Source organism: Collimonas antrihumi (genome assembly GCF_018304965.1).
In the GTDB taxonomy this organism is placed as follows: Bacteria; Pseudomonadota; Gammaproteobacteria; order Burkholderiales; family Burkholderiaceae_D; genus Collimonas; species Collimonas antrihumi.
This window is the reverse complement of the sequence record NZ_JAGQED010000001.1, coordinates 114136-171806: the sequence shown is the minus strand read 5'-3', so window position 1 is coordinate 171806 and position 57671 is coordinate 114136. Positions and strand designations below refer to the sequence as shown.

General features: G+C 56.3%; 30 protein-coding genes and 1 tRNA gene (2 of these 31 only partly in view). 6 read left to right on the top strand and 25 right to left on the bottom strand.

The features are described 5' to 3' along the window. From KHU29_RS00715 to KHU29_RS00655, 13 genes are all read right to left on the bottom strand, one after another. A protein-coding gene (locus KHU29_RS00715; RefSeq protein ID WP_211450788.1) for a Tc toxin subunit A-related protein crosses the window boundary here: on the bottom strand, nucleotides 1–8671 show its 5' portion. 548 nt of this gene lie to the left of the window's left edge; only the first 8671 of its 9219 coding nucleotides appear in the window; the start codon lies at nucleotides 8669–8671; its stop codon lies off the left edge, out of view. Between the two features lie 32 nt (nucleotides 8672–8703). Further along, nucleotides 8704–16416, bottom strand: a complete 7713-nt coding sequence (locus tag KHU29_RS00710) for a SpvB/TcaC N-terminal domain-containing protein (RefSeq protein ID WP_211450787.1) — start codon at nucleotides 16414–16416, stop codon at nucleotides 8704–8706. Between the two features lie 353 nt (nucleotides 16417–16769). Continuing rightward, nucleotides 16770–16859 (bottom strand) — tRNA-Ser (locus KHU29_RS00705). Nucleotides 16860–17006: 147 nt separating this feature from the next. Then, nucleotides 17007–18308, bottom strand: a complete 1302-nt coding sequence (serS, locus tag KHU29_RS00700; RefSeq protein WP_211450786.1) for a serine--tRNA ligase — start codon at nucleotides 18306–18308, stop codon at nucleotides 17007–17009. Nucleotides 18309–18442: 134 nt separating this feature from the next. Then, entirely contained in the window at nucleotides 18443–20071 is a 1629-nt protein-coding gene (locus KHU29_RS00695; protein WP_281416041.1) for an ABC transporter substrate-binding protein, read from the bottom strand. Between the two features lie 11 nt (nucleotides 20072–20082). Beyond that, nucleotides 20083–21087, bottom strand: a complete 1005-nt coding sequence (locus tag KHU29_RS00690) for a peptide ABC transporter ATP-binding protein (protein WP_211450785.1) — start codon at nucleotides 21085–21087, stop codon at nucleotides 20083–20085. Next, the gene (gene dppD / locus KHU29_RS00685; protein WP_211450784.1) at nucleotides 21084–22121 is read right to left on the bottom strand and encodes a dipeptide ABC transporter ATP-binding protein; all 1038 of its coding nucleotides are present in this window, start codon (nucleotides 22119–22121) and stop codon (nucleotides 21084–21086) included. Before dppD ends, KHU29_RS00690 begins: the two co-directional genes overlap by 4 nt. A gap of 13 nt (nucleotides 22122–22134) precedes the next feature. Continuing rightward, a complete protein-coding gene (locus KHU29_RS00680) occupies nucleotides 22135–23067 on the bottom strand; it encodes an ABC transporter permease subunit (RefSeq protein WP_211450783.1) in 933 nt (310 codons plus the stop codon). Further along, the gene (locus KHU29_RS00675) at nucleotides 23064–24074 is read right to left on the bottom strand and encodes an ABC transporter permease subunit (protein ID WP_211450782.1); all 1011 of its coding nucleotides are present in this window, start codon (nucleotides 24072–24074) and stop codon (nucleotides 23064–23066) included. Before KHU29_RS00675 ends, KHU29_RS00680 begins: the two co-directional genes overlap by 4 nt. 190 nt (nucleotides 24075–24264) lie before the next feature. Next, on the bottom strand, nucleotides 24265–25869 hold the full coding sequence (locus KHU29_RS00670; protein WP_211450781.1) for an ABC transporter substrate-binding protein: 1605 nt from the start codon (nucleotides 25867–25869) through the stop codon (nucleotides 24265–24267). A gap of 110 nt (nucleotides 25870–25979) precedes the next feature. After that, a complete protein-coding gene (locus tag KHU29_RS00665; protein ID WP_211450780.1) occupies nucleotides 25980–27368 on the bottom strand; it encodes an aminopeptidase P family protein in 1389 nt (462 codons plus the stop codon). Nucleotides 27369–27543: 175 nt separating this feature from the next. Beyond that, a complete protein-coding gene (locus KHU29_RS00660; RefSeq protein WP_211450779.1) occupies nucleotides 27544–28158 on the bottom strand; it encodes a helix-turn-helix domain-containing protein in 615 nt (204 codons plus the stop codon). 256 nt (nucleotides 28159–28414) lie between these two features. Next, on the bottom strand, nucleotides 28415–29722 hold the full coding sequence (locus tag KHU29_RS00655) for a replication-associated recombination protein A (RefSeq protein WP_211450778.1): 1308 nt from the start codon (nucleotides 29720–29722) through the stop codon (nucleotides 28415–28417). 442 nt (nucleotides 29723–30164) lie between these two features. Here KHU29_RS00655 and fdxA point away from each other — a divergent pair, with 442 nt between their 5' ends. Beyond that, the gene (gene fdxA / locus KHU29_RS00650) at nucleotides 30165–30497 is read left to right on the top strand and encodes a ferredoxin FdxA (RefSeq protein ID WP_211450777.1); all 333 of its coding nucleotides are present in this window, start codon (nucleotides 30165–30167) and stop codon (nucleotides 30495–30497) included. A gap of 28 nt (nucleotides 30498–30525) precedes the next feature. Here fdxA and lolA read toward each other — a convergent pair whose 3' ends face one another. Both lolA and KHU29_RS00640 read right to left on the bottom strand, forming a co-directional pair. Beyond that, on the bottom strand, nucleotides 30526–31173 hold the full coding sequence (lolA, locus tag KHU29_RS00645; RefSeq protein WP_211451116.1) for an outer membrane lipoprotein chaperone LolA: 648 nt from the start codon (nucleotides 31171–31173) through the stop codon (nucleotides 30526–30528). A 62-nt stretch (nucleotides 31174–31235) separates the two neighbouring features. Further along, nucleotides 31236–33584: a DNA translocase FtsK gene (locus KHU29_RS00640; RefSeq protein WP_211450776.1), complete on the bottom strand. Its 2349-nt coding sequence runs from the start codon at nucleotides 33582–33584 to the stop codon at nucleotides 31236–31238. Nucleotides 33585–33932: 348 nt separating this feature from the next. Here KHU29_RS00640 and trxB point away from each other — a divergent pair, with 348 nt between their 5' ends. Together trxB and KHU29_RS00630 are read left to right on the top strand one after the other, a co-directional pair. Beyond that, nucleotides 33933–34889 (top strand): thioredoxin-disulfide reductase, encoded by a 957-nt coding sequence (gene trxB / locus KHU29_RS00635; protein WP_211450775.1) that lies wholly within the window; start codon nucleotides 33933–33935, stop codon nucleotides 34887–34889. Nucleotides 34890–34955: 66 nt separating this feature from the next. Then, nucleotides 34956–35606: a Smr/MutS family protein gene (locus KHU29_RS00630; RefSeq protein ID WP_211450774.1), complete on the top strand. Its 651-nt coding sequence runs from the start codon at nucleotides 34956–34958 to the stop codon at nucleotides 35604–35606. Nucleotides 35607–35634: 28 nt separating this feature from the next. On the opposite strand, the gene KHU29_RS00625 is transcribed toward KHU29_RS00630, so the two are convergent. Beyond that, nucleotides 35635–36792: a PA0069 family radical SAM protein gene (locus KHU29_RS00625; RefSeq protein WP_211450773.1), complete on the bottom strand. Its 1158-nt coding sequence runs from the start codon at nucleotides 36790–36792 to the stop codon at nucleotides 35635–35637. A 325-nt stretch (nucleotides 36793–37117) separates the two neighbouring features. Further along, nucleotides 37118–37411, bottom strand: coding sequence for a GYD domain-containing protein (locus KHU29_RS00620; protein ID WP_211450772.1), 294 nt, complete (start codon nucleotides 37409–37411; stop codon nucleotides 37118–37120). Nucleotides 37412–37825: 414 nt separating this feature from the next. Between KHU29_RS00620 and KHU29_RS00615 the strand changes: the two genes are divergently transcribed. Then, nucleotides 37826–38809, top strand: a complete 984-nt coding sequence (locus KHU29_RS00615; RefSeq protein WP_211450771.1) for a bifunctional helix-turn-helix transcriptional regulator/GNAT family N-acetyltransferase — start codon at nucleotides 37826–37828, stop codon at nucleotides 38807–38809. A 30-nt stretch (nucleotides 38810–38839) separates the two neighbouring features. Here the strand turns inward: KHU29_RS00615 and KHU29_RS00610 are convergent, their stop codons facing one another. From KHU29_RS00610 to KHU29_RS00595, 4 genes are all read right to left on the bottom strand, one after another. After that, a complete protein-coding gene (locus tag KHU29_RS00610; RefSeq protein ID WP_211450770.1) occupies nucleotides 38840–39640 on the bottom strand; it encodes an enoyl-CoA hydratase in 801 nt (266 codons plus the stop codon). 71 nt (nucleotides 39641–39711) lie between these two features. Further along, nucleotides 39712–40788, bottom strand: a complete 1077-nt coding sequence (locus KHU29_RS00605; RefSeq protein ID WP_211450769.1) for an OmpA family protein — start codon at nucleotides 40786–40788, stop codon at nucleotides 39712–39714. Continuing rightward, the gene (locus KHU29_RS00600) at nucleotides 40785–44273 is read right to left on the bottom strand and encodes a hypothetical protein (RefSeq protein WP_211450768.1); all 3489 of its coding nucleotides are present in this window, start codon (nucleotides 44271–44273) and stop codon (nucleotides 40785–40787) included. Before KHU29_RS00600 ends, KHU29_RS00605 begins: the two co-directional genes overlap by 4 nt. Beyond that, on the bottom strand, nucleotides 44263–50589 hold the full coding sequence (locus KHU29_RS00595) for a DUF7933 domain-containing protein (protein WP_211450767.1): 6327 nt from the start codon (nucleotides 50587–50589) through the stop codon (nucleotides 44263–44265). The genes KHU29_RS00600 and KHU29_RS00595 overlap by 11 nt, the downstream gene beginning before the upstream one ends. 495 nt (nucleotides 50590–51084) lie before the next feature. Here KHU29_RS00595 and KHU29_RS00590 point away from each other — a divergent pair, with 495 nt between their 5' ends. Then, nucleotides 51085–52497: a cation:proton antiporter gene (locus tag KHU29_RS00590; RefSeq protein ID WP_246541313.1), complete on the top strand. Its 1413-nt coding sequence runs from the start codon at nucleotides 51085–51087 to the stop codon at nucleotides 52495–52497. Here KHU29_RS00590 and KHU29_RS22310 read toward each other — a convergent pair. The 3 genes from KHU29_RS22310 to KHU29_RS00575 form a co-directional block, all read right to left on the bottom strand. Beyond that, on the bottom strand, nucleotides 52464–52826 hold the full coding sequence (locus KHU29_RS22310) for a hypothetical protein (RefSeq protein WP_211450766.1): 363 nt from the start codon (nucleotides 52824–52826) through the stop codon (nucleotides 52464–52466). The genes KHU29_RS00590 and KHU29_RS22310 overlap by 34 nt on opposite strands. A gap of 237 nt (nucleotides 52827–53063) precedes the next feature. Then, a complete protein-coding gene (locus KHU29_RS00580) occupies nucleotides 53064–53402 on the bottom strand; it encodes a P-II family nitrogen regulator (protein ID WP_038487829.1) in 339 nt (112 codons plus the stop codon). Between the two features lie 184 nt (nucleotides 53403–53586). After that, nucleotides 53587–55638, bottom strand: coding sequence for an NAD(+) synthase (locus tag KHU29_RS00575; protein ID WP_425514430.1), 2052 nt, complete (start codon nucleotides 55636–55638; stop codon nucleotides 53587–53589). A 218-nt stretch (nucleotides 55639–55856) separates the two neighbouring features. On the opposite strand from KHU29_RS00575, the gene KHU29_RS00570 reads away from it, so the two are divergent. Continuing rightward, complete coding sequence (locus KHU29_RS00570; protein WP_211450764.1) at nucleotides 55857–56999, top strand: GNAT family N-acetyltransferase; 1143 nt, start codon at nucleotides 55857–55859, stop codon at nucleotides 56997–56999. A 126-nt stretch (nucleotides 57000–57125) separates the two neighbouring features. On the opposite strand, the gene KHU29_RS00565 is transcribed toward KHU29_RS00570, so the two are convergent. Continuing rightward, nucleotides 57126–57671, bottom strand: the end of a protein-coding gene (locus KHU29_RS00565; protein WP_211450763.1) for an MFS transporter. The gene runs 792 nt beyond the window's last position; the window shows 546 of its 1338 coding nt (coding positions 793–1338); the start codon falls outside the window, past its right edge; its stop codon occupies nucleotides 57126–57128.

Genomic DNA, 57671 nt, shown 5'->3' with positions numbered 1-57671 from the left:
GGCGCCATTTGCTGATCGCGCCCCCCCCCTCAAACGGCAGATAGCGTTCATCGTGGAAATTCAGTTCAAACACGCCACTTTCGTCGTCTAGCGAACTGACCGCAATGGAGGTGATAGGCACATTGACGGTGTTGAACCTGGCATCGGTTTGGTCGATTTGCTCTGGATAATCGCCCTTGCCCTTGGCAATGGCGCTGCTTCGAAACTTATGCTCAAGCAAGCGCAGAGTGCAGTTCAAGCTGGTGTACGGCCCGATGGTGCAAGGAATTCTCAGGCTGACGGACTTGATACGGCGCATGTAGTGGCCGGGATAGTCCATATCGAACAACACTTCAGGCAGCGCGAATTCACAGCTGCCGGTCTCTTTAAGCTGGATCAGCGCCAGAGGATCGATTTGACGCAGCGAAATCGACTTGCTTATCTCGTAGTCGTGGCCGCGCTTTTCCTGATATGCGGCTTCGAGCTGCTTCAAAGCTGAATACAAGCGCTCTCCCGAATACAGGCCGTCGTAAGCGGCATCCCAGTAGCCATACTGGATGAAATTGGACGACGTCAATCCACGTTCGAAGCGGAACACTTTCTCGGCGCGGTTAGCCATGTCGTACGCCATGTTGTAAGCCTGATGCCACAAGGTGCTGACTTGATTATCCATCCACGAGTAAAGATCTTTCTTCGTGTACTTGTTGCGCAAGAATTCCTCCACCTCTTGCGCATTGTCGATCTGCTTCTGCTGGTTGGTTATTTCCTGCTGGGCGATGCTGATCCGGATTTGCTGGGTGAGTATCTGCTTGTCGATATTCTTGATCTCATAGCCGGCGACATTGGCTTGTTGTACGCGTTCTTGCAGTTGGCGCAAAAAACCCGCTTTGCGACCTGCATTAGAAGATTGATAAGAAAGATAATCGCCGTGAATCTTCAATCCCCGGGCTATAGATTGAGTAGCATTTCCCATGTTTGGGAATCCCCAAGATATAGCTGCTCCAACCCCTAATGGCGTTGCATGGCTATTAATTGTCGGTAAGCCGTGGAAGACGCTTGCAAGTGTCTCGACTACGCCGATCCCAGTTTGCCAGTCGGAAGATTCGCTCGCCTTGTCCATCTCCTGTTTTTCATAGGAAATCAGTTTCAACCCGCTCTCGTCGACCGGTTGCTCTATCGTGTCGGCAAATTCACTGAAATCCGTATTTTCATCCGGCACCTTGCCCAAATCTTCGCCGATGAGTTTGATGAAATGCTGCAAGCGATACACCGGCCCCTTGCGACTTTGCTGCAAGGCATCCAACGATTTTCCTGCTTCATCCAACTGCTGCTTTTTAACTTCCATCACCAGGTTATGAATGCTGCTTTCATGCCTGGCTCGGATCTGGGATAAATCCTCTGCATCAGTCTTTTCTTTAATCGCCATAAAAGCACCACCCAGCGCTTTTACTTCCGAGCACAGCTCCAACGCCTTTTGCAATAAATAATAGAAGCGATAATTCGGCATCGGGCTGTTCATATCGTTCAGCACGCTCGACAGGCTAAGCCCCTGCGCAGCCGCCTGCACCAACAGAGCCGGGTCGATCGGCGGTTCGAATAAAGGCAATTGCCGGAACACGCCGTCGATATCTTCGCAATGGCGGATCTTGAACAAGCGGTCGTCGATGGTTTCACGCAACGCTGTCAGCTGTGGATTGTCAGGAATGCAGAAATACAGAGTGCTCGCAAAGCCGAAGACATTGGCGAGTCCCACCACACCGTTGCTCACGCCGATAGGCAAAGGCGTCTGATTACTGAACGGGAACGCCAGTTCCAGTTCTACCATCGCATTGCCGAACGCATCCCATTTGTCCAATAAAGAGTTGTATGTTTGCGGAAGGGTCTTGCCGCTCTTCGGGATTTTTTGCCCCCTCGTCCCGCAATGATGAGAAGCCAGGACAAAACATTGAATGGCAAGAGGAATGGTTTCAAGCGTGTTTTGACGGAAGTAGTAATCACCGTAGGCAATCAATATCTCGATGTATTTCATCGCCACCCACTTCATGTAGGCGGACGGGCGAGAACGGGCGACGACATGAGGCTGAAACGGCTTGTCGCGCCATTCGTTAATCTGCTGGTTTGGCTGGTTTGGCTGCAATCCTGAAAACAGTTTTTCCAGGACGCCCGTTGCATCGACTTCCTTAAACGGCGGAAATTGCCAAAAGCGCTTGGCGTCTGTCCCGGCTGCATAAGGATTGAGAACGTAGTGGCACATCTTCAGCGCCTGATCGAACTGTTGGGCCGCCAGCAGGCGATCAACCAACAGCATGGGCGCGTGAAAAGCCGCTTCCCAGTTATAGAGAGAATAAGGACGTTTCAGTTCGTGATAGACAACAGGTTGCGCGTCGCCGCCAAAAGCATCGACCTTATGCGGGATGGTGGCGCTGTCGTCCGGTATCTTGTTGGCATAATAGTCAAACAGTGTGTCCAACCCGCCCGCCGCAACTTTGCCCAATAATTCATGCGCAAATACGTGATAAAACGGGAATGTGGCCCCCATCACATGCGCAGTTACATTAGTCTGCGGCGTTTCAAAGTAAGGCTCTACCGTGAGTTTGCTCGGCTCTTCGTTATCGATGGCCTGTAAAGAGTGAATTTCGTCGGTTCCGTTTGTATAGTGAAAATCTGTCGTAAAGCTAATAGCGTCGATCACGCCAGTGAACGTCGAAAGCTGGCTACCTGAAAAAAGAAATGCCCCAAGAATCTTACTTCCCTCGTAACCGGCAATGGCAAGTTGCGAACTGGGGGTGGAAAAAAACCTCGGAATGAATTGATGTGAATTAATATCTGGAAGGGCATTTGGTTGATTCGGATTGTTATAAATAGCCTCTGCAGATATTTGTTTCTGCGTCCATTTCTCATTACGATATTCACTCCAGCCCATCTTGATTTCCCAATATTCGATTGACTGGCAGTCCGACGGGCTCTTCGTCTTTGCGGTCGTTTCGAAGTTGTTATTACCAATTGCCGGATTGGGCGCAGCTTTTTTCATAAACTGCGGAAAGAAAATAAGTAAGCGGCTATTCCACACGACAGGAGTCAAATAACTACCGTGCTTCGTGATCTGTCCGTTGGCGCCTTCCATGTCATAGGTAGGGATATCCAACTGCATTTTCTCCCAGGGATACCAGTTGCGCTCGTCAGTACGAAAGTAGCGGTAATAATAAAAATAAGGCGCATTGCGTGTACGGGAAAAGATGTGCAGCTTATTTCCCGCATCATCTTGAAACAGTCCCACTACCTTCAGGTTCGCCACCTCATCCACCTTGAACAAGTAGGCCTTCAGCGCATCCTCAACGGTCTGCGTATTGACATCCTTCTGCAACAACTCCGATTCCAGTTCCTTGAAGAACGAGCTTTTATCGTCGCGCAATGTGGTCTTGATCCAATTTTCCGGATAGAGATAGACCTTGCGGTTGGCCTCCCAAACGCGATATTTTTGCATCCAGTCCCAACGGTCCCGGTCAAGCACTTCGCTGCCCACGCCATACGGGATCTCCAGTCCCAGCAAGCAACGCTGCACAAACAACTGCACCGACGAGATCGCCTGCTTGATGCGCGACGTATCCATGCAGGCGCACATCTGCACATCGATCAGGAAAAACTCGAACAAACTGTCGGCATCGACCACTCCCCATTCGCGCAAATCCGGCTGCACCACCAGATAGCGGATCAACGCCTGCTTCTGGTCTTCGCGCAACTGGTCGTTCAAAGGCTTGACGACTAGCTCCCAGTCCTCCTGATCGTAGCGGGCCCGCAACGTGGCGCGGATGTCTTCAGCAATCTGATGGCAGACGGAGAATTTGGATACCGGATTGGCCCACTCGAACAGGCGATCGATGTCAGTGCCGATGGCAGTTGAAATTTGCAACGCCTTTTGCAATTTGATCAGGTTAATTTCATTGTGAAACGCTTCCGGATGATCCAGGTCGAAATGTTCCGGCGCCATCAGCTTCTTGATGTCGCGCTTGTCCCAGAGCGTCACAGCATCAATTTTTTCGCTCAGTTTGGCGGCGTCGTCCGGTTTGCCGGCCCATTTGAACAGTGCCAATAAGGTCATCTCGGTTTTCGGCAGCTGATCGCGCAGGCTAGCGTATGCCTGTAGTCGATACCAGTGCCCCAGCGTGATGGCATTGAAGTCAAAATTCATCGCGTCGGCAGCAAAGTCGGCGCCATTCGTTTGCCAATAACTGACCTCGTCAACGGTCAGGTTAAAGCCCTTGACGATGAGTGCCGCCTTCACCAGTTTGACAAACACTTCCTCCGTGCCGTCAGATGAATAATCGGGCAACAATACCAATGCAGGAATGAACGCGGTAGGCGAGGAAGATGTCCGCCATTGCAAGTTGGTGGCAGGCTGCCCGCTCACTTCCAAGGCATAGGACTTTCCATTTTTTAGCTTCACCGGCGTTGCAGGATCAGTCGACCAGAAATTCGTCGGATCTTCCTGCTGAAGAGTAAACGGAATCACTTGACCATCAATGACGATAGCTGGCGGTTGCGTGTCGCCTACCAGACTCTGTGCAACAAAGGTATAAGCATCGTCAATGGCAGGGATCAGATAGCCTTTCCAGTCGTTACCGCTCGCCGCAGGTTTTTGGTGAATTTTTTCCAATATGTCGATGGCGTGTTGCTTGGATGCGCCGATCAGCAACACCTCGTTCAATAGCGTATCCGTCACATCCGTCGCCGTCCCCACTGAACCGGCCAGATTGCTCACAATCAAGCGGTGCGCCAGACGCTGCCGCAGAAAAGGCAGGAAAAATTGCAGGAAATAGCTGCGTTTGATGGGCCCTGTATTGGCGTCGCTAGCGCCAGGCTTATTAGGATCTGGTGCGACATTGATATCGCCGGTCAACAGTGTGGCGATGGCTTCGCCATTGTTGGGGAATATCCCCAACAGGCTATCGTTGAAGAACTGCAGCGCCTTCTTGCCCACCCTGTCGATGGCCTTGGCCCAGTCTGCATCATTTGAAAGTGCTTTCGCCTGCACTTTTTCAGCATCGGTCAAGATGCCTGTGACCTGGATAGACGCACTCGGTGGGATGGCATCTTTCTGATTGCTGTACTTGAGCTTCTTTTTCAGCGTATCCGTATCGAGCAACGTGATGACTTGATTAACCGGCGCGTTGGTGGTGTAGATCGATGTTCCCTCCAACAGATTGATAATCTGCTCCACTACCGATGGGTCAAACAACAAGCCGGCTTCGGTGCGTATGCGGTCGGCGCTTGCTTGATCCTTCTGGTCCAGAGGTACATCCTGGTGATCGCGATCAATCGCCTGAAGGCCATCATAGAGGGCCTTGCTGATTTGCAGAATCGTCTTCTTGGCCGGCGCCAGCGGGCGCTTGAGGTCGTCTTGATCGTGAATCACATAATCGAGCTGACGGTACGTGAATCCCGCATCCTCCATTTTTCCCCAGTTATGCAGAAATGCCAACGTACCCTCAGCACTCTTGAATGGATCGCCAAATAGCGTGAACACATCCGACAGATCCACGACAGGCACATGCAGGATTTTTGCTAGCAGACTGTGGCGATAAAGTGCCGACACATTCGCCAGGGTCAACACATCGGTCAGCTGGCGCAACTTGACGATCGCCGCTACATCGTCGGCTTTCATCTTCAATGCCGCTATCAGTACCGGCATATGGTCCGCCATTTTGGCGGCTTGCGTCAGGTAATTGCCGTTCGCATCTGATGCAAATATCTTATCGATGCCAAGCAGGTTATGGGTGAGAAACAAGCGCGAGTACAGCGATTTTTCTCCGCTGGTGCTGATGTCCGCCCAGAACGAAAGCATCTTATCCAAGGGCATGCCGGTGAGATCGAGCAGTTGACGGATCGCGACCAGCTGATGCAGAAATCCCATCGAGATATTCTCCGGCACTTTCACCAGTGCGGGACAATTACTGTCGTCATTGTGTTCTGGCGTGTCGCAACATCCGCCTGCGTTGCCATCGCTGACGGTGCTGCAATCAGACTGGAAAATATCGAAGCCAACGGATCCGCCATCTGCAGTCAGGACTGTTACCGCGCCAGACACGCTAACACCCACAGCAGAACCGCCCGAGCCAATCAGCGCCAGATCGGTTTCGGCAATGCTCCAGCCCAGCTTACGCCACAGGCGGATGAAACATTGCATGCGATCATACTCGCCCACGGAGAGAACGCTGCCGTCAAGGTGAGTCAGACGTACTTTATCCAGGTCACAGGTGTCGCGCGCCGGCAGCCAATTGAGCCGTTGTTCGCGTGGCCCTCGCAAGCCCATCGCATCAACAAAAGCGATGCTGTCGCCGTTCGCATTTTCTACAAGCAACTCACTCGTTCCAAATTGTTCGATAAATGGCTTGCCATCCGTGCCGACCAGTTGCCCTGTGATTGTGACGTTGCCGATCATGACCCCATTCTTATCGACCACCGTGCCGTCCTTGTGCAAAGTGCCGATATATGTCGGCGGCGCATCCTCCTTGAATAACTGACCTTCGACAGGCAATTGCGGCCCCTCGCCCGATTCGAGAACAATCAATTTGCCGATTCTCTCGAAATAGCAGAGCACCCAATCATGAAAATCTGTCTCGCACAGGCAGTGTTCGGTGCCCTGCTGATGGCAGGGGTCCGGATGCAGCAGTGCGTCTATTTTAGGAACCAGCGGCTGCGTCCCGTCCAGGAATGCGATTAATTTCGCAAAGCGCACGTTCCGATCATTGCTGTTGGTGTCCACCAGGGTCTGGAGAAAGCGGTAGCTGAACCGTATGTTTTCCAGTATCGCCAACGCCCTGCCTTGAGGAAACGCCGGGTTGATGAATCGCGTCTTCACCAATTCAATCAAATCCACATACGCGATACCGGTGCGTGGCAAGAATTGTTTCTTTACGAAGGTCAAACCGAGCTGCGCTGTCTCATCAACACTCAGCATCTCGGCCTCGGTTTTGCAACCGTAATATTCATGCACTGGCCTGACACCGATCTTTTGACGGTAGTCGTCATCGGTATAAACCTGCTGCTGTGTGAGTTCGAAATACACCTTCGGCCAAAATGCTTCACGCGTGAGGATGATGTATTCCTCTTGCGTAATGCCAAGAAACTCCGCATCGACAGCGCGTTGCTGTACCAAACCATGCAACGCCTTCAGTTGTTGCAATTGCGGTGGTGACAGAGCCGCGCCTTCATCGATTTCTGTCGCGGTACGGAATGTATCCAATACCTCGTATCGACTGCTACCCATGTATTTCAGAAAAATCCGCGCAGCATCAATCGGCTGATGGTAGGGCAGCGTGAACGGATAGACTGCGTCCTTGAGAATGCAATAAGCCTTGTAATTGATGTGCTGCGGCTCCGCCAACAGCTCGCTGGTGGTTTCGTCGGTTACGTTGAAAACTTCCAAGGTCGCTTGCTTGGGGCTGTTCGCATCGGCTTTATATTTATCCAGATGGACGACAAAACTCTCCATCACCTCGTTCACCAGATCGATGTAAGGCAGGACGGTGAATGTGTTTTCGCAAGTGAGTTCCAGGCAGCCCAAGTCCGGACGGCGGCGTAACAGGTTTTCCAGCGGCGTGTTGGAAATATCCTTTGGGTCGGATTTTGCTTTTTTTGGATCAAGATCGTTGTTTCTCAGATACTGCAGTATCTCGACAAAATAGGCCGCCGGACTATACACCGATAAGCAATCATCGCAAGCGCAATAATCCATGCCGCCGAACAGCGTCTCCAGATCCAGCGGAACGGCATGTGCGTCGGCCACACCCTGCAACGCAGCCATCCGCGCTTCCATAGGCTGCGAGCCATCCATCATCGCCAGCCCGGTTCCGCGCGAGACCTCGCGCATGGTCATCAAGGCATGCTCATTGCGGATATGGAGGTTGATCGCCCCCGTATAAACCTGCTGCGCGGTTTCCTCGCCCAACGCATTGCCGTGCGCAGCCATGAACGTGGATTCCGGTATCTCGGCGATGCGAAACGCCGATGTCAGGTTCGCCTTGATCAACACCGGCACAGCGGTTGGTACCGGACTGATTGCCTGTACCCTTTGCAAGGTTTTCATCTGCTCGACAACGCCGGCACGATTTTCATCTGCGATACCGTTAAAAGCATCTGGGTGCTGAAGCGCGGTGTATATCGAAGTTGTGCGTATGTTGAAATCAGGCTGATTATTCAGAAAGCTCACCGTGCCGCTACGCAGATTCGCATCCGCAATCGGGACTTCGGCATCCTGCACCATACGTTGCAGCACAGCGCTGGGTTCGGCGGTGAACAAATTGTTTTGCAGGGTGATGGCGAAGTTCTTTTGTTTTTCGGCTGGCGTAGCGCCAGCTATGTTAGCCGGTACGCTGTTCGGGTCTACCAAAGTGGCCAGCTTATCGACGTTGTAATTCAAGGCCACCGCACGCAGATTCGTCATATCCGGTTGTCTGGCAAGTGCTGCAACCACCGGGATATTGTCACCAGACCATGCTGCTAATGAGTGAACCAAGGTTGCTTTTTGTAGCGACGCTTCAGGCAGTTTATCTTTGAGATTGTTTAGGGCGTCTGACCAGTTACCATTCGCCGATTGTAAAGCCGCACTGACGATTTTTTGGTCATGGGGCGTGCCAAAAACCGCATTCAGTGTGTTGATTCTGGTGTCGATGTTGTGCGTTTTTGATAGCATGGTTTACTACTCCGATTGAGAGCTCATGATCGTCACTCCGGTGTTGGCGCCACGTACGGCACGATCGCAGGCCCATACTCAATATTCCATAGGGACTTTGCGGTCTCGTACTCTTGCTCTTGTCGTTTGTACTCTTGATTTTCCTTGTAAATTTCAAATTGCCTGTAATATTCTGTTCGCACTTCCTTAGAAACCTTGGCTGCATCAAATTGAGACTCACTTAGATCGCGAACAAGTTTGGGATCGCGAGCCACCAAATCCCAGTTGACATTCTGTCGCTGCGTTTTTCCATCAGAAACTTTATATTTAGCATCTAACTGACTCTTCCAAGTTTCGAAGGCAGCATTGGCATCCCTGTGCGCCTCGCGAGTTAAAAGGACCGTTGGGGCTGCATCGATGCTGTATCTGAATACAAGCCGACTTGCGAGTTCATTCATAACACCATGGTGCGCTTCGAGTGGTGTTTCTACACTTCTTCTATTTGGCTGCATCTTGTAAGGGGCGACCGTGTAGCCGGCAATGGGCTCATCTCCTAACTTCGGAGCAATATTCAGTGGTCCATTCGGCGCGCGAACAATGACAACTCTAAGTTGAGGTAATCTCGCTCGCGTTAACGGCTTTTCCGGGGGCATTGGTTCTCCAAGATCTATATATCGTTGAACATTGATCTTTGGTGGCTCAGGTGGAGGTGGTGGCGGAATAACTAATGGCCTATAAGGAGCCGGACGTGGTGGCGCTTGTCGACCAGTAGGGTCGTTAAGTATCGTGGGAGTATTTCTCACATACACATATAGGTTTGTGCCATCGGCAAACCAATTTGGATCTGTACGTATCCATCTTCCTAGCCAAGATACGAAATACCTCGCCCCGTGATAGTTAAATCCCGTCTCATCATCCCGCTCCTTCCCCGTATACCGATACCGCTTCGCCGCCGCTTTGACACCCTGATCCACCGCCTGATATGAAGTACTTCCATAAGGCGTGTACTCTTCGTACGAAATAACGTCGCCGCTGTCGTCCAATTCGAGACTAGCCGAACCGAGGTGGTTGCCGAATTGGTAGCGCATCAGTTGCAGCGGCGAGCCATCCTTGCCCTGTGTTCTGGTTTCGACCAAGGCAACGCGCTGCTTGTGGTCCATGACGTGCAGCGTTTCACGTTCGAGCGCGACGCCGGCGCCGGTGCCATCGAATTCGCGGTAAATCTCAAAATCACCAAGATAAATTCGCTCGCTCTTGCGCGAGCCGTTCTGCCGTTCGGTGACCTTACGCACGCGCTGTCCGCCGCCATCGTAAAGATAGAAAGTGGTCTCCGGCACGATGTTAGGCGGCGGTGTCGCATTGACCGCCTGGCGCGATGTTGCGCTCAATTGATCCCTGAAATCCCATTGCATCAGCGTCAGGTGCGGCATGCTGGTCATGTTGCCGTGGACGTCGTAGGAATAGCTCTCGGCCGTTGCGCCTATGGCCGTGCTGCTGAGGCGATTACTGTGCTTGGCGGCTTCGATCAGGCTTGCTTCGTTATAGGCATAGGTGCGTGTCCAGTTGCCATTGGCCGCTTGATGGATCAGTTGCTCGAAATTGCCGACAGCGTCATACAGATATTGCTCGGTGTAGTTGCGCATCGCCTGGCCGTCGCCGGGTTGCGGCAGGTTGATGCGGAATTCGTCATTCCAGCTGGTTTGCGGTTGCGCCAGCTGGCCGATGTGTTCGCGGCCGGTTGCGTTGATCAGCCGGTAGATGGCGTCGTAGACATAGTCGCATTGCGGTAGCACGACCTGGCCGTTGAAATAGGTCGTCTGTTGGACATCATCGCGGATGCGGGTGATGTTGCCAGCGGGGTCGTAGGTATAGAACAAATCTTGAAATATCGAGGTCACCTGTGGCGCGGAGGAGCTAAGCAGGCGTTGCATGAAGTTCTGTGGCGCAGCGCCGGTACGGCTGGTTTTTAAATGGATCAGGCGGAAGCTTTGCTCGTCATAGAAATATTCCGTCTGCGCGCCATTGCCATAGTCGATGCGGCTGCGTTGACCTTTGGCGTCGTAGTCAATGTTCGTGACGGCATGCAAATTGGCTGACGTGGGATCGAGCAAGGTAGATGGCTCAGCGATTAGCCCCAGCCAGGCATCGACTCGCTCCAGCAAATTAGCCTCGTTGTAACCAGGGCGCATGATGTTGATCTTGGTGCTGGCTTGATTGCTGTGCGGCGCGATGAGTTGGATAGGTCGATTGAGCGCGTCATAGCTGGTGCTGCTGGCGAAAATGTCTGTTTCCAAAACGGGGGACGGGTTCTGCGACCAGTCTGGCGTGGCCTTGTAATCCTGCACCAGCTGCCGCGAACTGCGCAGCAGATTGCCTTTGAAATCATGCGCCTCGCTGGTCACAATGCCTGCTGTGTCATAGTGTTTGTACGGCTTGGCGCGCAGATTGGCTTGCAAAATCTGCGCGGCAGTGAGGCCGTTGCCGCTAAATTCACCGTAGACGGTTTCTTCAAAGCAGATTTCACGCGTTGGGTTTTGCAGATCGGCACCGATGACATACGAACGCAAGGGGCGGCGCAACTCGTCGTATTCGCTGCGCAAGCTGTGACCTCGATCATCCCAACTGCGGATGGCTTTGCCGGTCACATCATTGAGCATCCAGCGTTGGCCGGCCTCCATGCTGGATTGATGGACATGGTTGCCAAGCATGTCGTAGCCGTAGCGCATGACGATGCGATTGCTGGCGTCTTTGACTTCGCGTTGATTGCCTTCAATATCCAATGTCACGCGCGTGGCATATTTTTGCGCCACGCCGTTGCCATCCTTGCCGTTGTCGGCAACCGTCAACATCGGCCGGCCCAGCGTATCGAAGTATGCCACGATGGGCGTGGCGGCATGGGCGGCTGCCTTGTCTGCCGCAGCCTTTTCGTCCGCTCCCCTCTGCCCGTTGCGGCGCTGGTCGTACCACGTGGGCAGGTAGTCGGCAACCGGAAGCAATTGAAAGAACTCTCCGACATCAGGATCGGTCTTGGGGTCAAGCAGCGTTACCGTATCGTTCACGTCCCAGCTTTCCTGCCGCCAGGGATCGAACACGACTTTCTCGTAGGTGTGATTGGGATGCAGTGTCGCCACCACCCGTTCCGCAGGATCGTAGAACAGGATAGGCGTCACGCCGGTATCGGTCATCTCAGGCTCCGCCTCGTACAACTGCGTGCTGCTGAAGAACGGTTCGTACTGCTTGACCGGCTTTCCCTTGTTGTTATAAACGGTGCGCCCCTTGCCGACCCAGCGAGGATTCACGGCGCCTGACACGGGCACGCCATTGTTCAACGTCAATGCGCCCGGACTGACATCGCCGCTCGCCAGCATCACATTTCCCGCACGGATCGCCGCATCGCCTGGCTCGGCCTGTATCTTCGATTGGAGTTCTCGCCCGAAACCATCGAAATAGGCAAAGCTGACCTGGATTTGCAAGCCCTGCGGCGGCACCGGATCGCTGACATGGGTTTCGCGCACCAATGTGGCGGCGAAGGGAGGCTCGCCGCAGCGGCGGTAGCGATCGAGGTCGTAGACGAAACGGCTGGTGGCGTTCTTGAGCAGTGCTGCTTTGAAATCGGCAGGACGTGCGGCAAAGCTTTGCAGTTGCAGCAGACTTGGATTGGCATCGAAATCGCCGAAATCGTCCAGGCTATCGCCGAGCGCCTCGTTGCTCTTGCCACGCACCGCCGTCGCAACCGCCAGGCCGAACGCGTCGAAAGCGACGAAGGAGCGATTGCCATTGGGGTCGGTCAGTTGCTTCGCTTGCAAGACACGATAATCATGTAGCGCTTCGACGGAATTGCCCAATGGGTCGCGGGTTTTGGCCGGGAAGAGATCGTTTGCATAGTCCACGAAGCTGCTATCCGCAAATGGATTACGGATGCGCCGCGGCAGGAAAAAGTGGCCGGCAGCTTCCACCAGTTCGTCTGCGGCAGTGGCAGTCTCGGACGGATGAAAGAACACGCGCCCGGAGGGATGCCACCAGCGGCCATCGCCATCGAGATCGACGTAGCCGCCACGATCGGATGCAAGGCTGGCGTCCACCGGAAGAACAGTTCCTGGATTGGACAGCAGATTTTCCGTTGCCAGTCCGGCATGCGGCCGCTGATAAATGCTGCTCAACAATCCCGCCGTAAAGGCCAGCTTGTAGCTCTCTCCCGGCAAGGCGAGCGCCTGCAACGTCTGCAACGGCAGTAGTTGACTGAGATTATTGCTACGGTAGCGGGTTCGCTGAACCTCGATTGGACGCCGGTAGACGCCACCACCCATAGCCTGAGTCGCGTTGATGTCTTCGTACGGAAGATCGTGCGCACCGTCTTCTGCCTGAGCGGCGATGGCAATCAACTCATCGAACCGGAACAGATTGGTGATATCGGGCTGTTGTCCGCCGGGACGCAGTTTGAGCAGTTCGTAAGTCTGTGCCTCGGCCGGCAGCGGTGTGCGATAAGCGTCGGCGGCAAGAACTGCGTTGGTAAAGCTGTCTTCGCCGAGCGTCGCGAAAAGTTGTTTTTGCTTTTTACGGTCGGCATCAGTCAGCACCGGATCGGCATCGTCGAAGCGACGCCCATAGGCAATCGTCACGGATTGACGCACGTTGCCGTAATCATCCGCGTCCAGGATCACGGTATGCGTGACGCGGGGATCGGCCAGCCATTTCGTCGCTGGATTCTGGGTGGCGGTTACGGCATCGACAATCTGCCCATTCAGGACGGGAAACAATTTACGCTCGTAATGGAAATCGACGGCCTCGCGCGCGTGGGTAAAGAAAACAGCATGGAGGTTGGCGCCGCGCGGTTGCACAGCCTGGATGGTGTAGTTGTGCTCTGCTACGGAGTATGGCCGACCGGCAGCATCCGTGCCGTCGAGCGCGTAGATTTCCTGTCGCAGCATCGCTCCCTTGAGCGAGCGGATAGCTTCAGCGGCTTCTTCGCTGGCGAGGTCCGCTGGCAGCACGGTGTCGTCGAGCAGCATCGCCTTGCGCTGGATTGGACTCAGCACTTCCCCCGGTCGTCCAGGATCGCCCTCGCGATAATATTCATCTTCGAAATGACGCGAGATGCGCTTACCGGCCAGGTAAGCGCCGGTATGGAACCAGGTTTTCGTGAGCGTGGGCGGTACATGGAAGGCGGCATTGAGGTTGCTGGCTGGCGTGCCCGCAACCGCTTGAGAAAGCACGCCGAATTCCTCGGTATCCCATTGGTCGACGCGCCCGAAGCCACGAAACTCGCGCTCGATGCCGTCGAAACAGCCATGATGATAGGTGGAGCGCGTGACGAAACGGTTGCCGCTGATCAGGTCGCGCGTTTCAACCCGGGTGACGACATGGACCGGGAATGGCAGACGCGTTATCCAGGGTGTACCGGCGGCTTTGTCGGCCAGGTAGAAATGCGTGGATGATGCGTATTCAATGCTGGTTTCCGCACCCAGGTTGTTGCGCACCGTCGTCAGCAGATGCGGCTTGACCCCGTTCATGAGATCCAGATAGCGCAGGCAGCGGCGGGTGTCGCCGGGCAAGGGAGACGACCAAAGCAAGCAAGCCGTGCCGCGCCCAAGAAAATCGACGACGGAAACCGATGATAACTGATCGGTACGTGGCACCCGGTTCAACTGCCTGGCTGCGGACAGGCTATTGCCATGCTGGTTGAGATAAATGCGAACACCGTCGCGTCCCAGATAAATGATATCGGTGGGTCCGGAACCGTCGGTATCGGTCAAGTGAATACGGCGCTGGTCGAAGGAGGCAACGTCGTCGAACCATGGCACGTTGTCCATGCTGACCTTGGCGCCGAAGCGTCCATAGCCGATGTTCGGCCAATAGCAGACCTCGCTCACCCGTATCCGCACCAGATCGGACAGGCCATCGCCAGACATGTCGGCCAGGAAGATGGACTGCGTACCGTCGGAGAATACCAGGCGCGGCCCTTTTTCTTCGTCGCTTGCGAGCGGCACATGGGCGGCGGCGCAGAATCCGTCCACCGCTTTTGATTCATACCAGGTGGCAAAGACCTGATCGTTTGTTACGAGAATGTCGGCATGTCCATCGCCGGTCAGATCGACAAAGCGCAAATTGGGGTCTTGCCAGTCGAGGTTTGGCAGATTGAGGAAAGTGCGGAAGCGGTCCCAGCTCGCATCGTCGGTGCGGGAAAAGAACCCTGGCGTCGGTGATCCGAACTCCACCAGAGCGAGATTACCATCGCCCGCCAGATTCAACAGTTGCTGCCGTCCGTGGCTGAGTGCCGCCAACGACGGGCGGGGCGAAACATATTCGATCGGGCCGAACTGCCCTTCGCCAAGGTTCGGCTTGTAAAACCAGGCGTCGGCTTGTTCACTGAGCACACCGGAAATGCCCTCCCCGTTCAGATCAACCCAGCGATAGCTGTTGCCATCGATACCGGCGGGAAGACTCTGCAGATTCAATTCATTGACTTCTTGCAAAGGAAGCTGGTCGTAGCTCAAATCATCGAGCGGGCTGGCTGAGTAGGTGAACTCAAGCGGCGGTAGTGAGCGCTTAAGATAGCGCGGAACGGTCTGGGCAATCCGTTTGAAACCGGATTGTAAAGCTTGCGTGATGAAGGAGCCGTTGGCCTTCTCGCTATAGGCAAACTCGGTAGAGCGCACCAGATAGTCATCGACACTCAGTTCATCTGGAAAATGATGGAACATCAGCACTCGTCGACACAGACGGTAGCTGCGCACCTCAAAGCAGGGTCGGTAAGTAGAAAACGGATCGAGGCGCGCAGGCCAGGCGCCGCCGATGGGCGGCTTTAACATAGCGGTCGCGAACGTCCGGCCATCGGCATCTGCCGGCGTTTCCTGATAATGGCCCTCGCCATAGTCGAACACGACTTCAAACATCCAGCCTGCGCTGCCGAAGTCTGGCGTGGGCATGTGGGGCTGACGGAAGCTGGGCCGGCTCGGATCGATCAATAGCGGCTGCCTGTTTCCGTAGCGGATATATTTCAGGTAGCGATTCGCGGAACGCACGCGATTGCGTTCATTGATCTGCGAGAGATCGACATCGTCATCATTCTCTGCAACATATGCATAGGTGATCGCATTGCCCTTGTCGTCGTAGCTTTCACAGATCAGCCAGCTGAAGATGTGGCTTGGGTTGGCGGGATCAGCGATGCGCGATTCGGGTGTGCTGCCATAGACGGTGAGAACATTGTCTTTCGAGATTGAGCGCCAGTGGGTATCGCCGTCGCTGAGCCGCGTCCAGCGTTCGATCCGTGCGAACAGTCCCTCGATGCGAGGGCGGTAGCGCTTGACCACATAGCCGTTGCGCAGCTCTTCGTCATACGTCGGTTTTCCATCCTGATCGTGAGCCCAGCTGCCATCGGGGTTCTTTTTGAGCACCGCGACCAGGTCCTCAGTGCCAGAAAGAATGAAAACATCCGACTCCTCGGCATCTTGGTACTGCGGCAACCCCTTGTCCGTCTTACGTGTAATAGCAGGCAAAGACAGGTTCCAGCCGATACCAAACGGACCATTGCCGCTGCCGGAATCATAGGATAGGGAAAGCTGAGGAGAAAATCCCGATCTTCCTGGCGAAGTCGCGATTGGCACCGACATGACGCCGGTGCCGGTAACAGGATTGGTGGCAAACTTCTCACCCATACCACGGATAGCGCCCCCGCCTTTCGGAAGCGTAATCGCAGGCGCCGTAGCGCCGAATGCGCCATCCGGCGATTTATTTGATTTATTGCTCGTGCCGGGTAAATCGGGCATGCCGCCTCCCCTTCCGAATTAGTTTCACAATCTTGTTGATTATGAAATATTCGCGAATATGCACCTATACATTTGAATGCGCTCGTTATGAACCGGGAAGACGACCATCCCGCAAAGCAATGTCAGCAAGAATATAACTCTATTTATAGCTTTGCGGCAATTAAATGATCATTGAAACGTAACGACTGTACGTTAGATAAAACAACGAACTATTCTCGCGTGGTAGCTGAGGCAGCCCACAAACTCATGCGCAAAATGAACAAGAGGAAGGCAAATCAATTTGATGTTGATTTGATAGTTGAAATGAAAAACCCCTTGATTTATCAATAAAATCAAGGGGTTATCAGTGTTTTTGGCGGAGAGGGTGGGATTCGAACCCACGGTACGATTTAACGTACGCTTGATTTCGAGTCAAGTACATTCGACCACTCTGCCACCTCTCCGGTTTCGGTCGACTTGCTGTGTTTAATGCAGCAAAGCGCAAGATTATAGCAGACTCTTTTTGACTATGGAATGTCTTTTTATTTGCGCCATTCCACAGTAAACATCCGCCCTTCCCTCACACCAAATAATTCCGAAGAATCAATTACTTACACGCTCAGCTTGGTGATGCCGCCCATGTACGGGTGCAGCACCGCAGGGATTTCCACGCTGCCATCTGCCTGCTGGAAATTCTCCAACAACGCAACCAGCGTGCGTCCGACTGCCAAACCGGAACCGTTCAGTGTATGCACCAGCTCGGTCTTGCCTTGCGCATTGCGGAAACGCGCTTGCAGGCGGCGTGCCTGGAATGCTTCGAAGTTGGAGACCGAGGAAATTTCGCGGTAGGTGTTTTGCGCCGGCAGCCATACTTCCAGATCGTAGGTCTTGGCCGCACCAAACCCGATGTCCCCGGTGCACAACGACACCACACGATACGGCAAGCCGAGTTTCTTCAAGATGTTTTCGGCGTGACCGACCATTTCTTCCAGTACTTCATAGGATTTTTCCGGATGCACGATTTGCACCATTTCGACCTTGTCGAACTGGTGCTGGCGAATCATGCCGCGCGTGTCGCGGCCGTAGCTGCCGGCTTCGGAACGGAAGCACGGCGAATGCGCGGCCATCTTGATCGGCAGCGTTTCGCCTGCAACGATTTCGTCGCGCACGATGTTGGTCAACGGTACTTCGGCCGTCGGGATCAGGTACAGCGCAGCGTGGTCGGCGCCCTGCTCACCTTCCTGGCCGCCCTTTTTGACCGCAAACAAATCTTCTTCGAACTTCGGCAACTGGCCGGTGCCGCGCAGCGAATCGGCGTTCACAATGTAGGGCGTATAGCATTCGGTGTAGCCGTGTTCGGCGCCGTGGGTGTCCAGCATGAACTGGCCCAAAGCGCGGTGCAGACGGGCGATGCCGCCCTTGAGGACGACAAAACGCGAGCCGGTGATCTTGGCGGCGACGTCAAAATCCAGGCCCAACGCCGCGCCGACATCAACGTGGTCACGTACTTCAAAATCGAAACTGCGTGGCGTGCCAACTTTACGTACTTCGACATTGCTACTCTCGTCGGAGCCGACCGGCACCGTTTCGTGCGGGATATTCGGCACCGACAGCAAGAACGCGCTGACCTGCTCCTGGATCTGGTCCAGCTTGGTTGCCGATGCTTTCAGTTCATCGCCGATACCTGCGACTTCAGCCATCACGGCCGAAGGGTCTTCGCCCTTGCCTTTCAGCATGCCGATTTGCTTGGATAGCGCGTTGCGCTGGCCTTGCAATTCTTCAGTACGAGTCTGGATTTGCTTGCGCTCAGCCTCCAATGCATTGAAGCCGTTGACGTCTAACTGGAATTTGCGCGCGGCCAGACGGGCGGCGACGGTGGCAATGTCTTTGCGAAGAAGTTGGATGTCGATCATGGACTTGGTATAGATAGGGGAAGGAATAAGCTGCCATTGTACCAAGCCCCGCCAGTCCCCGGCCAGCCAATCTCAGCAACAGGAATTGCCATAAAAGAAACAAATAGAAGCCAACACAGCATACGTCAGCAAATTTACTTACCCAGATCGACCTTGCTGAAGTCATGCAACGCGAAAGCCGACATCTTGAAACCGATCACATTCTTGCGTATCGGCGTATGCGTCAGCGAGTGCGCAAGCGGTATCCATGGCGCTTCGTCATGCGCTATCACCTGCGCCTGCTCGTACAGCTTGGCACGCTCGGCCTGGTTCGTGCTGAGCTTGGCTTTCTGGATCAGTGTCTCGAAACCTTTATTGCACCAGCGCGCAGTATTGCCGCCGCTGCGTACGGATTCGCAGCCCAGCAAAGTTGCAAAGAAATTATCAGGATCGCCGTTGTCGCCTGACCAGCCGAACATCATCGCCTGCTGCGTCCCTTGCTTGCTGCGCTTCAGATATTCGGTCCATTCGTAGGTGGCGAGAGTGGCCTTGACGCCGATCTTTGCCCAGTCGGCCTGGATCAGTTCGGCCATGCGCTTACCGTCCGGATTGTAGGGACGGGTCACCGGCAGGTACCAGAGTTCGACTGCTACACCGTTGGGATAACCGGCCTTCGCCAGCAGAGCCTTGGCCTTGACCGGATCGTAGCTATAATCCTGGATCTTGTTGTCGTAGGACCAGAGCGTAGGCGGAATCGGATTCTTGGCGATCTGGCCGGCGCCTTGATACACCGTTTTGAGAATCGCCTGCTTGTCGGTGGCCAGGTTCAGGGCCTGGCGCATCAGCTTGTTGTCGAATGGCTTTTTCTCTACATTGAAGGAGATATAGCCGACGTTCAAGCCTTCCTTCGTCAACAGGGTGATCGCCGGATCGGCTTTCATCAATTCGATATCAGCCGGCTTGGGAAACGCCATCACCTGGCATTCGTTGGCCTTGAGCTTGGCGTAACGCACCGAGGCGTCCGGCGTAATCGCAAAAATCAGGTTATCCAGTTTCGGCCGGCCATCCCAATAGGCATCGAAAGCCTTGTAACGGATCACCGCGTCTTTTTGATAGGACACGAACTGGAATGGGCCGGTGCCGACAGGCTCGCGGTCGATCGCGTCAGGGGTGCCTGCCGCTTTCATCTTGTCTGCATATTCGGCGGAAAGAATCGAGGCGAAGTCCATGCCCAGGTTGGCGATGAACGGTGCTTCCGGATGTTTCAGCTTGAAGACCACGGTGTAGGCATCGACTTTGCTGATCTTGTCGACGATCTTGTCCATGCCCATGTCGAGGAAATAGCTGAAGCTGGCGCCGGTAGCCAACTGATGGAACGGATGGCTGGCGTCTGCCATGCGATTGAATGAAAACAGCACATCGTCGGCATTGAAATCGCGGCTTGGCTTGAACCTTGCGCTGCTGTGGAACTTGACGCCTTTGCGCAGCTTGAAGGTATAGATCAGGCCGTCATCCGACACCGTCCACGATTCTGCCAAAGCCGGGATAATCTTGGTAGTACCCAATTCAAAGGCGACCAGGCGGTTGTACAAAGGCACCGAGGAAGCATCGAAGGTAGTGCCGGTGGTAAACAGCTGCGGGTTGAAGCCCTCCGGACTGCCCTCCGAGCAAAACACCAAGGTCTTGGCCGCAAACGCCATATTGGCGGTGAAGCACAGCAGCGCGGCCATGCCGATCGCGGCGGCGAGTTTCAATTTCGTGCCCTGCTGCGTCCCCTTTACCATGCCATTTCCTGTCACTGGATTTCTTCCACCCTGTGGCATGCCACCCGGCTGCCGTCAAACTCGCGCAAGGCCGGTACTTCCTGGCGGCAGCGCTCGATTGCATATGGGCAGCGATTATTAAAACTGCAGCCCGGCGGCGGCGCCAGTGGCGACGGCAACTCTCCCGGCAACATCATCTTTTGCTGGCGCTGGGCCGGATCGATGCGCGGGGTACTGGCCAGCAGCGCCTTGGTATAAGGATGCAGCGGCCGGCTGAACACCTGCTGCTTGCTGCCGTGCTCCACGGTTTTACCGAGATACATCACCAGCACGTCGTCGGCAATATGCTCGACTACCGACAGGTTATGCGAGATAAACAGATAGGCGACACCGCTGGCCTGCTGCAAATCCATCAGCAGATTCAACACCTGGGCCTGGATCGATACGTCGAGGGCGGAAACCGGCTCATCGGCGACGATCACCTTGGGATCCAGCATCAAGGCGCGCGCTATCGCTACGCGTTGGCGCTGGCCGCCGGAGAACATGTGCGGGTAACGGCTGTAATGTTCCGGCCGCAAGCCGACCTTGGCCATCATCGCTTGCGCCTTGTCGGCGCGTTCCTTGCTGCTGAGCCGGGTATTGACGATCAGCGGCTCTTCCAGCATCTGTCCGACTTTCTTGCGCGGATTCAAGCTGGCGTAGGGATTTTGAAACACCATTTGCACCAGCGGCCGCACCCGTTTCAAGGTGGCGTGATCGGCATCGGCAATATTAGCGCCGTCCATCCACAACTCGCCACCGGTAGGCGGTTCGATCATCGTGATCTGGCGCGCCAGGGTGGATTTGCCGCAACCGGACTCGCCCACCACCGCCAGCGTTTTACCGGGCTCCAAGACGAACGAGATACCGTCCAGTGCGCGTGCTGTGGCCTTTGGCTTGAACAGACCTTGCGATACGCTGTAATGCTTGATCAGGTTTTTTGCTTCAAGCAAAACCACCGGGCTGGCAAGCGCTTCTATATTCGAATTCATCATCATGCAACCCCACTGCTTAATATCAGATCTGGTGTTTTGCGGGATATTTCCGACCAGCCGTTAGTCGGCTGGCCGGCATGATCAAGCGGAAAATGGCAGCGCACCTGCTCTTTTGCTTCTCCCAGCAATTCCGGCCGCACTTGCCGGCAACGGTCTTGCGCATACGCGCAGCGCGGGCTGAGCAAACAGCCAGTGGGGCGATCGTACTGGCCGGGCACCACGCCAGGAATGGTTTGCAAACGTGCGCGGCCGATATTGTGCTCCGGCAGCGCCGCCAGCAAAGCCTGGGTGTACGGATGTTTGGGCGCGTTGAAAATATCCGGTACGCGGCCGGTCTCCACCACCTGCCCTGCGTACATCACCACTACCCGCTGTGCGGTTTGGGCGACAACGCTAAGATCGTGCGTAATCAACATCAAGGCCATGCCGCGGTCGCGCTGCAACTGCAGCAGCAACTCCAGCATTTGTGCCTGCACCGTGACATCCAGCGCCGTGGTCGGCTCGTCCGCAATCAGCAAACGCGGATTGCAGGCGATCGCGATGGCGACCATCACGCGTTGGCTCATGCCGCCGGAAAGCTGATGCGGATAAGCATCCAGGCGTCGTTCCGGATCGGGAATATCGACCTGCTTGAGCAGCGCCAGTGCTTTGGCCCGCAATTCTTTATTGGAGCCGCCCTGATGCACGCGCAGGGTTTCGATCAATTGATAAGCAACCGTAAAAGACGGATTGAGGCTGGTCATCGGATCCTGGAAGATCATGGCGATGTCTTTGCCGAGCATGCTGCGCCGTTCTTTTTCAGGCATTGTCAGCAAGTCGCGGCCGTCAAAAGCCATGCGTTCGCCTTTGACGCGGCCCGGGTAATCGATCAACCCCATCAACGCCAGTGAAGTGACGCTTTTTCCGGAACCGGATTCACCAACGATACCAACCACTTCGCCAGCCTCGATACTCAGATCCAGGCCATCGACTGCGGTAAAGGGCGCTGCTGTCGAGCCGAACTCGACCCGCAGCTGCTTAATTTCTAGGAGTGCCATGTCGAATCTCGCCTTATCGTTTCAGTTTCGGGTCGAGCGCATCGCGCAAGCCGTCGCCCATCAGGTTGAACGCCAGTACCGAGATCAAAATCGCCAGGCCGGGGAACGCGACCACCCACCAGGCACTCTGGATGAATTCCATGGCGCTGGCCAGCATCGAGCCCCACTCGGGTGTCGGCGGCTGCGCGCCCATGCCGAGAAAGCCCAGTGCCGCCGCATCCAGGATGGCGGAAGAAAAACCGAGCGTGGCTTGTACGATCAACGGCGCCAGGCAGTTTGGCAGCACGCAATTGAACATGATGCGCAAGGTACCCGCGCCGGCGATGCGTGAGGCGCTGACGTAATCGCGCGACATCTCGCCGATGACCGCGGCCCGCGTCTGGCGCGCATAGTGCGGTAGCATCACGACGGCAATTGCGTACATCGCATTCATCAGGCCTGGCCCCAGGATGGCGACCACGGCGATGGCCAGCAGCAAGCTCGGCAACGCCAGCATGATGTCCATCAAACGCATGATGGCGACTTCAACCATGCCGCGGAAGTAACCGGCCAACAGGCCAAGCAACACACCGGTAGTGAGCGACAGCGAGATGGAAACCAGGCCGATCAGCAACGACAGACGAACCCCGTGGATCAGGCGCGACAGCATATCGCGCCCGACCGGATCCGTGCCGAGCAGGAACTGGCTGCTGCCGCCTGCTTGCCATACCGGCGGCACCAGGGTGAAATCGCGGAACTGTTCGATCGGCGAATGTGGCGCAATCACATCGGCAAACAAGGCTGCCAACACCATCGCGATGATGACGGCCAAGCCGATTACGGCGCCGCGGTTCTGGCTGAAATAGCCCCAGAATTCGCGCAGTGGATGTGGCGGTGCGTTGACGGTGGTCTTCGGTGAAGCGTTAGTTTGCGGCGCACTAACGGGCGGTACATTGACGTTGTTCATGAGCGATGGCGAATACGTGGATTAATCACGCCGTACAGCAAGTCGACGGCCAGATTGACGAGGATGATGATGGTCGCCGACATCAGGATGCCGCCCTGCACCACCGGATAATCGCGTCGTTGAATCGCCGCTACCAGCCATTTGCCTATGCCCGGCCAGGAAAAGATGGTTTCAGTCAGGATCGCGCCGGCCAGCAAGGTGCCGACTTGCAGGCCGACCACTGTGACTACCGGAATCAAGGCATTGCGCAGAGCGTGCACACCCACTACCCGCCACGGCGAGAGTCCTTTGGCGCGCGCGGTGCGCACATAATCTTCCCGCAAGACTTCCAGCATGGCGGAGCGCGTCATGCGCGCAATCACCGCCAGCGGAATGGTGCCGAGCGCGATGGTAGGAAGAATCAGATGTGACAGCGCAGATTTAAAAGCGCCGCTATCGTCCGACAACAAGCTGTCGATCAGCATGAAGCCGGTAACCGGCGGCACATCAAACAGGATATCGATACGGCCCGAGACCGGGGTCCAGCCCAAGGTCACGGAAAACAGCAGGATCAGCAGCAGCGCCCACCAGAAGACCGGCATGGAATAACCGGTCAGCGATGCGCCCATCACCGAATAATCGAGTACGGTATTGCGCTTCAAGGCGGCCAGTATGCCGGCCGGCAAACCGATGGTCAGGGCAAACAGTATCGCGCAAAAAGACAACTCCAGCGTCGCCGGAAACAACGTTTTGAATTCACCCAGCACGGAGGTATGCGTCATGATCGACATGCCCAGGTCGCCCTTGAACAGGTTGCCGAGATAGTTAAAGTACTGCATGTAAATCGGCTGGTCGAGACCAAGCTCGTGCGCCATTTGCGCGTAACGGGCCGGGTCCATGCCGCGCTCGCCGGTCATGGCTTCGACGGCGTTGCCGGGGATAAGGTGTATCAGTAAAAACACCAGCAGCGTGATGCCGAGAAAGGTCGGAATGACCAAACCGACACGGCGCAGGAGAAATCCAAACATTGGCGTTACCTGTTCGATGAAAGAGGACAGCAACAACACTGTCATTTGTAGGGTGGGCACCTGTGCCCACGCGTGACCGTGATAACCGGAGACCAGGCCGCACCGTATGGGCGTGGAGTGAGTTCACGCGTGGGCACAACGTGCCCACCCTACGCGATGGAACAATAATCAGGCCGTGATTAGCTATACGTTACTTGGCCAGATCAACCTTCTCAAAGTGATGATGGGCAAACACGGCCATCTTGAAGCCGATCACTTCCTTGCGCACCGGTGTGAAACGGACCGAATGCGCCAGGTCTATCCATGGTGCTTCTTCATGCAAGATCACTTGCGCCTGTTCATACAGCTTGGCACGCTCGTCCTGCTTCGGTGTCAGCTTGGCCTTTTGGATCAGCGCTTCATAATCCTTGTTGCACCAGCGCGCAGTGTTGCCGCCGCCCTTTACACCTTCACAACCCAGCAACGGCGCGAAGAAATTATCCGGATCGCCATTGTCGCCAGACCAGCCGAACATCATCGAGTGCTGATCGCCCTGCTTGCTGCGCTTCAGGTATTCAGTCCATTCGTAAGTGGTGAGCTTGGTCTTGACGCCGATTTTTGCCCAGTCAGCCTGGATCAGCTCGGCCATGCGCTTGCCATCCGGATTGTATGGGCGGGTGACCGGCAGGTACCACATTTCGACTTCAACGCCGTTCGGATAGCCGGCTTTAGCCAGCAATTCCTTGGCCTTGACCGGATCGTAGGTGTAATCCTTGATCTTGTCGTTGTAGCCCCAGAGAGTTGGCGGGATCGGGTTCTTGGCCAGGATGCCGGCGCCTTGATAAACGGTCTTGAGGATGGTTTGCTTGTCCACCGCCATGTTCAGCGCCTGGCGCACAAGCTTGTTATCGAACGGCTTTTTCTCGACATTGAACGAGATGTAGCCGATGTTCAAGCCTTCCTTGGTCATCATCTTGATGGATGGATCCGCTTTCATCAATTCGATGTCAGCCGGTTTCGGGAACGCCATTACCTGGCACTCGTTCGCCTTGAGCTTGGCGTAACGCACCGACGCATCAGGGGTGATGGCGTAGATCAGGTTATCCAGCTTTGGCCGGCCGCCCCAAAAAGCGTCAAACGCCTTGTAGCGGATCACGGCGTCCTTTTGGTAAGACACGAACTGGAACGGGCCGGTGCCGATCGGTTCACGGTCGATCACTTCAGGCGTGCCCGCCTTCTTCATGTTATCGGCATATTCGGCCGACAGGATCGAGGCGAAATCCATGCCCAGGTTAGCGATGAACGGCGCTTCCGGATGCTTCAGCTTGAAAACGACGGTGGTGTCATCGACTTTTTCAACCTTGTCGATGATCTTGTCCATGCCCATGTCGAGGTAATAGCCGAAGCTCTGGCCGGCGGCAAGCTTGTGATATGGATGATTGGCGTCGCCCATGCGGTTGAACGAGAACAGCACGTCGTCGGCGTTGAAATCGCGGGTCGGCTTGAACTTGGCGCTGCTATGGAACTTGACGCCTTTACGCAGCTTGAAAGTGTAAGTCAGGCCGTCTTCGGACACAGTCCACGATTCGGCAAGACCTGGAATCGGCTTGGTGGTGCCTAGTTCGAATTCGACCAGGCGGTTGTACATCGGCACCGACGATGCATCGAAAGTAGTGCCGGTAGTGTACAGCTGCGGATTAAAGCCTTCCGGGCTGCCTTCCGAGCAAAACACCAATGTCTTGGCCGCTGCCGCATAACCGGCGGTGGCGCACAGGACGGCGAGCAAGGCAGCCTTGGCAATCAATTTTCTTTTCATCACAGGTCTCTTTCTTAAGGTTATGGTGAAGGTGGTGTATTTAACAACAATTCACATCGAGAACACAAGTTGGAATGTACAACGCATTTCACTACGGTTTCAAACCTTCTTCAAGCCGCCATCAAGGTTTCGATTTCGGCACAGGTTTTAGGAATCGCCGGGCCCAATACGCGCGCTCCTGAACTGGTCACCAGCACGTCGTCTTCAATCCGGATGCCGCCAAAATCCATATATTCGACAAACTTCTCATAATTGATCAGGTTGCTGTGGCGTGCTTCCGCTTGCCAGCGCTGAATCAGGGCCGGAATAAAATACATGCCCGGCTCGACCGTCACCACCATGCCTGCGCGCAAAGGCTTTGCCAGGCGCAGATTGCGCAGGCCAAACAGTTCGCTGCGGCTGACGCTGGCGTCGTAACCGACGCGGGTTTCGCCCAGGCCTTCCATGTCATGCACGTCCAACCCCATCTGGTGGCCGAGGCCGTGCGGGAAACAGATAGCGTAGGCGCCAGATTCAACCACTTGCTCAGGGCTGCCGTTAAAAAATCCCAGTTTGATCATGGCCGCAACCATATGACCGGCAGCCAGCTTGTGCACTTCGAGATAAGAAATCCCCGGCCGCATGGTGTCGATAGCCAGCAGCTGCGCAGCCAGCACGATTTCATACAAGCTGCGCTGGCTTTCGCTGAAACGGCCGCCAACCGGAAACGTGCGGGTGATATCGCTGGCATAACCCAAGGCGCTGGAAGCACCGGAATCGTTCACCACCAGATCGCCCGCTTGCAAAAGATTCTTGTGATCGCGGTTGTGCAAGATCTCGCCGCAGCGGGAAAAAATCATCGGATAGGCGTTTTGCAAATCATGGCTGCGCATGATGCCCTCCATTGCCGCCACCACCTGATATTCATAGGTGCCGGCCTTGGCCTGCTGCATGGCGGCGATATGCATGTCGCGCGTGACGCTCAGCGCGTTTTCTATTTCTGCGATTTCTTCGTCGCCCTTGATTTCGCGCAGCGCGATCACGGCAGCCATCAGGCTTTCGGAGGCGCCGGCCTTGCATTGCTCCGGGGTGCAGCCCAGCAGGCTCGCCAGTTCCAATATGGTTTCGCCACGATACGGCGGCAGGTAATGAATCGTGCGGCCTTGGCTGCGCGCCTGTGCCAGCACGTCAGCCAATTGTTTATACGGCTGCGCCGCCGCGATGCCTACCGACTCGGCACGCTCCGCGAAGGGGGTTTGCGGCCCGACCCAGATCACATCGTCGAGGCCTGGATCGTCGCCGAACAGGATCTCGCTATCGGCGTCGATATCGATCAGCGCCGCCAGATCCGGCTGGTTCAAGCCGAAGAAATAGGAAAACGAGGAGTCCTGGCGAAACCAGTAATGGTTATGCAGGTAGTTCATGGAGACGTCGGTATTACCCGGCAACAGCAGCAAGCCGGATGAGAACTTCTGCTTGAGCTGGCGCCGGCGCTGTGCGTAAATCGCTGACTCAAACATGGTAACCCCGCGCTAGTACGGCAACTTTAAATGCATCTTGATTCATCACTACTCCATTCCGCAGTCACTACTGACATCATCGTTCAGCTTCACGCAAAGCGCCAGCAATCATGGCTTTTTGCAATTGCAAAAATCATGCCACAAGCGGCCTTTGCCCCACGTTCAAAAAATCCATTCAAAAAAATTCGGTCCCGCGCAATAATTCTTCCTGTTCCTCGGATGCCGGCGATTGCGGCCCGTCAAACAGCGCCACGGTGCCGACCCAGATCACCTCAGCCACCTGATTCTCATGCGGCAGGGATTCAATACTGTGAGGAATATTCGCGTCGAAATGCAAGCTATCGCCGACATTCAGCACATAACTGTCTTTACCAACCGTGTAGCCGACTTGCCCGCTGAGCACGAAGATCATTTCATCGCCTTCGTGCGACACCATTTCCGATTTATAACCGGATGGCATGGTGAATTTCACCGAATGTACCTGACTGCCGGGGAATACCGTCGATAGCCGTTCGTATTTAACCCGTCCGCTGGCGACCGAATACGGCTGCCGCTGGCTGTGATAGGTATCTGGCCGCAATTGCACGGGTTGTTTGATCAGGTCGCCAATCGCCACGCCCAGCGCTTTGGCGATCACCACCAGCGAGGTAATCGAGGGGCTGGTCTGGCCGCGCTCAAGCTGCGAGATGAATCCCGCGGTCAATCCGGTTTCGGTCGCGACTTGCACCAGCGTCTTCTTGATAGCATGACGCCGCGCGCGGATCGACTTGCCCAGCTGTGGCATTTCCATTGTTTCTGTCTCCGGCCTGTCTCTGGTCGTACCTGGGATTTATTACTTCCCAATCGATCAACGCGATCTTGGCCGCGTTAATTCAAAAGTAACTTTTTAATATTTAGCGTTAGCACCGCGGCTGCCATTACCGCTGCGATTTCGCTTGTCAGGCGTCGGAAATTATAGTCACACTAAAATTTGAGTCAAGGATCTTTTTCAGATTACCTTAGAACCTCTGAGGTTACACGGTTACCTGTGACATCGCATTTAGTGATTACTTGCCACTATTTGCGTCTTCGTCGAGACTTCGCAAGAATTGCATTTTCTCGGCGATCTTGGATTCCACCCCGCGCGGCACCGGCTGATACCAGCCGGGATCGCCGATGCCATCGGGCAGATAGGTTTCGCCCGCCGCATAGGCGTGCGGCTCGTTGTGCGCATAGCGATACTCGTGACCGTAGCCGAGCTCCTTCATCAGCTTGGTCGGCGCATTTCTCAGGTGCACCGGCACCTCTCTCGACTTGTCATTCCGGACAAACGCCATGGCTTGATTGAAGGCGTTGTAACCGGCATTGCTTTTGGCTGCTATCGCCAGATAAATTACCGCCTGCCCCAACGCCAGCTCACCTTCAGGCGAACCCAATCGCTCGTAGGTCGCTGCGGCATCGGTCGCAATCTGCATCGCGCGCGGATCGGCCAGGCCGATATCTTCCCAGGCCATGCGGATAATCCGGCGCGACAGGTATTTGGGATCGGCGCCGCCATCCAGCATGCGGCACAACCAGTACAGCGCGCCATCAGGGCTGGAACCGCGCACCGATTTGTGCAACGCCGAGATCTGATCGTAAAAATTGTCACCGCCCTTGTCGAAGCGGCGCGCATTCAAAGTCAGTGCATTTTGCAGGAACTCTGCGGTAACTTGCGTCACACCCGAAGCCTTGATAGCGCTGCCGCTCTGCTCCAGCAAATTGAGCAACCTGCGCGCGTCGCCGTCGGCATAGCCGATCAGGGTATCGACGGCGGCATCGTCAAACTGCAGATGTGACAATACCCGTTCCTGCGCGCGCGCCAGCAACTGTTTCAACTCATCCTCGCTCAACGCCTGCAGCACATACACTTGCGCCCGCGATAGCAAAGCGGAGTTGACTTCAAATGAAGGATTTTCGGTGGTGGCGCCAATGAAGGTCACCAGGCCCGATTCTGCATAGGGCAGCAAGGCATCTTGCTGCGATTTGTTGAAGCGATGAATTTCATCGACGAACAAGATCGTATGTTTACCCTGCGCCAGATATTGCTGCGCCTGCTCCATCGCCGCACGGATATCCTTGACACCTGAAAACACTGCCGACAACGGGATGAATTCGCAGTCGAAAGCATTTGCGGTCAAACGCGCCAGCGTGGTCTTGCCGACACCAGGCGGCCCCCACAAGATCATGGAATGCGGCTTGCCCGATTCAAACGCCAGCCGCAGCGGCTTGCCTGCACCCAGCAAATGGCTCTGCCCGATCACCTCGTCCAGCGTCGCCGGACGCAGGGCTTCGGCCAATGGTGGAGTGGGTTCTACTTTGAAGAGATCGGACATAGGGATGATTCGGTGAAAAATGTTCTTTGTTTGGAAAATGAAAAACGATAAAGCATAAGTAACGATATGCAGATGCGAATCGACGACATAGTGATCTGGGGTCAGAGTTTAATGCCGTTAAGTTAAGGTTACCGGTTATGTTAAGGTTACCGGTTATAGCGCTTGGCACGTCATTCCCGCGAACGCGGGAATCCATTTTAACCACCATACTCTGCAACATGGATCCCCGCGTTCGCGGGGATGACGCAGTGACCGCATTGGTCCATCTAAAGAATACCGTTCGCGGCTTAACTTAACGGCATTAGGGTCAGAGTGAAGTTTCGGCGGTAAAACATACCGAAAGTTCACGCTGACCCCGGTTAGTTCTGGCTGCTCGGCGCAAAAATGGCGATTATGAGAGAATCGCTGTCGATTTTGCCCAGAAACCACTCTCCGCCAAACCATGCCCTTTGTCGTCACCGATTCCTGCATCCATTGCAAATACACCGACTGCGTCGATGTCTGCCCTATGGATTGTTTTCGACAAGGGCCGAATTTCCTGGTGATCGTTCCGGACAATTGCATTGACTGTTCGATGTGCGTGCCTGAATGTCCTGTAGGCGCGATCTATAACGAAATCGACCTGCCCGACGAGCAACGCCATTTCATCGAAATCAACGCCCGCCTGGCCGCTCATCCTGACTGGAAACCGATCACTCGCTCACAAGCGCCGTTGCCCGACCATGAAACCTGGCGCGAAGTCGCCAATAAGCTGGAATTCCTGAAGCTGGCGTAACGTGGGCACAAATGCTTGCCCACGTTACTTATTGATTCAAAACGTCCGCGCCCTTAGGCACCACGAACTTGAACTGCCCGGCAGACAACGACGGATTCTTGACGAAGTTCTTGAATGTCAGTAACGATACCTGGCCAAATGAATCGCGCAATTCCATCGCCTGCGGCAATCCATCCTTCAAGCCGATGCCGATATGATCGAAAGTGGTGTCTTTGGCTTTAGGCGTCGCTTCCAGCCACTCCATGCCATCCTTGGCCTGGCCTTCTTTCAGCACGAAATTCTTCTCCAGGTCGTTACTGCCGAACAGAATCGCCGCCGGCGACGAACCTAGCGCATTGCCCAGGCTCTTGGTGGTGACCTGGTTCAGATCCTTGTCGTAGATATACAGCTTGTCGCCGTCGGCCTGCAAAATCTGTTCGTACGGCTTCTGGTAAGTCCAGATGAACTTGCCCGGCCGGGCAAAAATAAAAATGCCGCTGGAAGTGCTAGTGACCTTCGGTGCCTTGCCGGCGTCGATTTTCACCAGTTGCTGGGAGAACTCGCCCTTGGCCGATTGCGTGCTGCTGACGAAGGATTTGAACTGTTCCAGCGCGCTGGCGCCGGCCAGCGACGGCAGCAAGGCCATGGTCAAAGACAGGCCGACAATCAAACGCCCCGATTTGAATCTCGCAAACATATTGCTTTTGGTGCTGCCGATGATGCTGGCGGTAATTTTCTTTTGCATGTTTTTGCTCCGTATTACTCCGTATTGCTGCTGTTGTTATTTCCTGCCGGCACCAGTATTTCCCGGTTGCCGTTGGATTGCATGGTCGAGACCAGCCCGCTTGTTTCCATTTGTTCCAGCAAGCGCGCCGCGCGGTTGTAGCCGATGCGCAGATGACGCTGTACCAGCGAAATCGAGGCGCGCCGGTTCTTCAGCACCACCGCCACCGCCTGGTCATACAGCTCGTCGCCTTCGGTGCCGCCGGCAGCTGCACCGCCGATCGCACCGTCGCCGCCATCTTCCAGCACGCCGCCTTCGAGTATCCCTTCGATGTAATTCGGCTCGCCTTGTTCCTTCAGATAATCAACTACCCGATGCACTTCCTCATCCGAGACGAACGCACCATGCACCCGGATCGGCAAGCCGGTGCCCGGCGGCATGTACAGCATGTCGCCCATGCCGAGCAGCGCTTCCGCCCCCATCTGGTCGAGAATCGTGCGCGAATCGATCTTGCTGCTGACCTGGAACGCGATCCGGGTCGGCACGTTGGCCTTGATCAGGCCGGTGATCACGTCTACAGATGGGCGCTGCGTCGCCAGAATCAAGTGGATGCCGGCAGCGCGCGCTTTTTGGGCGATACGCGCGATCAGTTCTTCCACCTTCTTGCCGACTACCATCATCAGGTCGGCCAGCTCGTCGATGATGACGACGATGGTCGGTAATTTTTCCAGAGGTTCCGGCGCGTCCGGCGTCAGGCTGAACGGGTTCGGAATTTTCTCTTCACGCTTGTCGGCTTCGGTGATCTTCTGGTTGTAACCGGTCAGGTTACGCACACCCATCTTCGACATCAGCTTGTAGCGGCGCTCCATCTCGTTGACCGCCCAGTTCAGTGCATGGCCGGCCTGGCGCATGTCGGTCACCACCGGCGCCAGCAGATGCGGAATGCCCTCGTAGATCGACAACTCAAGCATCTTCGGATCGATCAGGATCAGGCGCACCTGGTTCGGATCAGATTTGTAGAGCAAGGACAGGATGGTGGCGTTGATACCCACCGATTTACCCGAACCGGTAGTACCGGCCACCAGCAAGTGCGGCATCTTGGCCAGATCCGCCACCACCGGATGGCCGGCGATATCCTTGCCGAGCGCGATGGTGAGGCTGGAGACGCCATCGTTATATACCTTGGAACCGAGAATCTCGGTCAGGCGCACGATTTGACGTTTAGGATTAGGCAACTCCAAGCCCATGAACATTTTGCCGGGAATCACTTCGACCACACGGATCGAAGTCAGCGACAGCGAGCGCGCCAAATCGCGCGCCAGGCCGACAATCTGGCTGCCCTTGACACCGGTTGCCGGTTCGATTTCGTAGCGGGTAATCACCGGCCCCGGATAAGCGGCCACAACTTTGACCTGCACGCCGAAATCGGAAAGTTTTTTCTCGATCAGGCGGCTGGTGAATTCCAGCGTTTCGACACTGACGGTCTGCTGCTGCGGCGGCGCTTCATCCAGCAGCGACAGCGGCGGCAGATTGGTGTCCGGCAGATCCGTGAACAAGGCGCTTTGTTTTTCCTTCTCGACCCGTTCCGATTTTGGTACCGCGACGATTTGCGGCTCTATCCTGATCGGCGGCGCTACAACGATCTTGGCGCGTTCCTGAACCACCACCTCTTCGCGCTTGACGGCAGCAACCTGCCCTACCTTGCGGTCTTCGCGGGCCACATAGAAATCCTTCAGCCACAGCGCGCCATTTTCAATGCCGGCGCCGATGCGTTCAGCCACCGTCAGCCATGAGACATGGAAAAACAGGCTGATGCCCAGTGCAATCAGCAAAAGCAAGAATAACGTAGAGCCGGTAAAGCCCAGCGCAGTTTGCGCACCGCTGCCGATCAATTGGCCCAGGACGCCGCCTGGCGCACGCGGCAGCTGCATGTGCAGCGTCGACATGCGGGTGTATTCGATACCCATGCTGCCGATCAGGATCAAGACGAAACCGGCGCCGCGGATCAAGCCTTCCTGATGATGTTCCGGCTCGGCCGCTTTATCCACCAGGAAACGCTGTGAAATGCGCTTGTAGCCTTGCCACAAGGTGCGCAACAGCAGCGCGCACCACCACCATGCGGAAGCGCCGAACACGAACAACATCAGATCGGACAGCCATGCGCCGATACGGCCGCCCCAATTGTGCAGATGCGGCACCACACTGGCGTGCGACCAGCCCGGATCGGATTTCGAGTAACTGGCTAAAATGATAATCAGATAGGCCGTAATGACTGCATAGGCGATCCAGCGCGCTTCATACAAAAGCCGGACCAGACGGCTCGGCAGCGGCTGCGCTTCCTGCGGTTTGGTGTTGCGGGTATAGGCTTGGCTTGTTCTAGTCATAAATCCGGTGAGTGTTGCTACGTTGTTGTATCTCGATAGTTACTGCTCGACAGTTACTGCTCGACAATTACTGCCCTATGGTTACAGATTGCTGCTCAGCATGTAACCGTAAGTTGAAATTATGCACCCAATACCTATATATATAACCAGTGTTTGATGTTTCCAATTGAAACATAGACAAAAGAGCAGCGTCGGCGGGCATGGAATTTTGATGCACCGCACACGTGTAGACTATAATCTTACCGAGTTTTTGCACCCAATTTGATGATCTTGACAATATTTATCCGCTACCCGCGATAAATCCACCGTCATGATCAGTTACCTGATATCTGTTACCTGAGGGCACACATGACCACTACCAAACCCGCCAAACACGCCCATGTCTTGATTCTCGGCTCCGGACCTGCCGGCTACAGCGCCGCTGTCTACGCCGCCCGCGCCAACCTGAACCCGGTGCTGATTACCGGCGTCGAACAGGGCGGGCAGCTGATGACCACTACCGACGTCGAGAACTGGCCCGGCGATCCGCACGGCGTGCAAGGTCCGGAACTCATGCAACGCCTGCTCAAACACGCAGAAGAATTCAAGACAGAAATCATTTTCGATCATATCCACACCACCAAGTTATCGGAAAAACCATTTCGCCTGATCGGCGACTCCGGTGAATACACCTGCGACGCCCTGATCATCGCCACCGGCGCCTCGGCACAATACCTCGGCTTGCCGTCGGAGGAAGCCTTCATGGGCAAAGGCGTGTCCGCCTGCGCCACCTGCGACGGCTTCTTCTACCGCGGCCAGGAAGTCGCCGTGGTCGGCGGCGGCAATACCGCGGTCGAAGAAGCGCTGTACCTGTCCAACATCGCCAGCAAGGTCACCCTGATCCATCGCCGCGACAAGTTCCGCGCCGAGCCGATCCTGGTCGACCGCCTCAATGCCAAAGTGGCCGAGGGCAAGATCGTCATCAAGTACAACCACACGCTGGACGAAGTCACCGGCGACACCAGCGGCGTCACTGGCATCAACATTAAATCGACCGCCGACGGCAGCATTACGCCGATCAAACTGCACGGCGTGTTCATCGCCATCGGCCACAAGCCGAACACCGGGATTTTCGACGGCCAGCTGGTAATGCACAATGGTTATATCAAGACCAAAACCGGTCTCGAAGGCATGGCTACCGCCACCAGCGTGCCAGGTGTGTTTGCCGCCGGCGACGTCCAGGATCATATCTATCGCCAAGCCATCACCAGCGCCGGCACCGGCTGTATGGCGGCGCTGGATGCGCAGCGCTTCCTGGAGGATTAAAGTTGACGCGTGGGCACAAAGGCGTGCCCACGCTGCCCACCCTACAAACTCGTGGAACCACACATCATGGCCGGTCCGATCAAGGACTTCAACGCCCTCAAGTCAATGCGCAAGGAACTCAAAGCGCAGGACGAAGCACGTCAGGCCGCTGCCGCCGAGCGCCAGCGCCGCGAACAGGAAGCACTGCGCGACGCCGATATCTTTCGCAGCAGCATCGGCAACGTCAAGCCATTAACCGTACCGCCCAAATTCACTCCTGGCGTGCCACGCCCGCTACCGATCGCACGCCAGCATCTGGCGGACGAACAAGCGGCGCTGCAAGAATCGCTGTCAGACGATTTCACCATCGAAACCCTGCTGCACTGCGACGAATCACTCAGCTTTGCCCGCAACGGCATCGGCCCGGATGTCATGCGCAAACTGCGGCGCGGCCATTGGACCATCCAGCAACAGCTCGACCTGCACGGCTTGCGGCGCGAAGAAGCACGCGAAGCCCTGGCCGAATTCCTGCGCCTCGCTGCCAAGCGCGGCTGGCGGTGCGTCCGCATCATCCACGGCAAAGGACTCGGCTCGGTCAACAAGGAACCGGTGCTGAAATCCAAAGTCCGCAACTGGCTGGTGCAGAAGGAAGAAGTACTGGCCTTCTGCCAGGCTACCGCCGCCGAAGGTGGTTCTGGCGCCTTGCTGGTGCTGCTCAAGGGCCAGGCCGCCTCGTAACAACCTCCGCCGCCCCTACCACCTCCTGCTAAAACAAACCCAACTGACCTGACAGCCGGTCTTTTTCCGGTGGCACATACGGCCGCCGGAAGCGGCTCGCATCCAGCGTCGCAAACGACCCGCGCTGCACCATGCCGAACCGGATCAAGGCTTTTTCAAAACGCTGCCGCAACAGATCCGCCCACACGCCCTCGCCGCGCATGCGGGTAGCAAAATCGGCGTCGTAATCGGCGCCGCCGCGCATCTCGCGAATGCGATTCATCACGCGATTGGCGCGCTCAGGAAAATGCGCATCGAGCCAATTCTGGAACAACGGATTCACCTCCCACGGCAAGCGCAATACGATGTAACTGGCGCGCACCGCACCCGCTTCGGCCGCCGCCTCCATCACACGCTCCAGATCGGGTTCGGTGACAAATGGAATCATCGGCGCGATGCTGACGCTGACCGGGATACCCGCCTCGGCCAGCGTACGGATGGTGCGCAGGCGCCGCGCCGGTGCTGCGGCACGCGGCTCCAGGGTGCGGGCGATGGCGGCATCCAGCGTGGTGATGGTGACTGCCACTACCGCCTGCCGTTTGGCCGCCATGCTAGCCAACAAATCGATATCGCGCTCTATCAGCGACGATTTGGTAATCAAGGCCAGCGGATGTTCGCAATCGTGCAGCACTTGCAAGATACGCCGGGTCAGCTTCAATTCGCGTTCGCATGGTTGATAAGCATCGGTGTTGATGCCAAGCGCAATCGATTCCGGGACATAGGAAGGCTTGGCCAACTCCCGGAGCAATACTTCAGGCGCATTGACCTTGGCAAAAATCCGACTCTCGAAATCCAGCCCGGGCGACAAGCCGAGGTAGCTATGGGATGGCCGGGCGAAGCAATAAATGCAGCCATGCTCGCATCCGCGGTACGGGTTCAGGGACACATTGAACGGCAAATCCGGTGAAGCATTACGGCTCAGGATGGTCTTTGCCTGCTCTTCGGTGACAATAGTCCGCACCGCTGCCGGCTCAAGCTGCCCGTCCTCGGTAGTCCAGCCATCATCAAAATCCTCACGCTGCGCAACTTCGTAGCGGCCCTGCATATTGTTGGTCGCGCCACGGCCCTTGCGCACTATGTCGGGAGCCTGGAACTTAAGTACCTGCGTGATTACTTGGGGTGACGGTTTTTTTTGATAATCTGACATTGCGACACCAATTACTGTATATATGTACAGTATATTAGCGTAAACCTGGTCTTTTACAATACCGGCATAAGCTGCTTTTGATGCCTGCCCCCAGACCTCTGGCCGCCGGATGGAGGGTGCTGCCGATGGCTACCATGCTCGCGACGAACAACGCCGATATTTTTCGCATGTGCCTCTCCATCAGAAAGCCCCAATTGCAGGCCTATCGTGGCGCGCCTGCCTGCGTCTCCTCGACAGGATTTCAGGATTTGTTCCATTTCCATGCGGATTGCCCCCGAGATACCTTGGTGCTCCCTGTGACCGGAGTAGATGCGCCGTCGATCCCTTACGGCATCTTGCTGAGAATCCCGCTCATCTCATCTGTGGAAAATGCACGCAGTGTTTGCGTCCGGACGTTACCTTGCGCGCCGAGGGACAGTCCGAACGCGGTAATGGTCGCGTCGTCGGGCGCTTCGAAGGTTACTACCAAATCGTAACTACCAAGCGTCCAGTAAACATCCTTCATTTCAATGCCACACTTCTTTGCCATTTCGCGAACAGCAGCTGCTCGCTTAGTGGTGTCTTTCACGGTGCGGATTCCCTGGTCTGTGAAATTAGTGAGAACGATATAAGTTGCCATGGTGAGTCTCCTTGTCGGCGGGGATGACACTACGCGTTGCCGAGGCGCGTAGAACAAATCGCGACTTGCTTTCCCTCATCGGCGCGGAGGCTGCAACAGGCAACAATAGAACGGGTGAAGCAGCTACGGTCGCCAAAGCGACGGCAAGCGCAGATCGACGATTCACGCTGTCCATGATTGAGCCGGAGGCCCAATTTTTTAAAGAATAAGTTGAATCCAGTATAGGCAATGGCAGGTAGCTTGCAAATTTCGGCGGCGGCGGCTCTCTGGCTAAACATTGTTATCGCAACCTGCCGCAAGCATCAAACGTAGTCGCTGAGAACAACCCGGAAGTAATCGCATTTGATATAGTTGCATTTCGCAAGTATATTGGTTGTGTTACGCAACCTTATTGACAACCTTATTGAGGGTGCCATGCGCTATTTCAATTTCCCGGTCAAACCCGGAGAACATACGATTCTCGAATTACGCGAGCACTCACGAAAACTGGTGCGCGAGCTCGGTTTCATGCGGCCCTCTTTGGCAGATAGCAATCTCGCGCCATCGGCGGTGCATGCGATCATCGAAATCGGCCTTGTTCCTGGCATCCAGGCGCGCAACCTGGCAAGCGTGCTGCGGCTGGACAAGTCGAACACCAGCCGGCAGGTGGCCAAACTTGAAGCGCTCGGCCTGATAACTCGCGCGAGCGCAGACGATGACGGACGTTCTTTCCGGCTCTACCTGACTGAAGCAGGCCAGAAACTGCGCGAGAAAATCGACCGGTTTGCAACGGACCAGGTATCCAACGCACTGCGCCAGCTGACCTCCGCCGAGCAGCAGACTTTGGTTAGATCTCTCGCTCTGTACACGGATGCGTTAACGCAGAACAACGCTGGCAAGGCGCTGCAACCAGAAGGTTCGACAGATCAGCAGATCGTACAAGGCTACCAGCCCGGATGCGTAGGCGATATTGCAAGCTTGCATGCGCGCTACTATTCGCAGGCATCCGGCTTCGGCGTTTTCTTCGAAAGGAGAGTGGCCACGGAACTGGCCGAATTCGCCCAGGCCCTGCCTGCCAAAAACAAGGCGCTCTGGCTTTATCTCGAAAACGGCAAGACATTAGGTTCGATCGCGATAGATGGCGACGAAACCACCGGCATCGCTCACCTGCGCTGGTTCATCGTTGACGATACGTTGCGCGGATCCGGCGTCGGACGTCGCCTGCTGTCGCTGGCAATGGAGTTTGTCGATGACCGGTTCGACGAGACGTACTTGTGGACCTTCAAGGGCCTCGACGCGGCGCGCCACCTGTACGAATCGTCAGGCTTCAATCTGACAGACGAAGCGGAAGGATCGCAGTGGGGAACAACGGTTGTCGAACAACGGTTCAGCCGTCGTTCCGGCAAAATGCGGCGCTGACTTTGAAGAAAAATCCCGGTAGCGTTATCGTCAAAACGCCCATACCGGCTGGCGCTTGCCCAAAAAGGCATCAATCCCCTCGCCCGCATCGTGCTCCATCATGTTGCGGGCCATGACGTCGCTGGCGTAATCGTAGGCATCGCTCACGCTCATCTGCTGCTGCCGGTAAAACATCGATTTACCGTGACGCACCGCGGCTGGGCTTTTTGCCATGATTTCAGCCACTTTGCCTGCTATAGCGGCATCGAGCTGGTCTTCTGCAACTGCGTCATTGATCAAGCCCCAATCCTTGGCTGTTGCAGCGTCGATGAAACGTCCTGTGATCAACATGTCGAAGGCGCGTTTTGAGGAAATATTGCGGCACAAAGCGACCGCAGGCGTTGCGCAAAACAGGCCGACGTTGATGCCGGAGACGGCAAACCGCGCGGAGTCCGAGGCAATCGCCAAATCACAGCTGGCAACCAGTTGGCAGCCTGCGGCGGTGGCGATGCCATGTACCCTTGCAATCACCGGCACAGGGAGCGCCTGGATACTCTGCATTAACCGGCTGCAGCGGATAAACAAGGTTTTGTAATAGGCGAGATCAGGATGACTGCGCATTTCGCGCAAATCGTGGCCGGCGCAGAACGCCTTGCCAGCACCAGCCAGGACCACGCAACGAATGCCGGGATCGCCGGCAATCACATCCAATTCGTGCTGCAAGGCATCTAGCAGCACCTCGGACAGGGCGTTGAACTGCAAGGGCCGGTTCATGCGTAGTGTCACGACACCGTTGCAATTCTCTTTCTGCAGCATGACTTCGGTCAATGCAGTCAAATTAACGTAGTCCATTGCGATGCTCCCGAGCCAACGGCTTGATTCAGTGGCTTTTTACCCACTTTTTACCCTCTTTGTACCCTGACTCATTTTACGCCCTTGATTGACACTTCTACCCGCCGGTTCGGCTGCAAGCATGCAATCAATGCTGCCTGCGGCTTGACGCCGGCACAGGCTTCGACCTGATCCTGCAAACCGCGTCCTTCAGCCGTAATCGGCGCTGTCACTCCATGCGTTTGCAGATACTGCTTGACCGTGTTGGCGCGTGCCTGGCTCAAGCGCTGGTTGTAGGCTGCGCTGCCAAGCCTGTCGGTGTAGCCGGTGACAGTCATCGATTGCACTGTGACCTGGCCGGCAGCCAGCTTCTGCGCCAGCGCATCCAGTTCTGCACGTCCCTTCGGCAGCAGATCCTTGACGCCCGATTTATCGAAGTGGAACAAGGCATCGGCGGACAAGGTGACTTTTTCCACCGTTACAACAGGTTTCACCGGCGCTGGCGGGATGCAGCCTGCGGCCGATTTTTCGGCGCCGCCGGTCAGGTCTTCGGCAATCTGGACGTAAGGTTTGGCATGACGCCAGCCAGCGTCATGGATTTCATTGCCGGCATGGACCAGCTCCACTTCGCCACACGCGGTCTGCTGCGCGGCACAGGAAAATCCTGGCGATCGCTTCAGTGCGTCATAACGCGCCCACAAGTCGGGACGCAGTTTCTCCGCATGGTTCACCAGCGGCGTCTCCCAGCCGGCATCCTTGCCGCTTTCGAGCGCGCCGATGATGCGCTGGCTTTCGCTCAAGGCAGCTTGCGGAAAACCGCCGCGGTCATTGCGGCTGTATTCATGAAAGGAAACGTCCAGCCAGCATTGCGCCTTGGATAACTGGTAATCCGCAACCCGCCGGCCGCCGTCATTGAGTGCCTTGATACGTTGCTGCGTCTCGCGGTATACGCCGTAGTCGCGATGAATCGTAGCGTCGCTGATGCGGTCTTGCTGCGCCGCCAGCTCGCCGGCTGCAGGCACTCCGGGCTGCGCGCACGCGCCCAGCGCCAACATGATCAAAGCAGCCCCGACAGAACGGCATGGAATTGGAATGCACGACAACTTCATGGTCTTTCCTTTCTGGTTCAGACTGCTATCCGCGCTACTCGCTTGCTTGATTGTCTTCATGATTTATCTCTGCTCAGGGCTGGATTGACTGAGGATTTACTGCCGCCGAAAAGATCCTCGTCAAATTTGAAGCGAATCCGTATATAAACGCCGCGATTGGTGTAATCGGAACCGGTCAGGTCGGTGGCGCTGAAACCGCGCCAGTTGAAGCCGGCAGACAGCCACAAATTGTCCTGCAGCTGGTAACCCGCTTCGAAGCCTTGCGCATACTGTTTGGCGCTGCCTTGCGGGCTATACAGCACCGAGCTCATTGCACTGATATCCCAGCGCTTGCTGATGTCGTAAGTCACCCGCCCGCTCAGCAGATAGGCTTGATAGGTGTTGTTGGTGCCACCGAAATAATCGCGCCGCCATTCCGCTGCCGCCCTGCCATCCAGCCACCAAGGCCGGCTTGGATGATAATCGGCATGCATCGAAATGATGTGCTTGTCGAAGCCCTGGCTGGCGCTCGGATCGCTGCTGCCGATGCCGCCAATACCGTCGTTGGTGCTCGGTGGCACGTACTGGTTCAAGCCGCTCTTGTCACGTTGCAGCCAGTATTCGTAACGCGTCAGCACGTTCAGGCGATTGGTGTCGGTATCGCGGAAAGCGATACCGGTCTGCAAGCGGTCTTCCCACAGGTTGCCGGTGTGGCCACGGTTGTCGGTGTAGAGGAAATAATTGCGGCCGAGGAAAGTCCAGTCGCGGCTGATCTTGCGTGCCGCTGTCAGTGTCGACAGATAAGTATCGTTACCGGCCAGGAAGGAGGTGGTCGGCGCCACTTGCGTATTGGCGGTATTGACCTTGGTGTAGGTCAGATCCTGCGTGCGCCGCCACTCCAGCCTGCCACCCAGCAGCCACAACTCGCTAGGCCGCCATTCGACGCCGCCGGTCAGTGCGTACGCGCTTTGGGTCTGGCCGCGCATGGCGTTCAGGTATTCGGCCGAGGTGGAGAGCTTGAGCGTATCGCTGATGTTCCAGGCATTGCGCAGACCGTTAGCCCATTGCAGCTGGTTGCCGTCGATTGCATCGCGCATGCGGTATTCTGAAAACACGCTCTGGTTTTTCATGTATTCGTTATCGATACCGAATACAAAAGCGTTGCTGTTATAGACACCGTCGGTGGCTTGCGGCGACGACAGCCCGGTCAGCCATTCGTATTTCGCATACAAGCGGCCCGCTTCGGAGAAATGATAGGCGGTGCCCAGCGCGGCACGATGATAGTTGTTGCCGGCGATGCCGTTTTCATATTCGCCGGTGAGATCGACCTTTTCCGTCATTTTGTAAGTGCCGCGCAAACGCAAGCCGGTGCTATCGTAACTGACACCGGCTAATCCGAAATTACCGCCGTTGAGGCCGTAACCGGTCTGCGGATTCAGCACGCTGTAACCGGAACCGAAAGTCGATTGCGGGCTGACCAGCAAACCACTGCCAAAACCGAGCGGCGTGTTGACGTAGCTGCCGGCATCCTCGCGTGTATGGGTCAGCGCGAGATCGACATCCAGCTTAGGCGTCACGGCATAGCTGACACCGGCGGCGCCGGCATCGCGCTGGGCGCCGGCCACCCGGTCCTTGCTATGCGTACCTTCGGCATAGGCACTCCAGCGCTCGTCGATTTTCTTGGTGACCTTGAGCGCGCCCTCTTCCCGTCCCTGCGCCAGCGAAGACGAAGGGTTGTTGAAGTAAGGATCGCTGCGACCGTAGTAGGCACGCGCTTGCAAGTCTTCCGTCTGATGCAAGGCTTCAACCCGCCAGGCGTTGCCGGTTACGTCTTGCAACAGACCGCCGGCAGCCGCGCCGGTCTGGCCGGTAGTCGGTTGCAGGCTGAATGGATTGCCCAGCAGGCTGGAACCGACGCCGCTGCCGAGCACGCTCTTGCTGCGTGCGTACTCAGCCACGATCGCGGTATTTTCGCCCAGCTTGACGGTGGCGTTACCGCTCATCAAGGTGTAAGGGGTATACGGATTCTTGTCCTTGACGTAGCTACCGCCAATTTCCAGCATCTTGCCCAGCTTGAACTGGCCGTCCAGGCCATAGACCCAGAAGGTCTCGCCGCCTGCATCTACTTCATAGGTAATCCGCACCGAATTGGGATTGCCGTTGGCGTCCACCGAGGGCACCGGCTGGTTCAACAGGATGCGGCCGGAAAACGGCTCGAACGTATAGTCGGAATAACGCTGCAGCGATTGCACGGTGAGGATCACTGCCGGCTGGTAGCGGTCGCGGGTAACGATTTCGACCTTTTCCGAGCCCACCACGGCGTTCGCCTTGGACACGGCAAACGGTCCCGAGGTGCCCTGCGCCGCGAACTCTTGCACCAGTTGCACCAGTGTATCTTTGGTGACAAAGGCGTTGACCAGGATGCCGTCTTTATCGTAATGGCCACGGGCGCCGTTGATGCTGCGGCTGTAGTTGCCCAGATCGCGCTTGCGCAGATTGGCCACGCTGCCGCCGCCGGTTTGCTGGCTGAAGCCGTCGCCGGTGTTGAAGTCGCCATACAACAGATACGATTTATCCTTGTCGATCCGCACATACAGCTTGGATACCGACTGCGCGTCGAAGCCCTTGATCGAGGCATCGCCATAGACCGGGTAATAGGCGTCAGGCCGGACGTCGCGGAACAATCTGGCAGAGGTATCCTTGTCGGAATCGTAGGCCATCGTCAGCAGTGCGTCGCCCTTGATTTTTCCTTTCAGGAAAAACGCTGAACGTACCGCGCCGTAGCGCTTGCCGTCGCCGCTGCTGCGCGCCCAGCTATTGATCTCTTGCTCGAAACCGTCGCCGCGCTGTGCGCCGGAGAGCTGGAATGGCGACTTGCCGTCAAAGTGAATAATCCCTTCCACCAGGCCAACCGCCAGCATCTCGCGCAGCTCCGGCACAAAACTGATGACACCCTGCGCCTGAGCGCGGCCGGCGGTAATCCGCACCGTCACATCTTGCGGCTGGTATGGCGCCAGCAACAGCACATCGGCCTTGCCGTCCACCACCTTGACCTGGGTCCCGGGGGTAATCCGGTCACGGTCCATGCGGCCCGGGCCGAACTCGTCGGTAGCGGCGCCGGGCAGCTGGATACGGCCACCGGATGCTTCCACCGTGATGGTGGTTTCGCCTTTGACTGGCTGGCCTTTGTAATCGAGCACGCTGATGCCGAGGTGCGCCGGCGTCTGTCCATCCGCCGGCAAACTGTTTTGATCGACTTCCACCCGGATCATGCCGACCTGGCGATTCTGGCCATAGCGAGCGCCTTCAATCTGATCCGGATATACCTGCGGGCCGGTGGTCAGATTACTGTTTCCGCCATTCAGCGCCGGCAGTGTCAAACCGTTTTGATAAAACCCGCTGTCCGTATTGAATTGCGCGGCAGGCGGGCCAAAATCATGGCGCGCTCCGCTTGCATCCTGCCCCCAGGCCGGCCAGATACTCATCAACGTCAGAGCCAGCGTGGTGTTGCGGCCTGCATGGCCGAATGTTTTGCGGCCCGCAGCCGTCGCCAGTTTATTGCGCATGGCTGGCTCCTTGGTTCATTTCCAAATCCTGCAGCGGTGTGTCTCGCTCACTGTTGGTGTCCGGCACCGGCGGCATGCTCGCGGCATCCTTGATGCGTGGCTTGACGATAACCTGGTTGGCGCTGTCGGTACCTTGCTGCGGATAATCCGGCGCCTTGCCTTCGAATTTGAATCCAGGGCCGCGCTTTTTCTCGATCTGAGGTGCGCTGATTTCGCCTTGGGCGCGGCGCGCCTTGACTTGCTCCAGCACCGGATTGGAGCAGGAACCTTCAATGAAATCGGCACGCTGCAACTCACCGTTTTTCAAGTCCAGGAACAGGCTGCCGGCATCCCCCACATTGCGGTTGCTGCTGACTACCAGCCGGCTACCGCGCGGCAGCGTAGTCTGGTCGACTTTCAGCACATGGGTCTTGGGCGGCAGGCCGCAAAAACTGTACTTGCCTTCCACATCGCTGATCAGGAACGTGCCGTCTTCCACATACAGACGCACGCCGGGAATCCCCAGTTCTTCCTTATCCTTGATCTGGTTGCCGTTACAGTCGACGAAAATCATGCCGGCGAAACAGGCATCATTGGTGAATACGCCGCCGGTGACCCGCACCTTGGCTCTGGCCTCATTGCCGCAATTGACATTGCTGTTGCGCGGACAAGTCGCGGTGACACGATTGATGCCATCGCCATTCATCGAGCCGACGCCCAACCGTATGCGATAAGTCAGCGTCACGCTGCTGTGCGGGTTGATGATATCGAGCACCGTAGTCAGCACCGGGCCGGGCGCGCCGTCCTGCCGCACCAGCGTCGCACCGCTTACATGCGTGCTGTTGTTAATCAACCGGAAACCTGGTGGCAGCCGGTCGATGATATTCGGCTGCACCACCGCTGCTGTGCCGGTATTGGTTACGGTGACGGTGTAAGTCACCATGTCACCCTGTTCCGCTTCTCGCACGCTGGCGGCTTTGGTCAGCACCAGCAAAGTCGCATTGGCGATCTGCGTGGCGTCGCTGCTGCAACGAATCGGATCGTTACATGCGGCGCCAGGCATCAATAGCGATGCCGGATCGCCGCCCCCTGCTACCGTTACGTAATTTGTCAGCGTCCCGCTGGCAGTCGGCGCCACATCGACGCCATAAGTCAGTGTCACACTAGCGCCGGCTACGATTGGTGTTGCGGGCGTAAAATCGAAGGTCACGTTCTGGCCATTGGTCGCCACATTGCTGATGCTGCCGGCGGTGCTGCTGAGCGAGCCGGCGATCAGTGTCATGCCGATTGGCAGCAGATCATTGATATGAATCGCACTGCTGGTTGGCCCACCCTTGGTGTTGCTGACAGCAAGGGTGTAGCTGGCGCTTGAACCTGCCGTGAAGCTGCCGGTATGTGCCTTGGCTATCGACAGCGTAGGTACGGAGATAACCGTGGTCTGATCGTTGCTGCAATGATTTGCATCAGCGCAGGCTGCACCCGGCGGGATTGCTGCCGTAGGATCGCCGCCACCGCTTACGCTGGCGTAGTTGGTCAAGGTTCCGCTTACTGTTGCAGCGATATTTACGCTGTATGTCACGGCGATGCTGGCGCCAGCGGCAAGTGGCGTGGCTGGCGTGAGATCGAACGTCACATTCTGCCCGCTGCTGACGACATTGCTGATACTGCCAGCGCTGCTTGTGACAGAACCGCTCACCAGACTCATGCCTGCAGGCAGCAGATCGGCGACATGGATCGCACCGCTGGTCGGATTCTGGCCGTTGTTACCGATAGTGACTGTATAGCTGCCGCTAGAGCCCGCGGTAAAGTTGCCGCTGTGCGTTTTTTGCAGTTTGAGATCTGGCGCGACAGTGATCGCCGCGGCATCGTTGCTGCAATGATTGGCGTCACTGCATGAGGCGCCAGGCGTCGCTGGCGGGGTCGGATCGCCGCCGCCGGTGACGCTGACGTAATTTATCAGGTTCCCCTTCGCTGTCGCAGCGATGTTTGCCAGGTAACTCACGGTAATGCTGGCGCCGGGCGCCAGCGGCGTTGTTGGCGTCAGGCTGAAGCTCATGTTCTGCCCACTGATCGCAACATTGCTGACACCGCCGCTGCTACTGGTGACTGCGCCGGCAGTCACCGTCACGCCGGCGGGCAACAGATCGCTAACCTTGATAGCACCTGCAGTAGGTGCGCCACCGATATTGCTGATCGCAAGGTTATAAGTGGTGCTGGAGCCGTTAGTCAGGTTGCCTGTGTGGGTCTTGACTATTTTGAGTTGCGGCAATGGCGTAATTGCAGTTGAATCGTTGGCGCAATGATTAGTGTCGCTGCATGATGCGCCGGGCGTGAGCGGCGGGGTCGGATCGCCGCCGCCAGATACGGCAGCGTAATTGATCAAGGTTCCAGTAGCGGCAGCTGCCACATTCACCGCATAAGTCACGGTGACACTGCCGGCGGCAGGTATCGGTGCAGTCGGCGTCAGGTTGAAAGTGACGGTCTGGCCGTTGATGGCGACATTACTGACACTGCCGCTGCCGCTGGCGACGGAACCGCCAACCAGGCTAATCCCGGTCGGCAGCAGATCGCTGATATTGAGTGCGCCGGTAGTAGAAGTGCCACCTGTATTGGTGACAGTCAGCGTGTAGTTGCCAGTGGACCCGGCCGCAAAACTGCCGCTATGTACTTTGCTCAACTTGAGGAAGGGAACAGGATTAATTACAGTCGGATCGCTGCTGCAATGCGTGCTGTCGTTACAAGCCGCACCCGGGGTGACCGGTGCGGCAGGATCGCCACCACCCGTCACACCGGCGTAATTTGTCAACGTCCCGGTTGCGGTAGCCGCGACATTCACGTTGTAGGTCACGGTCACGCTGCCGGCCGCGGCTATCGGCGTGGTCGGCGTCAAATCGAAAGCCAGCGTCTGGCCATTGACGACGATATTACTGATGGCGCCGCTGCTGCTGGCAATGGAACCTGCCACCAGGCTCATGCCTGCCGGCAGCAGATCGCTCAGATGGATTGCGCCGGTTGTTGGCGTACCGCCGGTATTGCTGACGGTGAGCGTGTAGCTGGCGATTGCGCCGGCGGTAAAATTACCGCTATGGGATTTGACTACTTGCAGGCTAGGCTTGGCGATCGGGTTGACCACCGGATGGCAGAACGCAGGGTTCGCCAATTCTGCCGGCGTCGGTTTAAGCGGATCAGCCGGTATCTGGCAGTTCGGCACAGGCGGCGTAAAAGTACACGACGCGCCGTCATAAGGTCCGCAGCTGGACTGGGTTGGCGTCGTTGCGACGTTGATGATCGAAGCCGTCGCAGGTGTGTTGACTCTGACATTCAATGTCAATGTGATGAACTCGGAACGCTTCAACACCTGCGGCGAAGCCGTCAGATCCCAGGTGACCTTGCCGGCACTGAGAACACCCGGCACCGCCCCGCCGGCCGAGACGAATGTGGTTCCGGCAGGGATGACGTCCGACACTTGCCTGACGTCGGTTGCCAGCGTCAGTGGCAGGTAGCCGGGATTGGACAGTTTCAGGTTATAAGTCAGCAATTCCCCGGGAACAATCGCTACGCCTTGTATCGAAGTGGAGCTACCGGTTTGGGTGACATCCTTGAAGAGTGACGAGATCGGCGTAGTACCCAGCACTGTCAATGTCGCACTCGCGGGCGATGCATTGGTTACGCCTTGCGCTGTCTGCACCGCATTGGCAGGAATCGTGTTGATCAGGTTGCCCTTCGCATTGCCGATAACATCCACGGTAACAACGCAACTCGTCCCCGCCGGCACCGTGGCGTTGGTGATCGAGATGGTTTGGCCTCCTGCCGGCGCTGTTACGGTGGGCGCACCGCAACTGCTTCTTGTCACATTCGGGACGAACGCAAATACCAAACCGGCCGGCAAAGTATCCGACATGTTCAGGCCGGTCAAACCAGGTCCGCCGGTGGAATTAGGATTGATGATTTGCAAGGTCAAGGTGGTGAGCTCGCCAACTCCGGTCCCCTGGATATTGCTGTCTATCTTGCCATTGCCGTTTTCCTGGAAAACCACAATCGGATTGAATCCTTTGGAGACTTGCGGGGCCTGCACGGTGGCGACAAACGTGACATTTGCGTCGGCTGGCTGGATATTGGTAGCGCTTGGATCGGGTGTGCCGGAAACATCCGTGGCAGTCACGGCATTGGCCAGAATGCTGTTGGTAGCCGTTGCGCCTGGCACCGCAAGCCCACTGGACGTATCCGCAACCACATTGAAAGTGATGGTACATGCCGGGGGCGCTGCAGAACTATTGAAGCCATTCAGCTGCGAGACCAGGAATGTCAGTGTTTTCCCGGCAGTCTGATAGGTTGGGATCACAACGCCGTTATTAGTACAGCTGACTGCAGCACCAAGCGGCGTCGCGAACATCAGCCCGGCGGGCAAGGTATCCACCGCTTTCAGCTTGAAGCGTGTGGTTGAGGCCGGGTTCTGAATGGTAATGGTGGCTTTGGTTGTGCCGTTTAGCGGCAATGTGGCTGGATTAAACGATTTCGCCGGAAACAGCGGCGGGCTGCCGACAATCAACGCATTCGCGATGGCGCTCGGGCTGCCTGCGGAACATGGACCGGCGCCGATACACGCATTCACCGTGTTGCTCTGCGGCGTGCCTTGGGTTGGCGGCAAAAGCGCCGTATCTGCCTTTAAGCGCAACCTGACCACGCAATTGGCCGATGCTTGTGGCACGACGCCATTGGTCAGCGTCATGGTCTTTGATCCCGGTGTGGCGACGAGGGTGCCGCCGCAGCTATTGCTGACGGTCGAAAAGACACTCAGATTAGGCGCTGTAGCGGCCCAGTTGTCCGCAAAAGTCAGGGGTTGCAGGTCAATATTCACGCCCCCTGCAGGAATGACTTTGGTGAGCGTCACGCTCATGTCGATCAAGCCGCCCGTCACTGTACCGGGTGCATGCCCCACCGGTAACGCTCCTGCCGGATTCAGCGCTGCTTCGGTGATGAGTTGCGTAAAATTTTTCCCTACCGACAGCGTTGGATTTTGTCCCGCCGATGTCGGGTTCAACGTAACAGTTGCGCTGGCGGGCAAGGGATTGCTTATGCCTTGCGTCGTTTGCATCGTATTGGCGGGAATCGTGTTGACCGGTGCTCCCGCGGCTGTGCCGACGACCTTGGCGGTAACGGTACAGCTTTGACCGGCGGGCAACGAGCCACCGGCCAGCCTGACAATATTGCCTGGCTGCGAAGTGACTGCGCCGCCGGTACAGGTTGTCGATAATGCAGTCGGGTTTGTGTAGAGCGCGAGACCAGCCGGCAATGTGTCGCTAACGCCAAGACCGGTCCATGCAGTTCCCGTGTCGTTATAGATGGTCCACGTCATGGAAAAGGCTTGGCCGACGTATGCACTGGCGACAGAAAAGGATTTTGTCAAACGGTCCGCCGGGCGCGCAGTCACTGCCAGCGTGCCAGTGGTGGCGCCGGCATTGGCGAGCGGCGGCGTGACCTGGCCGTTGAGAGAAGTCAGATCGCCGGCCTTGATGGTGTTTGACAGATTGACGGTGCCGGTTGCAGCGCCGATATCGCCCACTACCGGCATAGTGACGGTGCAGGTACCACCGGCCGGAATAGTACCGCCGGTCAATGAAAACTGCCCCGCTCCGGGTGCTGCGTTTAATGTGCCGCCACAAGTCGTTGTGGCGGCTGCCGTATTGGCAATCGTCATCCCGGCAGGGAAAGTATCGTTCAGGTTGGTGTTGGTCAGAGGCAGGATGTTGGTATTGTTGAGCGTAATCGTCATCGTCGACGTTTGGCCTGACAAGATGCTGTTAGGCGAAAAGGCTTTGGAACTTACCTGCGGTAAACCAGTATCGCGCCGGATCACGGTAAGTGAGGCGCTGGCCGCTTGCGGCACCGTCTGGCCATCGGCCAGAGCCGCGCCGGCAGGAATGGTATTGGTATAAATGCCGGCTGTGGTTGCCACCACGTCCACCTGGAAAGTACAGATATCGCCGAATTGCGCCTGACCGCCCGCCACGGTAACCAACGTTGCGCCTGGCGTTGCCGAAAGCGTCGCGCCGCAGGCATTCCGGATATTCGGATTTGCGGCAACGGTAACGCCGGCAGGCAGGTTGTCAGTCAGATTGAAATTGGTGAGAGTTTGACCCGGCGTCTGGTTGGCAATCACTATACTCAAGTGACTGACATTGAACGGTGCACGGTCTTGTATCTGCACCGGATTGAATGATTTGTTGACGCCGGTGACTTGCGAGAGTGCCGCACCGCTCCATAAGAAACTGCAAACTGCCAACAGGATTCCAGTGAAAAGCGATTTGCGCTTTTCAACGCGTTGCAAAAAAACCATGATGCCCTCTCAACTTTGTAAGCAGATTTCAAAACAAATCATCGGAACTCTCAGCGCCTCCCACGTGAGCAGCATCCTGATAATTGTTTTTTCTACATGCCTTTTTTGCCACAAATGGCAATGCAGTTATCGATATCGATATCGATAAGCCGCCGCATAACTTGCGCCTTACACTTGCGGCATATTTTCTTTTCAGAAATTTTCTTTTTTGCAATTTTATTAAAATTGTTTTTTTATTGCAATACATTTGTCCCCACTCCTCAAAAAAAGAATCACAATTACAACATTGTGACTTTTGAGGGCTGCCGATCACCGGATTTCATGGCAGGATTAAGGGCTGCCAGCGCCGGCCTCTACGGTTCAATGGCGTTAAATGGGGCCGCCTTGCGTCCTTAGCCCTCCCCACCTGCTTTTGTGTGGTGCCGTACAGATGAGGCAGTGTCGACTCTTCATACTGATAGCACTTCGTATCCACATATCTGGCGGCAACCGCCGATGCTGCCTCCGCATCGGGTTGTAAGCGTTTCATCCTCATTTCATGCGAGGAGTATTGCCATCGACCAATCAATCACCTGGTATCTGATCGTCGGCGCCCTGCTGCTGTCGATGAGTTTGATGGCCTCGCTACTGGATCGCCTGCCGATCAGCCCGGCGATGTTCTATCTGCCTGTCGGCTATATCCTGGGGCCTGCGGTTAGCGGCTTGATCAATATCTCACTGGTCCAGCATGCCGAACTACTGACGACGCTGGCCAAGATGGCATTGCTGCTTTCGTTGTTCACGGTTGGCCTGAAGTTGCGCCTGCCGTTTCGCGATAGTATCTGGCGCCTGCCGCTACGGCTGGGCGTGCTGGCGATGCTCGTCACGATTCCGCTGGTGGCGCTGGCCGGCATGTTCATGTTCAACTTGCCGTTGGGCGCAGCAATCCTGCTGGGCGGCATCCTGGCGCCGACCGATCCGGTATTGGCATCCGACGTACAGATAAAAGATGTCGGCGACCGCGATCGGATCCGCTACAGCCTGACTGGCGAAGGTGGCTTGAATGACGGCACCGCCTTTCCATTCGTCATGCTCGGCTTGTCCTTGCTCAGCGTGCCGTCAGCCAACGCCTATATCAATACCTATGCGATGCTGCATGTGGCCTGGGGCATAGCGGCCGGGCTGGTCGGCGGCTGGTTCATCGGCTGGCTGGTCGGACGCCTGGTAGTCGGTTTGCGACTGCGCTTTCACCTGGCGCTGGGCATGGAAGAATTCCTCAGCATCGGCTTGATCGCGCTGACCTATGGCGCGACTGAGGCGATCCATGGCATTGGTTTCCTGGCAGTGTTCGCGGCCGGCCTGGCGATACGCCGCATCGAGTCGACCAATAGCGGCCAGCAGGAGTTGCACCCGGCCCGGCACAGAGGCGTGGTGGATATCGCCCCCACAAGCGACAAGGAAGAAGTTGCGACCCATCCGGCGAAAGCGTCGGCATACATGACCGAAACCGTACTCGGCTTTAATCAGCAGCTGGAGCAGTTTGCCGAATTTCTGATGGTAATTCTGACCGGCATCCTGTTATCGCATATCGGCTTTTCCCCGGCCGGCGCGTTGCTCGCGCTATTGCTGTTTTTTGTGATTCGGCCACTCTCGGTTGCGCTCGCATTGATCGGCGCCAAAGTCTCGCCTCTGCAGCGGCGCCTGATGGCATGGTTCGGCATCAAGGGCATCGGTTCGCTGTATTACCTGGTGTTTGCGTTGCAATATCAGTGGCTGGCGCCCGCCGGCTACCGCTCGTCAGCGTTGGCGCCGCATATCAGCGCTATGGTGCTGACAGTGGTGGCGATGTCGATCGTGATGCATGGCATTTCCTCGACTCCGCTGATGGATATGTATCAACGTCGCCGGCGGCGCCAGAAAAACCCATGATCACCGGCCATCACCGCCTTGGCGGAGGACTGGATCGCATTGCTGCTGGCCGAAAATTTTTCGATTCCCGCCCACGGCAAACGCCGCTCGCGATCGCGTTCGCTGGCGCCGGTACGGAACTCGGCTGCTAGCGTAAGCGCTACATCCAATGCTCCCTGGTCGCTGCCGATGCGATGCGCCGGAACGACCCGGGGTAACAGGTCGACCGGGCTTGCCTCAATTGCTGCTGTCGCGATAGACGCTCTTCTGTGGCGCGCCAGACTGCAACTCGTGATTGCAATCCATTGCGAAGGAAGAAACGATAGCGTGCGGAGGCAAGCTGCGTCCAATAAGAAAAACGTCCGAGAGAATGCGGAAAATGCTTTACGGCGTTTTGTAAGCAACGTTTACAAGCAACGTTTACAAGCAACGATGCGGATAGGTCGGAGATACCGGAAAACCGGTCAGGTGAACCTGGCGCCGCGGTCAGTCATCCATTACATCGAAGGACCGCGGCCAAGATAGAGAAGGGCGGAAGGAAAAGCAGTAACTAATTAACTAACGATCAGTGCGCTACAAAAACTGCATCAGACTGCATCAGGACCGGTTTCGCCGGTGCGGATACGAATCACTTGTTCGATATTACGCACGAAAATCTTGCCGTCGCCGATCTTGCCGGTGCGCGCCGCTTTGATGATGGCGTCAACTGCACGTTCGGTCAGGGCATCGTCGATCACCAGTTCGACTTTCACTTTTGGCAGGAAATCGACCACGTATTCGGCGCCGCGATACAGCTCGGTATGGCCTTTCTGACGGCCGAAGCCTTTTACTTCAGTCACCGTCAGGCCGGTGACGCCAACTTCGGCAAGGGCTTCACGCACCTCATCCAGCTTGAAGGGTTTGATAACGGCGGTAATTTGCTTCATGACAACTCCTTTAGGCATTAAACATAAATCTTTGCAGCGCGGTGCCTAAAATAACGGCACAGCATGGTTAAAGCTCAACCTGTAAGAGTATAGGAAAAACTCGGTTTGTCTATAACCGTAAAACAATATCTGCGACAAAATATACAACAACCCGCTTTCTCCCCATTTTTGGGCAGAAAAATGATCAGTCGGGAATATTCGCCAGGTCGTTCAGCCACACGGTCGCGTCAGAATCGCTAGGCGCGCGCCAATCGCCGCGCGGGGATAACGATCCGCCGCTACCGACTTTAGGCGCATTTGGCACGCAAGAACGCTTGAACTGGCTGGTCCTGAAAAACCGGTCGAGGAAGATCGCCAGGTTGCGCTTGATCGCTGCCAGATCGTACTGGTTCCGCGCTATCTCCGCGTCGTAAGGCCATCTGCCTTTGGTCTTGTCGTGCCAGGCCGAAAACGCCAGGAAAGCAACTTTCGACGGCGCAAAGCCATAGCGCAGGATGTAGTACAGGTTAAAGTCCTGCAACTCATACGGGCCGATGACGCTTTCCGTAATCTGCTCAGGTTTGCCGCTGGCCTTGCCTGGCACCAGTTCCGGACTGATCTCGGTACTCAGCACGTTCAGCAGCACATCGGAGCCCTGGCCGCCGATGGCGCCGGTCTCGGCCACCCAGCGCACCAGATGGCTGATCAAGGTTTTCGGCACGCTGGCGTTGACGTTGTAATGCGACATGTGATCGCCGACACCGTAAGTACACCAGCCCAGAGCCAGCTCGCTCAGGTCGCCGGTGCCGATGACAATCGCGTGATTGAAATTTGCCAGCCGGAACAGATGATTGGTGCGTTCGCCGGCCTGGACGTTTTCAAAAGTGATGTCGAACTGCTCCTGACCTGCTGCGTAAGGATGGCCAAGATCTTTCAACATTTGCAGGCAACTCGGGCGGATATCGATTTCCCCTGCCGTGCAGCCAACCAGCTGCATCAGCTGCCTGGCCTGCAGCAGGGTGCGGTCGCTGGTGGCAAAACCGGGCATGGTGTAAGCCAGGATATTCGAGCGCGGCAGGTTCAGGCGATCCATCGCTTTGGCGCAGACCAGCAACGCATGGGTTGAATCCAGGCCGCCCGAAACACCGATCACCACTTTGGATATCTTGCTGGCCGACAGCCGCTGCACCAGCGCTTGCACCTGGATGTTGTACACCTCGGTGCAACGTTCGTCGCGGCGCTTGGTATCGGCCGGCACATAGGGGAAACGCTCGACCAAACGCGTCAGCGGCAACACCTTGTCCAAAGGTAGCGCCAACTCGAAACGCAACACCTCGAATTTGGCCACTTCCCCGGCATGGCGCCGGACCGACTGCCCGAAAGTAGTCTGGCGCATCCGTTCGCGCGACAACCGTTCGAGATCTACATCGGCAAAAATGACATGTGAATGGTCCAGGAACCGCTCGGATTCTGCCAGCAGTTCGCCGTTTTCGTAAATCAGGCCTTGGCCGTCCCAGGCCAGGTCGGTTGACGACTCGCCCTTGCCGGCCGAGGTATACAAATACGCCGACAAGCAGCGCGCGGATTGCTGCGCCACCAGTTGATGGCGATAGCCGGCCTTCCCCACCACTACATTCGAGGCAGAAAGATTGACCAGGACACTGGCGCCGGCCAGCGCCGCAAACGACGACGGCGGAATCGGCACCCACACATCTTCGCAAATCTCGACATGGAATCTCAGGAGCGGCAGGTTGCTCACCTCGAACAGCAAGCCGGTACCGAATGGAATACTGGCGCCAAACAACTGGATTTGGCGGGTCGCGGTATTTTCAGCGGGGCTGAATTGGCGCATCTCATAAAACTCGCCATAATTTGGCAGATAACTCTTGGGCACGATGCCCTGGATCCGGCCGCCGGCAATCACCACGGCACAATTGAACAGTTGATGCTCGACGCGTAAAGGCAAGCCGACAATCATGGCCGGCGACAGTGTGGCCGAAGCCGCCACTATTGTGGCCAAAGCGGCTTCGCAGGCATCCAGCAAAGCACGTTGGTGGAACAGGTCGTCGCAGGTGTAGGCGGACAAACCCAGCTCCGGAAACGCCACCAGCACGGCGCCCTGCTGCTCTGCCTGTTTGGCGAGCGCGATAGTTTCGACGGCGTTAAAAGCCGGGTCGGCTATCCGGCAATTCGGGATGGCGACGGCGACGCGCGCAAAATCATGGGAGTAAAGGTTCAGAAACTTATTGGTTGTCATCATTCTTCCTGCGCTCTGCTTGATATACCAAAGATTGATACAGCAACGATTGATACAGCAATTATCGCATGCTAACGCCTTACCCCAGAGAGCGGGCGGCAGAGCGGTGGCGACGATGCTAAACTCCATCCTTTCACCACCCACATTCACGGCTCGCCAAGTCCTTGATTAATAAGACAACAACCCAGACAACAACCCAGACCACAACCAAGCCTGCCATGCGCATCGTCTCATCCCTGAGCGAGGTAGGCCAGGCCGCATGGGACGAACTGCTCGGTTTGCAAGCCGATGCCAATCCTTTCCTCTCATTTGCCTTTCTGCACGCTTTGCACGAAAGCGGCAGCGCCTCGGAAAAATCAGGCTGGCAACCGCAATACCTGACTCTGTGGGATGAAGTTGGCGGCCAGCCACGGCTGATTGCCGCCCTGCCCTTGTATGTAAAATTTCACTCGTACGGTGAATACGTGTTCGACTGGGCCTGGGCCGATGCTTATGAGCGCAACGGCCTGGAATATTATCCGAAACTGCTGTCGGCGATTCCATTCACTCCGGTAACCGGCGGCCGCCTGCTGGCGCGCGACGACCAGGCACGGGCGGCGCTGATCGATGTATTAAAGTCGTTGCGTAAAGATACGCAGACTTCCTCCACCCACATCCTGTATCCACCCGCCGCGCAAGCCGAGGCCCTGCAAAAAGCAGGTTTCCTGCTGCGCAGCGGCGTCCAGTTCCATTGGTTGAACCCCGGTTATCGTGATTTCACTGAATTTCTCGATACGCTGGAACGCAAGAAGCGCAAGAATATCGTCGCCGAGCGGCGCAAGGTAGCTGATGCCGAGGTGCGCCTGCGCCGAGTGCGCGGGCAAGATGCGACCGAAGCGGACTGGATATTTTTCAACCGCTGTTACGCGCAAACCTATGCAGAGCATCGCTCCACACCCTACCTGAACCTGGATTTTTTCCTCAGGATCGGCGCCAGCATGCCGCACAACATCCTGCTGATCGTGGCCGAACGCAATGGCCGGCCGATTGCATCGTCGTTGTTGATCTATACCGATCAAACGTTATACGGCCGCTATTGGGGTGCGCTGGAATTCGTCCCGTGCCTGCACTTTGAAACCGCCTACTACCAGCCCCTGGAATTCTGCATCGAACAGAAAATCGCCTGCTTTGAAGGTGGTGCCCAAGGCGAACACAAGATGGCGCGCGGCTTTTTACCGCAAAAAACCTGGTCGGCGCATTGGCTGGCGCATCCGGCTTTCGCCGATGCGGTAGCCAATTTCCTGGAGCGCGAAGCTGACGGCATCGATAGTTATATGGATGAATTGAATGATCGCAATCCGTTTCGATCGGCGCCGCCGTAGGGTGGGCATGTATGCCCACGCGTGACCGCGATAACCGGAGTACAAACCCGCGTGGCGCGGAAACAGGCATGTACGTGAAGTGAGTTCAGCGTGGGCACAAAAGCGTGCCCACCCTACTTTTTTCCGTTACCTGCCGCCAATTCGCGAAGAACCTTTTTTAGTCCAGAAGACCAATCCTGCCGCAACTACCGACGCTATGGCCAGGCCATACAGCCCACCCTGAATCGACCCGGTTTTTTGCTCCAGGTAGCCGAATGTTGCCGGTGCAACGAAGCCGCCTAAATTCCCGATTGAATTAATCAGTGCAATCACGCCAGCCGCGATCCGGGCATCCAGATAGCCTTGAGGAATAGGCCAGAAAAGTGACGAAGCTGCCTTGAATCCGATAGCGGCGAAACAAATCGCCACAAACGCAAAGACAGGGCCGCTGGTGGTAGACATGAACATCCCGCAAGCTGCCACAACGAGCGCTATGGCCACCCACATCTGCTGATGCTTGAAGCGCATCGCCAAGGCGGCGAAAATGTACATTGCCACGATAGAGATCAGCCAAGGTATGGAGTTGAACAAGCCGATCTGGAATTCGCTGAAATGCCCCATTTTCTTGATGATGCTTGGCAGCCAGAACGTCGCACCGTAGATCGTCAGCTGGATCGCAAAATAGATGAAACA

What these genes read in the sequence shown, in the direction of transcription:
- KHU29_RS00710 (WP_211450787.1), bottom strand. Translation starts at nt 16,416, where the DNA reads ATGCCCGATTTACCCGGCACGAGCAATAAATCAAATAAATCGCCGGAT.
- serS (WP_211450786.1), bottom strand. Translation starts at nt 18,308, where the DNA reads ATGATCGACATCCAACTTCTTCGCAAAGACATTGCCACCGTCGCCGCC.
- KHU29_RS00695 (WP_281416041.1), bottom strand. Translation starts at nt 20,071, where the DNA reads ATGGTAAAGGGGACGCAGCAGGGCACGAAATTGAAACTCGCCGCCGCG.
- KHU29_RS00690 (WP_211450785.1), bottom strand. Translation starts at nt 21,087, where the DNA reads ATGATGATGAATTCGAATATAGAAGCGCTTGCCAGCCCGGTGGTTTTG.
- dppD (WP_211450784.1), bottom strand. Translation starts at nt 22,121, where the DNA reads ATGGCACTCCTAGAAATTAAGCAGCTGCGGGTCGAGTTCGGCTCGACA.
- KHU29_RS00680 (WP_211450783.1), bottom strand. Translation starts at nt 23,067, where the DNA reads ATGAACAACGTCAATGTACCGCCCGTTAGTGCGCCGCAAACTAACGCT.
- KHU29_RS00675 (WP_211450782.1), bottom strand. Translation starts at nt 24,074, where the DNA reads ATGTTTGGATTTCTCCTGCGCCGTGTCGGTTTGGTCATTCCGACCTTT.
- KHU29_RS00670 (WP_211450781.1), bottom strand. Translation starts at nt 25,869, where the DNA reads ATGAAAAGAAAATTGATTGCCAAGGCTGCCTTGCTCGCCGTCCTGTGC.
- KHU29_RS00665 (WP_211450780.1), bottom strand. Translation starts at nt 27,368, where the DNA reads ATGTTTGAGTCAGCGATTTACGCACAGCGCCGGCGCCAGCTCAAGCAG.
- KHU29_RS00660 (WP_211450779.1), bottom strand. Translation starts at nt 28,158, where the DNA reads ATGGAAATGCCACAGCTGGGCAAGTCGATCCGCGCGCGGCGTCATGCT.
- KHU29_RS00655 (WP_211450778.1), bottom strand. Translation starts at nt 29,722, where the DNA reads ATGTCCGATCTCTTCAAAGTAGAACCCACTCCACCATTGGCCGAAGCC.
- fdxA (WP_211450777.1), top strand. Translation starts at nt 30,165, where the DNA reads ATGCCCTTTGTCGTCACCGATTCCTGCATCCATTGCAAATACACCGAC.
- lolA (WP_211451116.1), bottom strand. Translation starts at nt 31,173, where the DNA reads ATGTTTGCGAGATTCAAATCGGGGCGTTTGATTGTCGGCCTGTCTTTG.
- KHU29_RS00640 (WP_211450776.1), bottom strand. Translation starts at nt 33,584, where the DNA reads ATGACTAGAACAAGCCAAGCCTATACCCGCAACACCAAACCGCAGGAA.
- trxB (WP_211450775.1), top strand. Translation starts at nt 33,933, where the DNA reads ATGACCACTACCAAACCCGCCAAACACGCCCATGTCTTGATTCTCGGC.
- KHU29_RS00630 (WP_211450774.1), top strand. Translation starts at nt 34,956, where the DNA reads ATGGCCGGTCCGATCAAGGACTTCAACGCCCTCAAGTCAATGCGCAAG.
- KHU29_RS00625 (WP_211450773.1), bottom strand. Translation starts at nt 36,792, where the DNA reads ATGTCAGATTATCAAAAAAAACCGTCACCCCAAGTAATCACGCAGGTA.
- KHU29_RS00620 (WP_211450772.1), bottom strand. Translation starts at nt 37,411, where the DNA reads ATGGCAACTTATATCGTTCTCACTAATTTCACAGACCAGGGAATCCGC.
- KHU29_RS00615 (WP_211450771.1), top strand. Translation starts at nt 37,826, where the DNA reads ATGCGCTATTTCAATTTCCCGGTCAAACCCGGAGAACATACGATTCTC.
- KHU29_RS00610 (WP_211450770.1), bottom strand. Translation starts at nt 39,640, where the DNA reads ATGGACTACGTTAATTTGACTGCATTGACCGAAGTCATGCTGCAGAAA.
- KHU29_RS00605 (WP_211450769.1), bottom strand. Translation starts at nt 40,788, where the DNA reads ATGAAGACAATCAAGCAAGCGAGTAGCGCGGATAGCAGTCTGAACCAG.
- KHU29_RS00600 (WP_211450768.1), bottom strand. Translation starts at nt 44,273, where the DNA reads ATGCGCAATAAACTGGCGACGGCTGCGGGCCGCAAAACATTCGGCCAT.
- KHU29_RS00595 (WP_211450767.1), bottom strand. Translation starts at nt 50,589, where the DNA reads ATGGTTTTTTTGCAACGCGTTGAAAAGCGCAAATCGCTTTTCACTGGA.
- KHU29_RS00590 (WP_246541313.1), top strand. Translation starts at nt 51,085, where the DNA reads ATGCTGCCTCCGCATCGGGTTGTAAGCGTTTCATCCTCATTTCATGCG.
- KHU29_RS00580 (WP_038487829.1), bottom strand. Translation starts at nt 53,402, where the DNA reads ATGAAGCAAATTACCGCCGTTATCAAACCCTTCAAGCTGGATGAGGTG.
- KHU29_RS00575 (WP_425514430.1), bottom strand. Translation starts at nt 55,638, where the DNA reads ATGACAACCAATAAGTTTCTGAACCTTTACTCCCATGATTTTGCGCGC.
- KHU29_RS00570 (WP_211450764.1), top strand. Translation starts at nt 55,857, where the DNA reads ATGCGCATCGTCTCATCCCTGAGCGAGGTAGGCCAGGCCGCATGGGAC.